This is a genomic window from Paenibacillus xylanexedens, from assembly GCF_001908275.1.
Taxonomy (GTDB): domain Bacteria; phylum Bacillota; class Bacilli; order Paenibacillales; family Paenibacillaceae; genus Paenibacillus; species Paenibacillus xylanexedens_A.
Genome location: NZ_CP018620.1, coordinates 5,190,435 through 5,248,105, shown reverse-complemented (window position 1 = coordinate 5,248,105; position 57,671 = coordinate 5,190,435). Strand labels below are relative to the sequence as shown.

The 57,671-nt window shown below is 46.5% G+C and carries 59 protein-coding genes, 1 pseudogene, 1 riboswitch and 1 other annotated feature (2 of these 62 cut by a window edge); of the genes and pseudogenes, 56 read left to right on the top strand and 4 right to left on the bottom strand.

The annotated features are described in order from the left end of the window. The 9 genes from spoIIM to sigF all read left to right on the top strand — a co-directional run. A protein-coding gene (gene spoIIM / locus BS614_RS22910) for a stage II sporulation protein M (RefSeq protein WP_074095678.1) crosses the window boundary here: on the top strand, nucleotides 1–78 show its 3' end. The gene continues 552 nt to the left of window position 1, outside the view; only the last 78 of its 630 coding nucleotides appear in the window; its start codon lies off the left edge, out of view; its stop codon occupies nucleotides 76–78. A gap of 107 nt (nucleotides 79–185) precedes the next feature. Continuing rightward, nucleotides 186–653 carry a ferric iron uptake transcriptional regulator gene (gene fur, locus BS614_RS22905; protein ID WP_036607866.1) on the top strand — a complete coding sequence of 156 codons (468 nt, stop codon included), beginning with the start codon at nucleotides 186–188 and terminating at the stop codon, nucleotides 651–653. 158 nt (nucleotides 654–811) lie between these two features. Further along, complete coding sequence (locus BS614_RS22900) at nucleotides 812–1,054, top strand: DUF4227 family protein (RefSeq protein ID WP_017687632.1); 243 nt, start codon at nucleotides 812–814, stop codon at nucleotides 1,052–1,054. A 75-nt stretch (nucleotides 1,055–1,129) separates the two neighbouring features. Next, nucleotides 1,130–2,020 carry a tyrosine recombinase gene (locus tag BS614_RS22895; protein ID WP_036607863.1) on the top strand — a complete coding sequence of 297 codons (891 nt, stop codon included), beginning with the start codon at nucleotides 1,130–1,132 and terminating at the stop codon, nucleotides 2,018–2,020. A 129-nt stretch (nucleotides 2,021–2,149) separates the two neighbouring features. Then, nucleotides 2,150–2,974 (top strand): purine-nucleoside phosphorylase, encoded by an 825-nt coding sequence (locus tag BS614_RS22890; protein WP_036607861.1) that lies wholly within the window; start codon nucleotides 2,150–2,152, stop codon nucleotides 2,972–2,974. Between the two features lie 303 nt (nucleotides 2,975–3,277). Next, nucleotides 3,278–4,399 (top strand): D-alanyl-D-alanine carboxypeptidase family protein, encoded by a 1,122-nt coding sequence (locus BS614_RS22885; RefSeq protein ID WP_235193874.1) that lies wholly within the window; start codon nucleotides 3,278–3,280, stop codon nucleotides 4,397–4,399. A 144-nt stretch (nucleotides 4,400–4,543) separates the two neighbouring features. Next, nucleotides 4,544–4,897 (top strand): anti-sigma F factor antagonist, encoded by a 354-nt coding sequence (gene spoIIAA, locus BS614_RS22880; protein WP_017687636.1) that lies wholly within the window; start codon nucleotides 4,544–4,546, stop codon nucleotides 4,895–4,897. After that, the gene (gene spoIIAB / locus BS614_RS22875) at nucleotides 4,894–5,349 is read left to right on the top strand and encodes an anti-sigma F factor (protein ID WP_074095677.1); all 456 of its coding nucleotides are present in this window, start codon (nucleotides 4,894–4,896) and stop codon (nucleotides 5,347–5,349) included. The genes spoIIAA and spoIIAB overlap by 4 nt, the downstream gene beginning before the upstream one ends. Before the next feature lie 14 nt (nucleotides 5,350–5,363). Next, nucleotides 5,364–6,119, top strand: a complete 756-nt coding sequence (gene sigF / locus BS614_RS22870; protein WP_036607856.1) for an RNA polymerase sporulation sigma factor SigF — start codon at nucleotides 5,364–5,366, stop codon at nucleotides 6,117–6,119. Nucleotides 6,120–6,206: 87 nt separating this feature from the next. Here the strand turns inward: sigF and BS614_RS22865 are convergent. Next, nucleotides 6,207–7,136 (bottom strand): annotated as a pseudogene (locus BS614_RS22865) (EamA family transporter). A 150-nt stretch (nucleotides 7,137–7,286) separates the two neighbouring features. Between BS614_RS22865 and BS614_RS22860 the strand changes: the two are divergent. The 26 genes from BS614_RS22860 to BS614_RS32415 all read left to right on the top strand — a co-directional run bounded on the left by BS614_RS22860 (nucleotide 7,287) and on the right by BS614_RS32415 (nucleotide 37,917). After that, nucleotides 7,287–8,153 carry an AraC family transcriptional regulator gene (locus BS614_RS22860; RefSeq protein WP_425320284.1) on the top strand — a complete coding sequence of 289 codons (867 nt, stop codon included), beginning with the start codon at nucleotides 7,287–7,289 and terminating at the stop codon, nucleotides 8,151–8,153. A gap of 588 nt (nucleotides 8,154–8,741) precedes the next feature. Then, entirely contained in the window at nucleotides 8,742–9,398 is a 657-nt protein-coding gene (locus tag BS614_RS22855) for a stage V sporulation protein AA (protein ID WP_017687642.1), read from the top strand. Continuing rightward, a complete protein-coding gene (locus BS614_RS22850; RefSeq protein ID WP_026080996.1) occupies nucleotides 9,379–9,807 on the top strand; it encodes a stage V sporulation protein AB in 429 nt (142 codons plus the stop codon). The genes BS614_RS22855 and BS614_RS22850 overlap by 20 nt, the downstream gene beginning before the upstream one ends. 24 nt (nucleotides 9,808–9,831) lie before the next feature. Then, a complete protein-coding gene (locus tag BS614_RS22845; protein WP_074095675.1) occupies nucleotides 9,832–11,499 on the top strand; it encodes a spore germination protein in 1,668 nt (555 codons plus the stop codon). Nucleotides 11,500–11,602: 103 nt separating this feature from the next. Continuing rightward, a complete protein-coding gene (lysA, locus tag BS614_RS22840; protein WP_074095674.1) occupies nucleotides 11,603–12,934 on the top strand; it encodes a diaminopimelate decarboxylase in 1,332 nt (443 codons plus the stop codon). 247 nt (nucleotides 12,935–13,181) lie between these two features. Further along, nucleotides 13,182–13,613 (top strand): peptidylprolyl isomerase, encoded by a 432-nt coding sequence (locus BS614_RS22835; protein ID WP_017687646.1) that lies wholly within the window; start codon nucleotides 13,182–13,184, stop codon nucleotides 13,611–13,613. A gap of 114 nt (nucleotides 13,614–13,727) precedes the next feature. Further along, a complete protein-coding gene (locus tag BS614_RS22830; RefSeq protein WP_244898356.1) occupies nucleotides 13,728–15,035 on the top strand; it encodes a hypothetical protein in 1,308 nt (435 codons plus the stop codon). Between the two features lie 167 nt (nucleotides 15,036–15,202). Continuing rightward, nucleotides 15,203–15,371: riboswitch (FMN riboswitch) on the top strand. A 323-nt stretch (nucleotides 15,372–15,694) separates the two neighbouring features. Then, a complete protein-coding gene (ribD, locus tag BS614_RS22825; RefSeq protein WP_047843583.1) occupies nucleotides 15,695–16,798 on the top strand; it encodes a bifunctional diaminohydroxyphosphoribosylaminopyrimidine deaminase/5-amino-6-(5-phosphoribosylamino)uracil reductase RibD in 1,104 nt (367 codons plus the stop codon). A 61-nt stretch (nucleotides 16,799–16,859) separates the two neighbouring features. Then, complete coding sequence (ribE, locus tag BS614_RS22820) at nucleotides 16,860–17,528, top strand: riboflavin synthase (protein ID WP_074095672.1); 669 nt, start codon at nucleotides 16,860–16,862, stop codon at nucleotides 17,526–17,528. Between the two features lie 32 nt (nucleotides 17,529–17,560). Further along, a complete protein-coding gene (locus BS614_RS22815) occupies nucleotides 17,561–18,793 on the top strand; it encodes a bifunctional 3,4-dihydroxy-2-butanone-4-phosphate synthase/GTP cyclohydrolase II (protein ID WP_074095671.1) in 1,233 nt (410 codons plus the stop codon). 102 nt (nucleotides 18,794–18,895) lie between these two features. Next, nucleotides 18,896–19,363 carry a 6,7-dimethyl-8-ribityllumazine synthase gene (gene ribH, locus BS614_RS22810; RefSeq protein ID WP_074095670.1) on the top strand — a complete coding sequence of 156 codons (468 nt, stop codon included), beginning with the start codon at nucleotides 18,896–18,898 and terminating at the stop codon, nucleotides 19,361–19,363. Nucleotides 19,364–19,467: 104 nt separating this feature from the next. Next, a complete protein-coding gene (locus BS614_RS22805) occupies nucleotides 19,468–20,268 on the top strand; it encodes a segregation and condensation protein A (RefSeq protein ID WP_074095669.1) in 801 nt (266 codons plus the stop codon). Next, nucleotides 20,237–20,893 carry an SMC-Scp complex subunit ScpB gene (gene scpB / locus BS614_RS22800; RefSeq protein WP_074095668.1) on the top strand — a complete coding sequence of 219 codons (657 nt, stop codon included), beginning with the start codon at nucleotides 20,237–20,239 and terminating at the stop codon, nucleotides 20,891–20,893. The genes BS614_RS22805 and scpB overlap by 32 nt, the downstream gene beginning before the upstream one ends. Before the next feature lie 189 nt (nucleotides 20,894–21,082). Further along, complete coding sequence (locus tag BS614_RS22795) at nucleotides 21,083–21,814, top strand: DUF2953 domain-containing protein (protein ID WP_074095667.1); 732 nt, start codon at nucleotides 21,083–21,085, stop codon at nucleotides 21,812–21,814. A gap of 148 nt (nucleotides 21,815–21,962) precedes the next feature. Then, nucleotides 21,963–22,445, top strand: a complete 483-nt coding sequence (ytfJ, locus tag BS614_RS22790) for a GerW family sporulation protein (RefSeq protein WP_074095666.1) — start codon at nucleotides 21,963–21,965, stop codon at nucleotides 22,443–22,445. Nucleotides 22,446–22,575: 130 nt separating this feature from the next. Next, nucleotides 22,576–23,769: a D-alanyl-D-alanine carboxypeptidase family protein gene (locus tag BS614_RS22785; protein ID WP_074095665.1), complete on the top strand. Its 1,194-nt coding sequence runs from the start codon at nucleotides 22,576–22,578 to the stop codon at nucleotides 23,767–23,769. 31 nt (nucleotides 23,770–23,800) lie between these two features. After that, on the top strand, nucleotides 23,801–24,427 hold the full coding sequence (locus tag BS614_RS22780; RefSeq protein WP_017687657.1) for a nucleoside recognition domain-containing protein: 627 nt from the start codon (nucleotides 23,801–23,803) through the stop codon (nucleotides 24,425–24,427). Nucleotides 24,428–24,433: 6 nt separating this feature from the next. After that, nucleotides 24,434–24,967, top strand: a complete 534-nt coding sequence (locus tag BS614_RS22775) for a spore maturation protein (RefSeq protein WP_017687658.1) — start codon at nucleotides 24,434–24,436, stop codon at nucleotides 24,965–24,967. 63 nt (nucleotides 24,968–25,030) lie between these two features. Beyond that, nucleotides 25,031–25,849 carry a S1 family peptidase gene (locus BS614_RS22770; protein ID WP_074095664.1) on the top strand — a complete coding sequence of 273 codons (819 nt, stop codon included), beginning with the start codon at nucleotides 25,031–25,033 and terminating at the stop codon, nucleotides 25,847–25,849. Nucleotides 25,850–26,045: 196 nt separating this feature from the next. Beyond that, nucleotides 26,046–26,795, top strand: coding sequence for a pseudouridine synthase (locus BS614_RS22765; RefSeq protein ID WP_062835222.1), 750 nt, complete (start codon nucleotides 26,046–26,048; stop codon nucleotides 26,793–26,795). A 134-nt stretch (nucleotides 26,796–26,929) separates the two neighbouring features. Continuing rightward, the gene (locus BS614_RS22760; protein ID WP_036607739.1) at nucleotides 26,930–27,457 is read left to right on the top strand and encodes a redoxin family protein; all 528 of its coding nucleotides are present in this window, start codon (nucleotides 26,930–26,932) and stop codon (nucleotides 27,455–27,457) included. Nucleotides 27,458–27,471: 14 nt separating this feature from the next. Next, the gene (resB, locus tag BS614_RS22755) at nucleotides 27,472–29,145 is read left to right on the top strand and encodes a cytochrome c biogenesis protein ResB (RefSeq protein WP_074095663.1); all 1,674 of its coding nucleotides are present in this window, start codon (nucleotides 27,472–27,474) and stop codon (nucleotides 29,143–29,145) included. Next, entirely contained in the window at nucleotides 29,142–30,404 is a 1,263-nt protein-coding gene (gene ccsA, locus BS614_RS22750) for a cytochrome c biogenesis protein CcsA (RefSeq protein ID WP_074095662.1), read from the top strand. The genes resB and ccsA overlap by 4 nt, the downstream gene beginning before the upstream one ends. A gap of 139 nt (nucleotides 30,405–30,543) precedes the next feature. Next, on the top strand, nucleotides 30,544–31,260 hold the full coding sequence (locus BS614_RS22745) for a response regulator transcription factor (RefSeq protein WP_036607918.1): 717 nt from the start codon (nucleotides 30,544–30,546) through the stop codon (nucleotides 31,258–31,260). Further along, a complete protein-coding gene (locus tag BS614_RS22740) occupies nucleotides 31,229–32,713 on the top strand; it encodes an ATP-binding protein (protein WP_280523078.1) in 1,485 nt (494 codons plus the stop codon). Before BS614_RS22745 ends, BS614_RS22740 begins: the two co-directional genes overlap by 32 nt. Before the next feature lie 194 nt (nucleotides 32,714–32,907). After that, nucleotides 32,908–37,917: a BclA C-terminal domain-containing protein gene (locus BS614_RS32415; protein ID WP_084174693.1), complete on the top strand. Its 5,010-nt coding sequence runs from the start codon at nucleotides 32,908–32,910 to the stop codon at nucleotides 37,915–37,917. Between the two features lie 196 nt (nucleotides 37,918–38,113). Here BS614_RS32415 and BS614_RS22730 read toward each other — a convergent pair. Both BS614_RS22730 and serA read right to left on the bottom strand, forming a co-directional pair. After that, a protein-coding gene (locus tag BS614_RS22730; RefSeq protein ID WP_157116181.1) for an IS3 family transposase occupies nucleotides 38,114–39,264 on the bottom strand; the annotation gives its coding sequence in 2 pieces (ribosomal slippage) (nucleotides 38,114–39,003 and nucleotides 39,003–39,264; 1,152 coding nt in all). A 131-nt stretch (nucleotides 39,265–39,395) separates the two neighbouring features. Then, nucleotides 39,396–40,991: a phosphoglycerate dehydrogenase gene (gene serA / locus BS614_RS22720; RefSeq protein ID WP_047843574.1), complete on the bottom strand. Its 1,596-nt coding sequence runs from the start codon at nucleotides 40,989–40,991 to the stop codon at nucleotides 39,396–39,398. Between the two features lie 199 nt (nucleotides 40,992–41,190). Further along, nucleotides 41,191–41,421 (bottom strand) — a binding site (T-box leader). A gap of 335 nt (nucleotides 41,422–41,756) precedes the next feature. On the opposite strand from serA, the gene BS614_RS22715 reads away from it, so the two are divergent. Genes BS614_RS22715 through BS614_RS22705 form a run of 3 tightly spaced genes read left to right on the top strand, consistent with a single transcriptional unit; the run spans nucleotide 41,757 to nucleotide 43,614 of the window. Further along, entirely contained in the window at nucleotides 41,757–42,350 is a 594-nt protein-coding gene (locus BS614_RS22715) for a CPBP family intramembrane glutamic endopeptidase (protein WP_074095660.1), read from the top strand. Continuing rightward, on the top strand, nucleotides 42,347–42,799 hold the full coding sequence (locus tag BS614_RS22710) for a hypothetical protein (RefSeq protein WP_074095659.1): 453 nt from the start codon (nucleotides 42,347–42,349) through the stop codon (nucleotides 42,797–42,799). The genes BS614_RS22715 and BS614_RS22710 overlap by 4 nt, the downstream gene beginning before the upstream one ends. Before the next feature lie 29 nt (nucleotides 42,800–42,828). After that, the gene (locus tag BS614_RS22705) at nucleotides 42,829–43,614 is read left to right on the top strand and encodes a metallophosphoesterase (protein ID WP_244898354.1); all 786 of its coding nucleotides are present in this window, start codon (nucleotides 42,829–42,831) and stop codon (nucleotides 43,612–43,614) included. Nucleotides 43,615–43,671: 57 nt separating this feature from the next. Here the strand turns inward: BS614_RS22705 and BS614_RS22700 are convergent, their stop codons facing one another. Continuing rightward, nucleotides 43,672–44,568, bottom strand: coding sequence for a polysaccharide deacetylase family protein (locus BS614_RS22700; protein ID WP_074095658.1), 897 nt, complete (start codon nucleotides 44,566–44,568; stop codon nucleotides 43,672–43,674). A gap of 94 nt (nucleotides 44,569–44,662) precedes the next feature. Here BS614_RS22700 and BS614_RS22695 point away from each other — a divergent pair, with 94 nt between their 5' ends. The 18 genes from BS614_RS22695 to BS614_RS22615 form a co-directional block, all read left to right on the top strand. After that, nucleotides 44,663–45,016 (top strand): hypothetical protein, encoded by a 354-nt coding sequence (locus BS614_RS22695; protein ID WP_036607724.1) that lies wholly within the window; start codon nucleotides 44,663–44,665, stop codon nucleotides 45,014–45,016. Between the two features lie 187 nt (nucleotides 45,017–45,203). Further along, nucleotides 45,204–45,818: a genetic competence negative regulator gene (locus tag BS614_RS22690; protein ID WP_017687675.1), complete on the top strand. Its 615-nt coding sequence runs from the start codon at nucleotides 45,204–45,206 to the stop codon at nucleotides 45,816–45,818. Nucleotides 45,819–45,861: 43 nt separating this feature from the next. Next, nucleotides 45,862–46,557, top strand: a complete 696-nt coding sequence (gene prsW / locus BS614_RS22685; RefSeq protein ID WP_017687676.1) for a glutamic-type intramembrane protease PrsW — start codon at nucleotides 45,862–45,864, stop codon at nucleotides 46,555–46,557. Nucleotides 46,558–46,672: 115 nt separating this feature from the next. Next, nucleotides 46,673–46,843 carry a hypothetical protein gene (locus tag BS614_RS31865; RefSeq protein WP_167544412.1) on the top strand — a complete coding sequence of 57 codons (171 nt, stop codon included), beginning with the start codon at nucleotides 46,673–46,675 and terminating at the stop codon, nucleotides 46,841–46,843. 121 nt (nucleotides 46,844–46,964) lie between these two features. Further along, a complete protein-coding gene (gene ypeB, locus BS614_RS22680) occupies nucleotides 46,965–48,311 on the top strand; it encodes a germination protein YpeB (protein ID WP_074095657.1) in 1,347 nt (448 codons plus the stop codon). Between the two features lie 148 nt (nucleotides 48,312–48,459). Further along, complete coding sequence (locus BS614_RS22675; RefSeq protein ID WP_074095656.1) at nucleotides 48,460–49,113, top strand: flagellar brake protein; 654 nt, start codon at nucleotides 48,460–48,462, stop codon at nucleotides 49,111–49,113. A 62-nt stretch (nucleotides 49,114–49,175) separates the two neighbouring features. Beyond that, complete coding sequence (locus BS614_RS22670; protein WP_074095655.1) at nucleotides 49,176–49,400, top strand: hypothetical protein; 225 nt, start codon at nucleotides 49,176–49,178, stop codon at nucleotides 49,398–49,400. 103 nt (nucleotides 49,401–49,503) lie between these two features. Next, nucleotides 49,504–50,208 (top strand): (d)CMP kinase, encoded by a 705-nt coding sequence (gene cmk, locus BS614_RS22665; protein WP_036607714.1) that lies wholly within the window; start codon nucleotides 49,504–49,506, stop codon nucleotides 50,206–50,208. Next, on the top strand, nucleotides 50,205–50,792 hold the full coding sequence (locus BS614_RS22660) for a lysophospholipid acyltransferase family protein (protein WP_036607713.1): 588 nt from the start codon (nucleotides 50,205–50,207) through the stop codon (nucleotides 50,790–50,792). The genes cmk and BS614_RS22660 overlap by 4 nt, the downstream gene beginning before the upstream one ends. Before the next feature lie 142 nt (nucleotides 50,793–50,934). Next, nucleotides 50,935–52,149, top strand: coding sequence for a 30S ribosomal protein S1 (gene rpsA / locus BS614_RS22655; protein WP_036607712.1), 1,215 nt, complete (start codon nucleotides 50,935–50,937; stop codon nucleotides 52,147–52,149). 185 nt (nucleotides 52,150–52,334) lie between these two features. After that, the gene (der, locus tag BS614_RS22650; RefSeq protein ID WP_074095654.1) at nucleotides 52,335–53,657 is read left to right on the top strand and encodes a ribosome biogenesis GTPase Der; all 1,323 of its coding nucleotides are present in this window, start codon (nucleotides 52,335–52,337) and stop codon (nucleotides 53,655–53,657) included. Between the two features lie 11 nt (nucleotides 53,658–53,668). After that, nucleotides 53,669–54,292, top strand: coding sequence for a glycerol-3-phosphate 1-O-acyltransferase PlsY (gene plsY, locus BS614_RS22645; protein WP_074095653.1), 624 nt, complete (start codon nucleotides 53,669–53,671; stop codon nucleotides 54,290–54,292). Beyond that, nucleotides 54,285–55,325 (top strand): NAD(P)H-dependent glycerol-3-phosphate dehydrogenase, encoded by a 1,041-nt coding sequence (locus BS614_RS22640; protein ID WP_074095652.1) that lies wholly within the window; start codon nucleotides 54,285–54,287, stop codon nucleotides 55,323–55,325. Before plsY ends, BS614_RS22640 begins: the two co-directional genes overlap by 8 nt. Before the next feature lie 103 nt (nucleotides 55,326–55,428). Then, complete coding sequence (locus tag BS614_RS22635) at nucleotides 55,429–55,704, top strand: stage VI sporulation protein F (protein ID WP_017687687.1); 276 nt, start codon at nucleotides 55,429–55,431, stop codon at nucleotides 55,702–55,704. Between the two features lie 173 nt (nucleotides 55,705–55,877). After that, nucleotides 55,878–56,057 carry a DUF2768 family protein gene (locus BS614_RS22630; protein ID WP_017687688.1) on the top strand — a complete coding sequence of 60 codons (180 nt, stop codon included), beginning with the start codon at nucleotides 55,878–55,880 and terminating at the stop codon, nucleotides 56,055–56,057. A gap of 83 nt (nucleotides 56,058–56,140) precedes the next feature. Continuing rightward, complete coding sequence (locus BS614_RS22625) at nucleotides 56,141–56,758, top strand: hypothetical protein (protein ID WP_074095651.1); 618 nt, start codon at nucleotides 56,141–56,143, stop codon at nucleotides 56,756–56,758. A 17-nt stretch (nucleotides 56,759–56,775) separates the two neighbouring features. Then, nucleotides 56,776–57,126 (top strand): 2Fe-2S iron-sulfur cluster-binding protein, encoded by a 351-nt coding sequence (locus BS614_RS22620; protein WP_074095650.1) that lies wholly within the window; start codon nucleotides 56,776–56,778, stop codon nucleotides 57,124–57,126. A 46-nt stretch (nucleotides 57,127–57,172) separates the two neighbouring features. Then, nucleotides 57,173–57,671, top strand: partial view of a hypothetical protein gene (locus tag BS614_RS22615; RefSeq protein WP_074095649.1) — the 5' portion only. It continues 281 nt past the right edge of the window; 499 of the gene's 780 nt are visible here — the first part of the coding sequence; its start codon is at nucleotides 57,173–57,175; the stop codon falls past the right edge of the window.

Genomic DNA, 57,671 nt, shown 5'->3' with positions numbered 1-57,671 from the left:
CTCGGTGTGGCGTCTTTTGAAACATGGGTTACACCTGCGATGATGCGTTGGGTCACGCCAATGCTACTACCGGCCTAACGTGCACCGTATAGTGTAAAATGTTGACTTTAATTACGCACTCCCCCTATAATGAAAAGAGTGGGTTAAGTTGCAGTGTGCAGTGATTTCCTAGGGGGAGGGAGAAAATGGAAGCACGGATTGATAAAATTAAGCAGCAACTACAGTCCCAAGGATATAAATTAACGCCCCAGCGGGAAGCCACCTTAAGAGTACTTCTTGAGAATGAAGAAGATCATCTGAGCGCAGAAGATGTATTCATGCTCGTTAAAGAAAAGGCTCCCGAAATCGGTCTGGCAACCGTGTACCGTACCCTCGAACTGCTGAGTGAGCTGCATGTTGTAGAGAAAATCAACTTCGGCGACGGTGTAGCGCGTTATGATCTGCGCGGAGATACATCCAAGCATCACCATCATCACTTAATCTGTGTTCAATGCGGAAGTATGGATGAAATACGTGAAGACTGGCTTGGACCGCTTGAAGAGCGTTTGGAGCGGGAATTCAACTTTTCGGTAGTAGATCACCGACTGGACTTTCATGGAATTTGTTATCGTTGCAAAGCTAAAAATGAACAGAAACCCAAAGATGAAGAATAACATAGCATATCTTCAAGCTCTCACCGGCGGTTTTGACGGGAGAGCTTTTTTGGCACCGGACATGATCTGGAGTTTCCCCCGAATGGCATAAACCTGTGTTTATGGACATACCCTGATTCAAGGACAATACCGGATTCGAATCAGGAGGGGACGCGCCCATGATTATATCAGTGCGGAGAGGGCTCCGTTTTATTCGATTTATTATATTTTTTGCTGCATTAGTTTATCTGTTCTATCATGTTCTGGATCTGTTTAATGGCTGGATCTCACCTGTGGATCAGTATCAGATGCCGACTGGCAATGCAATCAAAGTATTTCAGGAAACGGATTGGCCGGGTAATGGAGAAGGACGTCCTACGATGGCAGAGCGTCTCCGTTTGTTCTATTGGTACGGGGAGTAGCTTCAAACAGCCAGGGATGCAAATACGGGAGCAGTCTGCCAGAGCGGCAGATCTGTCAGTTGAGGAGCGTTGTACATGAAACAGACGATACACGCCTACGCCTTATACTTGGAAGATGATAAAGGGATGTCGAGCAGCACGCTTGAATCGTATCTCCGAGACGTGGACAAGTTCATTGAATTTGCAGATAAGGAATATGGCATACGCGAAGCCGACCAGGTCAGACGTACACATGTCGTCCTGTTTGCAGGTCAGCTCAAACAGGCAGGACGTGCCAATGCAACCATTGCCCGCAGCATCGTATCTCTGCGCTCCTACTTTCATTTTTTGATGCGACGGGGTGATATTATACAGGACCCTACGTTTGATGTGGAAGCTCCCAAGGCGGACAAGACGCCACCACAGGTGTTAAGTATCCAAGAGATCGAACAACTGCTGACAGCGCCTGATACTCGTTCACCGCAGGGTGTGAGAGATCGAGCGATGCTTGAACTGTTATATGCTACAGGCATTAGGGTCTCGGAACTGATTGCCCTTGACATTCGGGATGTACAGCCAGGGATGCGCTTTATACGATGTGGTGGGGCGGGCAAGGAACGCATTCTTCCCATTGGTGCACCAGCTGCACATTGGGCAAGTGTATATGTGGAGGAATTCCGCAACAAGTTGCTCAAAACCGATTCGGACGAGCAGGCACTATTCGTGAATGTATCTGGCAGACGTTTAACCCGGCAGGGCTTCTGGAAGCTGCTCAAAAAAGCGGCGGTGGACGCAGGAATCTCGGAAGAAATTACGCCGCATACGCTGCGTCACTCCTTTGCAGCACACCTGATTGCCAATGGGGCGGATACACGTGCGGTTCAAGACATGTTGGGTCATGTGGAGCAGCCTGGACAACAATATGGCAATCATGGTCGCAAAACCATGAAAGAAATCTATGAAACCCATCATCCGAGGGCAAGATAGATTTTGACGCATGGCCTTCACAAATAAATGCGGAACATTGGGCCGATTTAGGATAAAATAAATTGAATACATCCAAACGCCGTTATACATAAGACGGATCGTTTCAACTCAAGGAGGAACATACATCGCATGACAGCATTAAACCAACAAATGATTTCGGAAGCAGCATCTTATATTCAAAGCAAAAGCTCCATCAAGCCGGAAGTCGGTTTGATTTTGGGTTCAGGTCTTGGCGTACTGGCAGAACTGATTGAAGATGGCGTAAGTATTGCTTATCAGGATATTCCGCATTTTCCAGTGTCCACAGTAGAAGGACATGAAGGTGAACTATTGGTCGGAACCATTAAAGGTCGTCCAGTCGTGATGATGAAAGGCCGTTTCCACATGTACGAAGGATATGGTCCGGAATTGACAGCTTTCCCGGTACGGGTTATGAAAGAACTGGGTGTAAGCAGCCTCCTTGTAACCAATGCTGCAGGCGGCGTGAATACGTCGTATGAAGCTGGAGACTTGATGCTGATCTCGGATCACTTGAATCTCACAGGCAAAAATCCACTGATCGGACCAAATGACGCTGCACTGGGCGTGCGTTTCCCCGATCTGTCCGAAGCATATAGCCGCCGTTTGCGTGCGCTGGCGAAGGATACGGCTGCATCACAAGGTTTTAACGTACGTGAAGGGGTATACGCAGGTATGCTCGGTCCGAACTATGAGACACCGGCAGAGATCAGAATGCTGCGTACACTGGGCGCAGACGCAGTGGGCATGTCTACTGTATCTGAAGTGATTGTGGCACGCCACGCGGGCCTGGAAGTACTCGGTATTTCCTGTATCAGCAACATGGCTGCCGGAATTCTGGACCAGCCACTGTCACATGATGAGGTTATGGAGACGACGGAACGTGTGCGTGAGTCGTTCCTGGCGCTGGTAGTGGCAGTTATTCCACAAATGTAAGCAAGATTTGAGTAGATAAGGTTACCTCTTTGGATGAGAAATCATCGGGGGGTAACCTTTTTTTGTTGTGTTGAACGTACGGTTACTCATTCCTTGAGTACAGTGCGTTTTTTTGGCTATGACCACATTTTCAATAAAAGTTCGGGAAATCATGCTTTACATGGAATAATTTACTGGAAACGGGCCGACAATGATTAGCAGTACATGCATGGAACATGCAGTAAGCAAGTCATTTGAGGAGGTAACCTTGTGAAGAAAAGAATAATGGCATCGTTCATGACCCTTTGTATCCTGCTGTCCCTTATGGCATCAACAGCATTGGCTGAAGAAACACCGAAGGCAGCGGGAGGAACTGATCTGGCCCCGTCGGCGCGCTCTGCGATATTAATGGATGCAGATACGGGAACGGTTATTTATGAGAAAAACAGTCATGATCAGCTGCCTCCAGCGAGCATTACAAAGATTATGACCATGCTACTTACGATCGAAGCGATCGACTCAGGCAAGCTGAAGCTGACGGACAAAGTAAGAACAAGCGAGTATGCAGCTTCCATGGGCGGTTCGCAGATCTTCCTGGAGCCTGGGGAAGAAATGACGGTAGATGATATGTTAAAAGGGATCGCGATGGCTTCGGGCAATGATGCCTCGGTAGCGATGGCTGAGAAGATCGCTGGCTCGGAAGAAGCCTTTGTACAGCTGATGAATGAGCGTGCGAAGGAGCTTGGCATGAAGGATACTCATTTTGCCAACTGTAACGGCCTGCCGGTCGATAATCATTATTCTTCCGCCCATGACATTGCCGTCATGAGCCGTGAACTGTTGAAGCATTCCGGGATTACGAAGTACACCGGTGCATATCAGGATTACCTTCGCAAAGATACGGAAAAGCCATTCTGGCTGGTGAATACAAACAAGCTGGTTCGTTTTTATGAAGGGGCAGATGGTTTGAAAACAGGTTACACATCCGAAGCGAAATTCTGCTTGTCCGCAACAGCGTCCAAAGATGGACTGCGTGTCGTTTCCGTGGTACTCGGTGAACCAAATACCAAAACACGGAACAGTGAAGTGTCTTCGATGTTTGACTATGCGTTTAGTCAATATACGATGAAGGCGCTCTACAAGGCAGGGGATCTGCTGGGAAGTCTGAAGATCGAAAAAGGTGAAGTTGCCGAATTGCCTCTGAATGCCACGCAAAATTATAGTGTGCTGATGCGTAAAGGAGCCAAATCCAATGACATTCGGCATGAATTGCTGGTCGCCAAAGAATTGAAAGCTCCGATCAAGGCCGGGCAAAGTATAGGTAAACTGGTGGTTTACCAGGGCAACGACGTCATTAAGGAGTTCGACATTCAGGCTCCGCAGGATGTGAATAAGGCTGGCTGGTGGAAGCTGTTCAAGCGGACAACGTCCAACCTGTTTGACTAAACGGCGATTTCTGCGAGTTGCACGTATCCTTCGAACATATTTTGTAGTTAAATAGGGGTTTTCTTCTAGTTTTGTCGGGGGGCAGGAAAAGCCTTCGGAAGCGTAGAAATCCTTGTTCTAAGACAGGGAGGAGAGTGAGCAAACGTGAACTTGCATGTGGAAATGGAACACCATCGCGGGATTCTGATTGTACGATTATCCGGGGAGCTGGATCACCATACAGCTGACATGGTACGGATGCAAATGGATGAAGCCATCCAGCGGAGACAAAGCGAGCATCTCGTACTCAGCCTGAAAGATCTGCAATTTATGGACAGTTCAGGTCTGGGTGTCATTTTGGGAAGATACAAGCTCATTAAGAATAAAGGTGGCAAGATGGTGGTCTGTGACGTCAATTCGCCAGTGTACCGTTTGCTGGAAATGTCGGGGCTGTTTAAGATTATGCCGATATACGAAAATGAGGGAACTGCTCTCTCAGGTCTGGAGGTCGTCTCATGAATGAAGGAACAGGGACAAATTTCATGAATCTGCAATTCGCGGCCAAGTCAGAGAATGAGTCGTTTGCACGGGTAACCGTTGCTGCATTTATCTCCCAGCTTGATCCAACGATGGACGAGCTCAGTGACCTGAAGACGGTCATTTCGGAAGCCGTGACCAACAGTATCATCCACGGATACAACAACAACTTCGAGGGTGTGGTGTCCATCCAGGCGGAGATTCGGGAAGACATGATCACTATCATCGTGGAAGACCGCGGTGAAGGAATCGAAGATCTTGAACTGGCCAAGCAGCCGCTATATACGTCCAAACCCGAACTTGAGCGGTCGGGCATGGGCTTCACCATTATGGAAAACTTTATGGATGAATTCGAAGTCAGCAGTGAGCCCGGCAGAGGCACCTCCATCAAGATGAAAAAAAGGATTGAATCCAAGAAAGCATTGTATAATTAGGGGTTGGTGTTCTTATGGATGCTGAAGTGAAACCATCTTCACAGACCTATTTGGACGATGCCGAGGTCAAACGGCTGATTGCGCTCAGTCAGTCGGGTGACCATGTTTCACGGGATACGCTGGTGAACTGCAACATCAGACTCGTCTGGTCCGTCGTACAGCGTTTTATGAACAGGGGATATGATCCGGAAGATCTGTTCCAGATTGGTTGTATCGGTCTGCTCAAGTCAGTAGACAAATTTGATCTCAGTTATGACGTGAAGTTCTCAACCTACGCGGTACCGATGATCATCGGAGAAATCCAGCGATTCCTGCGGGATGATGGTACCCTGAAGGTCAGTCGTTCACTGAAAGAGATGGCAAATAAAGTCCGCAAAAAAAGGGACGAACTGTCCAAACATCTTGATCGTTTACCAACGATTAAGGAAGTTGCCGCAGAGCTGGGAGTAACCCCGGAGGAAGTTGTATTTGCCCAGGAAGCGAACAAACCACCGACCTCCATCCATGAGACGGTATTTGAGAATGATGGTGATCCCATCACGTTAATGGATCAGATTGCCGACGAGTCTCAGGAACGTTGGTTTGACAAGCTGGCCCTGAACGAAGCGATCGGTGGTCTCAGTGAGCGGGAGCGGTTAATCGTTTATCTTAGGTATTACCGGGATCAAACCCAGTCCGAGGTTGCCAGCAGATTGGGAATATCTCAGGTGCAGGTATCACGTCTGGAGAAAAAAATACTGCAATCCATCCGCGACCAGATCGCGCAGTGATTTCATGGGTTGCACCAACAATATTGGCGCATATACACCAATATACGACAACTAACAACCTTCTATCGCGCATTATGGCGAGGGAGGTTATTTGTTGTTAATACGGGGAGATTCCGAACAATTGGACTGCATAACCAGCATCATGCCAAGAATACATGCCATACCAATCCATTGATAGAAGCCAAAAGGTTCATGGAGCCATATGACGGTTGTTCCAACAGCAGCAAGGGGCTCTGCGCTACCGAGCAAGCTAGTTTCCTTGGGTGTAAGACTTTTGAGACTCGCAATATAAAACCAAAAAGCAATCATGGTTCCAAAAAGGATCGTAAATATCAAATAACCGTAGGTTTCAAGCGTGATACTAGCAAAATTCATTTTCCAGGGCGGGTGAATAAAACTCATCCCCAAACCACCGATGATCATAGCCCAGCCGACGACAACAAGTGAATCGAACTTTTTAATCAGTTGCACGGCATACAGCGTATAAAATGCAGCTGAAACCCCAGATAACAGCCCCCATATCACTGCGAGCGAGGAGACAGATAATTGCGTAAGCGAGCCATTCGTCAGCAGGAAAAAACACCCACTGAGAGCCAGAACGGCGCATGCAAGGTCATTACGTGTGAGGACAGACTGCTTACGGAGTGCGAGGTAAATCATGATCATGACAGGGGACAGGTACTGCAGGAGTGTAGCCACCGCTGAATTGCCGTGTTTAATGGATGCCATGTACGTATACTGGACGGCAAGCATGCCCACCAATCCGAAAATGATCAGCTGTCCAGCCGTTTTTTTATTTCTCCACACAGCAAAAATCTGAAATCGTCCATTAGTAAACGATTGAATAACCAGTAATAGTAACCCAGCAATCAACAATCGTACAGTGACATACCAATTGACCTCGATGCCATCCAGTTGAAACAGTTTTTGAGATACCGTCCCCCCAATGCCTCAACAGATGGCTCCCGTCAGAACGAGTATGATGCCTGAAATTTTGGATTTTGCAGAAGTTGTCATTCTTGTTCGCCTCACCTTAAATATAATAATAGTGTTATATTAAGGAGAAATGCGGTACATTTATATCAAAATTGAACTTAAAAATATAAATATATTGAGATGAGGGCCATGAAGAAGATCGAATTTATCATTGATCAACATTTGAAAGAAATGACGCAACACCATACTGATACCTTATCTATAGCCTGTTATGAGACAACCATTGTCCAAAATGTTCACGGCCATATTCCTCTCCACTGGCATGATGAATTGCAGTTTGTTGCCGTTCTTCAGGGTACGGCGTTGTTTCATATCAACGATCAAAAGATGATTTTGTCCAAAGGTGACGGGGTTTTTATCAACAGTGGAATAATGCATATGGCCGAAGATCACAGTGTGAGCGAGAACTGCATTTATTTATGTCTGAATTTGTCCCCACACGTTATCATGCCTTCGGATTTGTATATAAAGTACGTACATCCATATGTAACAGCAACTAATTTGCCTTTTCTGTATATCGAAAGAGCTAACGCTTGGGGGGAACAGATTCTGGATGCTATTGCACGGATTAGAAAGGAGTTGGTGCACCAAGTTTCTTTTTACGAAGTGAATATTGCTTCGGCGGTGCTTAATATGTGGAAACTGCTGATTATGAACGGATATTCCCTGGAACATGATCTATCAGAGATGAGCAGAAACAATCGAATGAAAGACATGTTGCAATGGATTCATCTCAACTATGCCGATCCAATTAAGCTTGAAGATATTGCAAAGTCCGGACAGTTAAGCCGATCAGAGACATGCCGTTATTTCAAGCAAATCCTGAAAACTACACCCATGCAATATGTGATAGAGTACCGCATCCAAAGAAGCATTGAACTATTGCAACTCTCCGAGCGTAGCATCACCGAAATTGCCTATGAGGTTGGTTTTAACAGCACGAGTTATTACATTAACCAATTCCGCAAAACAATGAATTCAACCCCTTTACGATTTAGAAGGGAATTGAACAAAAGAGAAAAAGAATATAATTGTTGAGTTATTGTACATGATCCGTGAACCTATCTACCAATATCAAAAAAGTCGCCCATACGGCGACTTTTTTGATATGTAAAATAATGCTCCGCACTCAGTTGCGCCTCAAATCGGTCACAAGGAGCGAAGCGTGAGGGCTCACCTAAGGATACATAAGCAACGCAGGCGGCAGATGAGATCTGAGGAAGCGAAGCGTTCGCCTTTGTCTCCAAATTTCTACACAGTTGTATTCTAAGACGCATGCAGAAGACAACTCCAACATCATAGAATTTTGAGCAAAATAACCCCAAAAATCTCATCTTTTAATTCCCTTCCTGCCTACTCCCCAGCATATTTATTTCAAACGTTTGGAAACGGGAGGACGATGGGTAGCGGAGGGATGGAATCGGTCAAAAGGAGCGAAGCGTTCGCCTTTAGCACTGGATTTCCTCCTTGAAAAGGAGAGTTCAAGAAATCCGGGGATAACAGCGACCAATGACCGATCCATCCCGCAGCGTCCACCCACCTCACGATCTTTTTCCAACCCATTTGTAATAAATTTGCACATTCTTCAAATACTAACCTAAATTACGCAGTAAAGGAGTGCTATGGATGTCCCAGACACCCACTCCAATGGTCTATATTCGTCTGCGCAGCCGTATTCGCATCCAGAGGGGCAGAGCAGTCAAGCTTGGAGACATTGCACATGTACTGACCTCTTCAGAAGACCAAGAGGGCAGGCTATTGGAGCTTGAACTGCTAAGCCCTGGACCAGAGGATGGCAATCTGATCCTCATTGATATATTGCAGATTATTCCCCAAATTCGGCACATCTTGCCGGAGGTAAGTGTGGAACTGATAGGATCAGGCCATACGTTGGTTGAAGTCATTGCGGGAAATGGTCAACCTTCCAAGTCTCTGTTCATATTGGTTTGGCTGCTGCTGTTCTTCGGATCGGCCTTAACCATTATGAATTTTCATGCCGATGTGAACATGCAGGAAGTACAGATTCGTATTGTGGAGATGCTTACTGGGCATCGGGACGAACATCCCTATCTGTTCCAAGTGGCGTATTCCATTGGCATTGGATTCGGAATGGCAGTATTTTTTAATCATTTGTTCAAGAAAAAGTGGAATGAGGAACCTACCCCGCTGGAAGTAGAGATGTTCCTATACCAGCAAAATGTAGATAAATATGTGGTGATTGAAGAAAGTGAACGGATGCACGAGCAGGAACGCAGGGAGATGAATGCGGATGAGCGTTCTTAATGGAGCAATCAGCATTGTATTGGGTATTGCAGGGGGAATTGCCGTAGGGAGCGGCGTAATTGCGCTCATTCTGGTGCTCGATATGATTCCCAGGTTGGCTCAACTTACGCAATCGTATGACAAGACTCACTGGTACGAAGGGGCGCTAATAGGTGGTTCACTGCTCGGGACGGTGGCGGACTTCTGGCACTGGAAAATGCATGGGGTGCTGTTGCTCAGCCCGATTGTTGGTTTGTTCTGTGGCGTGTTCATCGGTCTGCTGGCCGCGGCGCTCACTGAGGTACTCAATGTACTGCCCGTATTAGCCAAACGATTGGGCATGAAACCTTATTTGTTTGGATTACTGCTCGCCATGATTTTGGGCAAAATGACAGGTTCCCTGTTTGATTTTTTTATATATCAGCGGTAACTCGTGGCCATAGGAGGATGGAAGATGGATGAACGAACGGAGCACACAGGCCAGGAAAATAGTGAAGGTATAACGGAAGAGATGTTACACAAGTCTGCTTATGAGATTCAGAAGGAAGAAGAGGAGAAGGCGTACAATAAGAAAAAACAAAATGAGATGTCCGACAGCATTGAGGAATCCGTACAATATTGGCAGGAAAACGATGATATCTCCCCACGCATGAGTGAGAATAGATATACACTACAACAGGTACTGGGGCTTGGAGAATCGTTCGACGTGAATATGAGGGAAATGGTTCTGGGTGGCAAGCATGTTGGATTGCTGATGATCACGGGCTTCGCCAAGGATGAGATTTTGCTTGAAGTGTTGAAAAGACTGACCTATCTCACGCCGGATGACGTATCCGGACACGCGCTCAAATCCTATTTCGAATGTTATATTCCCCATATTCAGGTGGAAAAAGTCGAGAAGATGAGTGCGGTCATCAACAAGGTTCTTACCGGGATGAGTGCAATGTTCGTTGAAGGGGACCGCTCGGTCTTAATTATGGATACCCGGAGTTATCCGGTTCGTTCACCGGAAGAACCTTCATTGGAAAGGGTAGTTCGGGGTTCGAGAGACGGCTTTACCGAAACGCTCCTAACCAATGTAACCTTGGTCCGTCGCAGAATACGCGACCCTGGGCTGAAGTTTGAGATCATGCAGGTGGGGCGGAGAACCCAAACGGATGTCTGCGTGGTGTACATTGATGATATTGTGGATAAAGTGCAGGTGGATTCGGTCCGTGAAAAAATTCAGCGAGTGGATATCGATGGTATTCCCGCAGCCGACAAGCAGTTGGAGGAAGCGATTATCAACAAGGGTTGGAATCCGTTCCCACTCGTTCGATACTCCGAACGACCGGATGTTACAGCTTCTCATTTGCTGGAAGGGCGAGTTGTCATTTTCGTAGACACTTCCCCGAGTGTGATGATTCTGCCTACGACCTTCTTCGACCTGTGTGAACATGCGGAGGAGAACAGACAGACCGCCTTGATGGGAACGTATTTACGATGGGTACGTTTTGCAGGGATTCTCATATCGTTGTTTTTGCTACCACTATGGCTTCTGATGGTTATTGACCCTTCGATTAAACCGATGGGACTTGATTTCATTGGTCCGCAGGAAAATGTAAAGTTACCGCTGATTCTACAGTTTCTACTGATCGAACTGGGCGTCGATTTATTACGGATGGCAGCGGTTCATACGCCTACACCTCTGGCATCAGCTATGGGCTTAATCGCGGCCATTCTAGTCGGGGATATCGCGGTGAAAACAGGATACTTTGTCAATGAGGTTGTGCTCTATATGGCCATCGCAGCCATCGGTATGTTTGCCACGCCGAGTTACGAGTTGGGTCTCGCCAATAGGCTGGTGAGGCTGGTTCTGTTAATCGCTGTTGCGATATTCAAGGTTCCGGGATTGGTAGTAGGCTGTACATTGCTCATATTGGCACTCACCGTTCACCGGTCGTACAATTCTTCGTATCTCTGGCCTTTTATACCGTTTAATGCAAAGGCCTTGGGCAACTTTTTATTCCGGCTTCCGCTGCTGGAAAATAAAAAACGTCCATCATTCAATAAAACCCGTGACAACACCAAAATGTCCGATGATCCGGACGGGGAACTGCGAAAAAGTAAAAAACACAAATGATCTTCCGAAAAATCCATTCATCTCGCTGCCTAATTTGATATACTGGTGTAAAATCATTGGAATATCAATTGTTCCAGTATATAAAAAGTGAGGAATGCAGATTATGTATTTACATGGTACAAGTAAAATAAATGCGCAAGGACATCTGGAGATTGGCGGAGTTGATGCAACAGATCTGAAAGAACAATTTGGAACTCCCCTGTACGTTGTGGACGAGCAATTGGTTCGCGAGCGTTGCAGAGAGTACATGGAAGCATTCCGTGCTTCCGGACTGGGCTTCCAGGTTGCTTACGCAAGTAAAGCATTCTGTGTAATGGCGATGTGTGCCCTTGCAGCAGAAGAAGGACTTTCCCTGGATGTCGTATCTGATGGTGAACTGTTTACTGCACTGCAAGCAGGATTCCCGGCTGAGCGCATTCACTTCCACGGTAACAACAAAACGCTGGAAGAGATCGAAATGGCTCTTGATGCAGAGATCGGATGCTTTGTTGTTGATAACTTCAATGAATTGCATCTGTTGCAGGCTGTAGCAGCGGACAAAAATCGTAAAGTAAACATTTTGCTTCGTGTGACGCCTGGTGTTGAGGCACATACGCATGAATATATTTCCACAGGTCAGACGGATTCCAAATTTGGATTCGATATCGGTAATGGTACAGCATTTGAAGCGATTGAACTGGCTTCCAAGCAGTCTAACCTGGTATTGCTCGGTGTGCATTCCCACATCGGTTCCCAGATCTTCGAAGTTGAAGGCTTCCAGATGGCTGTTCAACGTGTTGCTGAATTTGCAGCAAGTGTATATGAGCGTCTTCATGTTGCTTTCAAAGTGGTTAACCTTGGTGGTGGATTCGGAATCCGTTATATCGATGGAGATACGCCGCTTGAAGTTGCGCAATATGTGAAGGCTATTACAGATGCCGTTAAAAATCATTTTGCTCAAATCGGCTATGCCGTACCTGAGATCTGGGTTGAGCCAGGCCGCAGCATTGTGGGTGAAGCGGGAACAACGCTGTATACTGTTGGAACAAGCAAAGACATCCCAGGCGTGCGTAAATACGTTGCCGTTGATGGTGGTATGACCGATAACCCACGTCCTGCTTTGTATGAATCCAAGTACGAAGCTGTGCTTGCCAACCGTGCAAATGAGGCTGCTCAGGAAACAGTATCCGTTGCGGGTAAATGCTGCGAGAGTGGCGATATGTTGATCTGGGATCTTGACTTGCCAAAAGTGGAAAGTGGCGATCTGCTCGCTGTAGCTTGTACAGGTGCATATAACTATTCCATGGCGAGCAACTACAACCGTATTCGTCGTCCGGCTGTTGTGTTTGTCAAAGATGGTCAAGGAGATGTCGTAGTACGCCGTGAGACGTATCAAGATATCATCCAGAATGACCTGGTACCTGCGCGCATTGGAAAACAGCCAGTTACTCGCTAATTCGTCAAAAGATAATGCGATTCTGCATTATTCAGGATATAGGGATTTTGCAGTTGAAGCAGATGAAAAGGGAACTTCCTTTTTGTCTGCTTTTTGCGTATTTGAGCTAAATCATGAAAAAAGTTGCCGTTTTTTTTGCGATCCAGACATTTTCGGTGTACACTAAGAAAAGTGCTGTAATGCTTGGCCCAGGGTCATGCGTTCTGGCACCATTAACGATGGTCAATACGAAAGGAGTCATTTACATATGGCGAAACAAGCGAAAATTAAATTGGCAAACGGCGGAGAAGTTCTGATCGATCTGTTCGATCAAGAAGCTCCAAACACAGTAGCAAACTTTGAGAAACTGGCTAACTCCGGTTTCTACAATGGTCTTACATTCCACCGCGTTATCCCGGGCTTTGTAGCTCAAGGCGGATGCCCTAACGGTTCCGGTGCAGGTGGCCCAGGTTACACAATCAACTGTGAAATTAACCCGAACAAACATGAGCGCGGAACACTTGCTATGGCACATGCTGGCCGTAACACAGGTGGAAGCCAGTTCTACATCTGCTACCAACCGCAACCACATTTGGATGGACAACATACTGTATTTGGTAAAGTAACTAAAGGTATGGAGTTCGTGGACGCTTTAGAAGGTAAAGACAAAATGGAAACTGTTGAAGTTGTAGAAGCTTAATACCTTCACCTTAACTGGATCCAAACATGAAGTGCTTCTTTTATAGAAGCACTTTTTTTTATTTTTTTACATACATGAAATCGATAATTAGAAAGGATGAATAAAACCTTGGATATGGTTACTCAGCTAAGCTTGTTAAAACAAATTTATAGTGAGCGCACGTTGTGGGATGAAGAATTGCAGGCATCGCGCCATGTTGTTCCGGATAGTCTATCGGTAAAGGATCGAGAAGCGCTTGAGGCAGCCGGGCATGAACCGAATCGATTTGTACGTCCGCAACATGATGAAACGATTACTGAGCTGAAAAAAGTTGCGAATCAATGGACGCTAAATGATGCAGCGCAGGCCTTTGTATCCTCTTTGTGGTCAGCACCCATGATCTGGCGCTCGTTGCTTACGGGCAAGCTTATTGCGAGCAGTATGCCAAGTCATGAACATACACCATATCCATCTTCGAACACTTGCAAGATCTGCGGATTAAGTGTAGATCAAGCAACCGACACAACGCTGCAATGGTATTGGCGGATGACCAATGGAACCCCGTTGGACGGTGATCCTTTTGGATGCGTGTTGGCACTTCGAGAGCTGGCTGCCGCGCAGGAGCTTCCAATACCCAATGAGTACGACCGCTGGACATTCCGTGCGGTGTTAACGGTGCTGCGCGAATTACCTCCCAAAACACGTTACAGCAAGGCAGCAGTAGCGCTCAAGAAGGAACGTCTTTTGCCTACACAGAAGGAATATGCCTACCGTGATTTGCTTGAGACGTTAGCTCTGATTGGCATACTGGATACGCCGGAGCATCCTGGAATGATCACGGAATTTACCTCTTATATGCAACGTGACGCACGCCCCAATGTGCGGGTTGAAGTGCAGGCCCCTCTGGCGTGGTGGGACTCATCTGTCGGAATTAATGAGAACAACCTGAACAAGATATTTCATGAGTTTGATCTGAATAATATATCTCTTGCGGATAAGCCTGGTGAGAGTCCAGCTGTAAAGGACACGATCTTAGGGGCATTGGAGAAGAAGAGAAGTGTTCGCGGAAAAGTACCAAAGGCATCACCTGATGCAGGTACCGGGGAGGTACAGTCTGGAGATGTGTATGCTGTTCGGGTCCGGGAAGGTGTATGGGTGACTGTATATTGTCATGAAGTCAGAGACAAGCGCGTCATCGTTGAATATCTGGATGGAGTCTTCCCAGAGATGCCGGGAAAAGCAGATTTGCATGGGACGTTTCGACCGAGAGCGAATGGACGCTGGAAATGCTCGGCTATTGCGATCGATTCAACAAGTTGGGTCAGAAGGGTGGCAAGAGAGTTCCCGCTACCGACTTCGCCCCTGCAAGAACCTGACCGCACTCCATTCCATAATGCCAAAGAATTAAAGCATATGGCGAGCTGGTGTTTTCCTGATATGTAGAATTTACGATGGATGTGAAATGGGCCTCCAAGCAAAAACCGTGCCTCCTTGAGAGGAAGCGGTTTTTTGTTGTTTCTTAGCTTATTAAAAGTTAGTATGTGACAAAAAGGAACAAAAAACAATTGATTTTTTGGCATTAAAGTGCTAACATCCAAGTAATAACGAAAGCAATCCTTCAGGGCAGGGTGCAATTCCCTACCGGCGGTGATGCAGGAAGTGTAAGGACCTATGTGTCCAGCACTTGATGCAAAGTCCGTGACCTGTCTGCCATTGGCAGATGGCTGATCTGGTGTAATTCCAGAACCGACAGTATAGTCTGGATGGGAGAAGGAGAGGTGCAGACCTAACAGGTTTGCATTCAGCAGGAGTATTGCTGCACAGTCACGATTTGTATTGTCTTGCACTGTGCAGGGAAGATCCGGTTACGCCGGTAAGTTCCATACATATGCCGCACTATAAAAGCTCTTTACCTGTAATTGATGTTCATTAAGGTATGTGTCTATTTTCACTTGCCCGAAATGAAGTTTTGGGCAAAGTGTTGGCGTGCTGTATCCATTTCACTCCTGCTGGTGACATTTGTCTCTCATCATCCCCATCGAACTGATTGTTCGACGGGGATTTTTTAATAAACAAGACTTTAAACCGCGGGGTGAACGGATTTGGAAATGATCAATGATGAATTTTATATGGCACTGGCATTGGATATGGCGGAACGAGCACAGGGACAGACGGGGATTAATCCGGTCGTTGGATGTGTAGTTGTGAAAGAGGGTCGTATTGTAGGCCTGGGAAGCCATCTGAAACGTGGAACCGGTCATGCAGAGGTGCATGCACTTAACATGGCAGGCAGTGATGCAGAAGGAAGTACGGTATACGTTACACTTGAGCCTTGTAGTCATTATGGCAAGACGCCACCTTGTAGTGAACGCCTGATTCATGAAAAGGTGAAACGTGTTGTGGTATGTTGTGAAGATCCAAATCCGCAAGTATCCGGCAGGGGCATCAGCATGCTTCGTCAACAAGGCATTGAAGTTGAAGTTGGCGTACTGCGTGAACGTGGAAGACGCATGAATGAAAAATTCATTAAATTTATTACAACGGGTTTACCTTTTGTGACACTGAAGACGGCTACTACTTTGGATGGCAAAATTGCTACGCGCAGCGGAGACAGCAAGTGGATCTCCAACGAGCCTGCTCGTGAGATTGTGCATGCCCTTCGTCATCGTCACCAAGGCATTATGGTTGGCGTCGACACGGTGATTGCCGATAATCCGGAGCTTACAACCCGTTTGCAAGTCGAAGGCATTAGTCCAGTGCGCATTGTAGTGGATTCCAAGTTACGTCTTCCCGTAGGTGCCAAAATGGTTAAGGATGGTCTTGCTCCAACATGGGTGTTGACAACAGACGAAGCCAGTCCTGAAGCTGCTGAACGTTTGGAAGCCTACGGCGTCGAGATTATACGCTGTGGTCCTGGACCACGTGTGGATCTGTTGAGCGGACTTAGCAAGTTGGGTGAACGTGATATAGGTTCGATTTTGCTTGAAGGTGGAGGCACCTTGAATGGAGCCATGTTGGAGGCACGGTTGGTTGATCGACTGCTCATGTTTATCGCTCCGAAGATTGTAGGCGGTTATGATACACCTGGAAGCTTCCGCTTCGAGGGTGTGGAACGTATGAATCAGGCGATTCAATTGAATCAGTTGGAGATCGAACAAGTTGGAGATAATATCAGCATTGGTGGTATTCCGGTGTGGCCTGAATAAATAAATGGATTTGAAAGTAGAAAGTTAGGTTTTTTATAACTTGAAAAAGGGAGGCGGCAGCATGTTTACCGGTTTGGTGGAAGAAGTCGGTCAGATCCGGCGTATTGGTCGGAAAGGCGAAGCGATGGTCCTGAATATCGGAGCTTCCGCCATCATGGACGATCTGAAGATTGGTGATAGTGTAGCAGTGAACGGCGTGTGCTTAACTGCGACAACGCTCGAAGGTGGAGGTTTTACCGCCGATGTAATGCCTGAAACCTATCGCCATACCAATCTCAGTCAGCTGCAATCAGGCAGTAAAGTTAATCTGGAGCGGGCCATGCAATCAGGCGGTCGTTTTGGCGGACATATCGTACAGGGCCATGTTGATGGTACTGGAGTGATTGGCAGTATAACACGTGATCAGAATGCAATTGTGTTTGAGATCAAGCCTGATGATCACCAGTTGTTCAAATATCTGATCCCCAAAGGATCGGTTACACTGGATGGCATTAGCTTGACCGTTGTCCATACATCGGATACCGCATTCACGGTTTCCATTATCCCGCATACCATTGGTGAAACTGTACTAAATGTGAAAAAGACAGGGGATACCATTAATATCGAATGCGATATTTTGGGCAAATATGTGGATCATCTGCTCCAGTATGGGAGAGGACATCGGGAGACGGATGCTGGCAAGCCGCGCAGCATCAGTGAAGATTTTCTCTCCAATCACGGATTTGCATAAATAGAGAACAGAAATTAACTGGAGGTGGACCAATGTCAGAACAATCCATTCTGGACACAATAGAAGAAGCCATATATGATCTCATGCGTGGTAAACCCGTCATTGTTGTGGATGATGAAGATCGGGAGAATGAAGGCGATTTTATCGCTTTGGCCGCAAAGGCGACACCTGAAGTCATTAATTTCATGATTACTGAAGGTAGAGGTCTGGTCTGTGTTCCGATTACACAACAACGTGCGGACGAACTTAACCTGAAACCGATGGTTCAACAAAATACGGATTTCCATGGAACAGCCTTCACCGTCTCTGTGGACCACAAAGATACGACAACAGGTATCTCCGCACATGAACGCTCTATTACCGTGAAAGGTCTGATCGATCCTGAGGCGAAAGCCGGGGACTTCCGTAAGCCTGGTCACATGTTCCCGCTGATTGCAAAAGACGGCGGTGTACTTCGTCGTGCCGGACATACGGAAGCGGCTGTAGATCTTGCCATCATGTGCGGTTCGTATCCCGCAGGCGTTATCTGTGAAGTGATTAAGGAAGATGGCACAATGGCCAGACTTCCGGATCTGCAGGAGATCGCCCGCAAACATGATCTGAAGCTGATCAGTATTCAGGACATGATTCGTTACCGTAACGAAAAAGAGCAGCTGGTTCAACGTGAAGTAGCTGTGCGTATGCCAACGGACTTTGGCGAGTTTCAAGCGGTGGCTTATACAAACGCTGTGGACAACAAGGAACATGTGGCTTTGGTCAAAGGTGAAATAGATGGTTCCAAACCCGTACTTGTACGTGTGCACTCTGAATGTTTGACAGGTGATGTATTCCATTCCCATCGTTGTGACTGTGGTCCGCAGTTTGATGCGGCACTCAAACAGATTAACGAGGAAGGCAACGGCGTACTGCTCTATATGAGACAGGAAGGCCGGGGCATTGGGCTAATTAACAAACTCAAAGCCTATAAGCTGCAAGAGGAAGGTCTGGATACGGTGGATGCAAACCTGAAGCTGGGATTTGCTGCCGACTTGCGTGATTACGGGATTGGCGCTCAAATTCTGAAAGATCTTGGGGTTCGTCAGATCAGACTGTTAACTAACAATCCTCGTAAAATTAAAGGCCTTGAAGGATATGGACTTGAAGTCGTAGAGCGTGTTGCGATCCAGATGGAAGAGAACGAGGACAATACAGTGTATCTTCATACGAAGCAAGCCAAGCTGGGGCATATGCTCAAGTTTGATGATATTGAGCAGAACGAAGAGTAAATGCGTTTTAGATGAACAATGTTCACCATGTAATTTATGGAAGTGATTATTTAGGAATTTCCGTTACTTACATTACATTATACCGTTAGGGAGATGACTTGAATGCCACAATTTTTTGAAGGACATTTAGTTTCAGAAGGATCACGATATGGAGTTGTCGTTGGACGTTTCAACGAATTCATTACCAGTAAATTGCTTAGCGCAGCACTTGATGCATTCAAACGTCACGGCGTTCAGGATGATGAAGTGGATGTAGCCTGGGTTCCAGGTGCGTTCGAAATCCCTTTGATTGCGCAGAAAATGGCAGAGACCGGCAAGTATGATGCGGTGATTACCTTGGGAACTGTCATTCGTGGATCCACTACGCATTACGATTATGTGTGCAACGAGATGGCTAAAGGGGTAGCAGCAATTAACCTGAAAACTGGCGTGCCTACGATCTTTGGACTGGTTACAACAGAAAATATTGAACAAGCTATTGAACGTGCCGGAACCAAGGCAGGTAACAAAGGTTGGGATGCAGCTACGGCGGCAATTGAGATGGCAAACTTGACGAAACAGCTAAAATAGTGCTTATTTAATAGTAGTGCCCTGCTTAGCGCAGACGAACACGGGAAACCGGATTCGGACGGCTTAGCAGGGTTTTGTATTTTTCTGGCGGGAGGATTCGTCTAGTGACGGTAGTTACATACAAACTGGAGACTTTTGAAGGGCCTTTGGATCTGCTGCTTCATCTGATTGATAAGGCTGAAATTCATATCCAGGATATTCCCATCAGCGATATTACCGATCAATACATGGCGTACCTGCATTCAATGCAGGAACTGGAACTGGATATTACGAGTGAATTTCTGGTCATGGCAGCAACATTGCTGTCGATCAAGAGCAAACTTTTACTGCCCAAACCACCGGTCATTGAGGATTTCGAGGATTATGATTTTATGGAAGAAGAAGATTATGATCCACGTGCAGAGCTGATTGCGCGTCTGATAGAATATCGCAAATACAAGGGAATTGCGCGTCATCTTCATGAACGGGAGTGGGAACGCAGCCTTATATTTTCCAAAGAGCCCGAGGATCTGCGCCCCTATATGCCCGTAGAAGCCCCTTCGAACCCGGTTGAGGGTTTGCACACCTCTGATCTAATTGCAGCATTTCAGAAGGCGCTACGCAAGGCTGAGAAGCGTACAACCGTAACCCGAATCAAACGGGATGAGATTTCGGTTAAGGACCGGATACGGGATGTCATCGGCGCTTTGGAAAGTATGGGGCCGGGAGGCAGACTGTTATTCTCCAAGTTGATGGATGAGCATATCTATCGCCATGAGATTGTTGTCACTTTTCTGGCGGTGCTGGAACTGATGAAGATGAAGCAGATTGTCTGTTATCAGGAACGGATGTTTGAGGATATCGTTATGGAGTGGAGAGGGGAAACAAAGAATCATGGATTTTCCGAAATTGAAATCGATTATTGAAGGCCTGCTGTTTTTGTCCGGAGAAGAGGGTCTGAGTATCAAACAAATCGCCGAGATCGTCGACCAGCGAGTGGAACTTGTAACGGACGCGATTGAGGAGATGATTCATGAATTTTCACAGCAGGGACGAGGTGTACAGATTCTCAAGATCGCTGGTGTAGTTCAGTTGGGCACCTTGCCTGACCACGCTGTATATTTCGAGAAACTGGCATACTCTCCCGCACGAACGTCCTTATCCCAAGCGGCTCTGGAGACGCTGGCCATTGTGGCGTATCGTCAGCCGATTACACGGGTAGAGATTGAGGAAATCCGCGGTGTAAAATCGGAGCGGGCCATCCATACGCTTGTGAATAAGGATCTAATTATTGAAGTGGGACGAGCCGAGGCGATCGGACGACCAATTCTGTACGGAACGACCAAGTCGTTCCTGGATTATTTCGGATTGGCTTCAATTAAGGACCTTCCTGAACCAGGTTTGTTCGAAGATTCGGAAAACCTGGAAGAAGAGACACAACTGTTATTCAACAAACTTGATTTGCAACAACTGGAACCGGAAAGTGCTGATCCGGCGGATGATGCAAATCAATTTGACAACGAAGACGATAATACGGATTCATCATTCTAATTTGCAAATTCATACTAACCGACACCCATAAGTGGAGTCGGTTTTTTTGTGCATTATTTTTAGATAAATGGTGAATAGAACAGTTTCCAAACAAATATGAAATGGGATTTTTAGGTCAGACGTGAATTTTTTCCTATTCAGAGTGCCATACTAGACGAGAAAAGAATCGAGGGCTTGGAGGTAAGGCCTGTGTGGATTTGGCTTGGAGGAATCGGTTTGTTGTTCGCATTGCTGATTGCCGCAGTCCTCATCTCAAATGTTCATGTACATTTTACATTCAGTAAACATAAAAGTGATGATTACGCCAATATTAATGTTCGTCTTCTCTATGGAATTGTGCGGATTAACTATGAGATCCCGAGTATCGTTTTTCGCAATATGAAGGAAGGTTTCTTGGTCAAGACCGAACAATCCATGAATCATTCGAGAGGCGAGGCCCAGGGAAGCGAGAGGGTCAACAAACGCAAAGTCAAGAAGTGGGCTAAAGATGTGAAAATTATGCTTAGGGCAACGGACGCGCTTAAGCTGTGGCTGAAGCAAACACTCACACGCGTACATATGACTCAACTGTCCTGGGCTACCCACATCGGCGTTGGTGATGCAGCATATACAGCGGTGCTGACGGGCTGGGTGTGGAGTATCAAATCCATTATTATTGGTTTTCTCACCTATCAGATCCGCTTTGATGAAACACCTGTGCTTCAGGTTATGCCGGTATGGTCCGATGAAATGGAATTTAGAACGGAGCTTGATTTCAGAGTGAAAATTCGGATTACAGCCGTTCTGATCGCTGGAGTTACACTACTCACCCGTGTGCTTCAAGTCGAAGGCGGATGGCGGATGTGGTTCAAGCTTCTTCAGGAACAGCGCCGCAGGCATAAGGAGAAGCAAAAGAAGAAACTTAGTGGGACAACTCTGTAAAAACCCATCATAGTTGGTCTGTTTTTGGGAATGTAAGGTTGGGATTTGGTGAGTGTAAATTAAAATGCTTATTACATAAGTCCCTTCAAGTTTGGGGATGATATGGTTAGATCAAACCTAGCTTACATTGAAACTGGAGGGAATATAAATGTCAGATCATCCAATTCAAGGCTTAATGGAAACCGCAATGGAAAATATCAAGGCCATGGTGGATGTCAATACAATTGTTGGCGATGCAGTTGAAACACCAGATGGTACCGTGATTCTGCCAATAAGTAAGGTAGGATTCGGATTTGCTGCCGGTGGTAGTGATTTTCACGTTAATGGAGAAAGTAGTGGCAAAAGTGGTGCTACGGGCACCTCTGCTGAACATGCGAGTTCAGCTAAAGTTGCTTCTCCGTTTGGTGGCGGTAGTGGCGGCGGTGTATCCATACGTCCTATTGCGTTCCTGGTGGTAGGTAAACAAGGTGTACACATTGTACCACTCGATAATTCCACACATCTGTTTGAGAAACTCATTGACTCTACCCCTTATGTTTTGGACCGAATTCAAGGCATGTTCCAACGGAATACAACACCAACGAATGCTACAGGTGTACCGGTTACACCAGATCCATCAACGTATAGCTGAATCATTTCGTCATGATCCCTCCCGCATCCAAGCGTGAGGGATTTTTGCTGTTTTTGCCTTATGGGACATACTCCAAGTTGTCCGAACATAAGATAGTACAAGATTCCAAGTGACCCGGAGGAATGAATTGATGCGAAAAATAACGAAAGTTCTTGCATGCATGCTTATCCCTGTCTTCTTGCTGTCTTCATTAGGGGTTACTCAAGCCCAGGCAACGATTCAAGGTCCGTCTACACATGCGCAAAGCGCTGCTCTCATTGATGTCACATCAGGCAGGATCTTATACAGCAAGGATGGGGATAAAGAACTGCGAATTGCCAGCTTGACCAAAATCATGACAGCGATCGTAGCGATCGAACACAGCAAGCTGGATGATAAAGTGAAAGTGTCTCCCTCAGCTTTTGCCAAAGAAGGATCTTCTCTCTATCTGAAGTTAGGTGAAGAGATGACACTCGAAAACATGTTGTACGGGCTAATGCTCCGTTCAGGCAATGACGCGGCCTCTGCGATCGCAGAACATGTCGGTGGATCGGAAGAAGGCTTTGTCCTGTTAATGAACAAAAAGGCGGAGCAAATCGGCCTGACGCATTCCCATTTTATGAACCCTCATGGACTGGATGCAGAAGGTCACTATTCCACAGCCAATGACTTGGCCCGATTAACGGCATATGCGTTGCACAATCCGGTGTTCAAACGCATCGTAGCCACGGAGGACAAATCCGCACCGAACCCCAATGAAAGCTGGGAATACTCTTGGCACAACAAAAATAAAATGCTGCGGATGTACGAAGGTGCAGATGGAGTGAAAACCGGTTACACCAAGAAAGCTTTCAGATGTTTGGTCAGCTCGGCTACACGCAATGGACAGCAGCTCGCCGCGGTAACGCTGAACGACGGAAACGATTGGAACGATCATGCTCGGATGCTTGATTTCGGGTTTGAATACTTCCCCTTGGTAGAGATCGCGAAGCAAGAACAGCCTGTGCAAAATACAAATGTCGTTACGGGCCGGGGATTCTGGTATCCTCTGGCCGAGAGTGAGAAAAGTTCATTGACCAAAAAGTTGATTCTGCACGAGAATCGCGCCCAGTCGGAAACGAAAGTCGAAGGCAAGGAACAATCGACAGATCCTTCGTTCGGATTGGCAGGTCGCATTGATATGCAGCTTGACGGCAAACTTGTTGGCTCAATTCCGGTGTATCGCAAAGGCAGTTATATTCCTCCTGAACCGAAGACAGAAGATGCAACGCTGGGTGGAATCGGTGATGTCTCTTCCTGGGCAGCTGCATGGCGTGCCGTGTTAAGCCATCTGTTGTCTCCTTAGCTAAATCGTCATTGAAGGGAGGGTATAATCCATGATTAATCTAATTTGGCTGCTCATGATTTTAATCGGATTTGCTTTTGCAGCCGTTAACGGCAATATCGAAGTGGTCACGCAAGCCGCTTTTGATGGGGCGGCAACGGGAGTCACGGTCTGTTTTGGACTGATTAGTGTGCTTGTGTTCTGGATGGGTATGATGAAAATGGCTGAGGATGCCGGTCTCCTGGCCCGGATTGCCAAGCTGCTCGGACCGGTTGTGGGTTTCCTGTTCCCCGATGTGCCCAAAAATCATCCGGCGATGGGTTATATTCTCTCCAATATGAGTGCGAATCTGCTGGGGCTAGGAAATGCGGCTACTCCGATGGGAATCAAAGCCATGCAACAACTGCAGGAGCTTAATCCGGACAAACAAACCGCTTCTCCTGCGATGTGCACCTTACTGGCTCTGAATACGGCTAGTATTACCATTATTCCGACAACGCTGATCGCCATCCGCTTAAACTATCATTCCGCCAATGCAACAGAGATTGTGGGAACAACATTGATGGCTACCATTATCGCTACACTTGCTGCTATAATCGCCGATCGCTGGTATCGGAACAGGGCTTTACACAAACCGCCGCGCATTCCGAAAAGTGGCAATCCCGGCATGAAAGGATGAGCACCTTTGTTAACCTTCATCAACTGGATCTCCGTCTGGGCCATCCCGGTTATTATCGCGTTTGTTCCATTATATGCGTTTACCAAAAAGGTCCCGGTTTACGAATCCTTTGTTGATGGGGCCAAGGATGGTTTCTCTACTGCAATCAGTATTATTCCGCATCTCGTGGGCATGATGGTCGCAATCAGCGTATTTCGTGCCTCGGGTGCACTGGATTTTGTGATTAGCCTGTTCGCTCCGCTGGTGTCCTGGATGGGTGTTCCAGGCGAAGTGTTGCCACTCGGAATACTGCGTCCTTTAACGGGGACAGGCTCTCTGGCGTTTACAACCGATCTGATCAAAACCCATGGCCCTGACTCCATGATCGGACGTATGGCATCTACGATTCAGGGGAGTACAGACACTACGTTATATGTGCTGACTGTTTATTTTGGGGCTGTAGGTATACGAAACGGTCGATATGCACTCAAAGTAGGGTTGTTTTCCGATGTCGTTGGTTTTATTGCTGCCCTTGCCATTTGTTTGCTCGTTTTTGGTTAAAAGATATCTCCTTTCCTTCCGATATATTAGATATGCTAGAATAATAGCGGAGGAGAGTGAGACATGCAGAAGAGTTGGAAACGAATGCTCCGTGTCGGAATGTCAGGTGTGCTTGCCATTGCCATGCTTGCAGGGTCAACGGGGCTGGCGGCGGCTCAAGCCGTTCAGACGATACATTTTACAGGTTACTTCGACAAGCAGCTGCGTGCACAAATGGCAGTCACAGCGGATTCTTTTCCAGTCGTGAATGTACGTTTGGTCAAGCAGGATGAACCCGATATGGTATATTATGATGTTGGTACCTCGATACTGATCTCAAAGGATGAAGTACTCACGAATTACCATGTCGTTCAGAGTTTTGCTGAATTGTCTGAGGGTGATGAAGGTACACTGACTGTTGCGAGCCCGGGTTCCTTAGGTAAGCCTGTAAAGGCAAAGATTATTAAGACAGATCCGGTGACAGACATGGCGCTACTGAAGCTGGACAAGGAACTAGACGCCCAACCGGTCACATTTGCAAATGCAAGGTATAACCAGGTTGTCTATACGATTGGATTCCCCAAAAATCCTGCTGGTGATCTTGTCATCCTGGATGAAGATTTTCCTTCAACCTACAATACGATAGCCAAAAGCAGAGTATTCAGTTCCCAAGCTTCGGACGTTCCAGGTAAAAAGGGAATCGGCAGTATTGTGAAATCCATGGCCCAAGGTAATTCAGGTGGCCCTGTTCTGGATCAGAACAACCGGGTAATTGGTATGATGACATTTGTGTACGGTGGACGTACCTATTATATTACTTCTAAAACATTGCAGACTTTCATTAAAGAGAGTACCACACCTGCCAAAAAACAGGTTGCAGTTGCCGGCAAAGTTTCCAATTAAATGATTTGAGAAAAAGGCTTATCTTTACGCCATCTGTGTTCAACAGGTCGTGTAAAGGCAGGCTTTTTTTGCGTCAATCTCAAAAGGGAAGGTAGCCTAAAATGCATATTCGTGTCGCCAGTTTACAAAATCCTTGGATTATCCTTGTGATTTCCTTGCGTGATGGGTATCATTAGTGTGAGGTGACATGACAAACATGGAAAGATTACAAAAAATTATCGCACAGGCAGGCATTGCATCCCGCCGCAAGAGCGAGGAACTAATCCTGTCCGGCAAAGTAGAAGTTAACGGGGAGGTCGTAACCGAACTGGGTACAAAAGCGAACCCCGAAGAGGATATGATTACGGTTAATGGAAAACCGATCCGCAGTGAGAAAAAAGTGTACTTGATGTTGAACAAGCCAAAAGGTGTAATCACAAGTGCATCTGACCCGGAAGGTCGGAAAATTGTATCCGACTACCTGAAAGGTGTCAAGGAACGCGTATATCCTGTGGGTCGTCTGGATTATGACACAGAGGGCTTATTGATCCTTACCAATGATGGAGAGTTTGCACATTTGCTGACGCATCCGAAGCATCACGTACCCAAAACGTATCATGCAACGGTTAAAGGTGTGCCGCATGGTACAGCTCTGGAGAAATTAAAGACAGGCATTATGCTGGATGACGGCATGACTGCTCCTGCAGAGGTAGAGTACAAAGATGTGGATACAGCCGCTAATGAGTCGGTCATTTCCATTACGATCTATGAAGGACGTAACCGTCAGGTTAGACGCATGTTCGAGGCGATCAACCATCCGGTAACCCGTCTGAAACGGATTTCGTTTGGTGGTATTTTGCTACAAAACCTGAAACGTGGTCTGACACGTAATCTGACCAAAGAGGAAGTCAACAACCTGATTACCCTCGCACAATCAGAACCAGCCAAAAAAATGAAAAAAAGGTAATGTGAGGACACACAATTTTCATAAAACCGCCGCAGTTTTGTGACGAAATTCGCTATAATTGTTCATAGGATGTTCACAGTTGTCTTAGACCAATAAGATGCGAATGCTACAGTCACATAAAAGGGGAGCAGCACATGGGGAAATCAAGAAGAACGGTGCAAATCGTCATTTTGTTATTGATCCTGGTGTTGGGCGGATATGCGATTACCACATCGGTATCCGGCTCGAATGGCAAGCCAAAGGAAGGGGACAAATCTCCTTCTTTTGAACTGCTGGGCCTGGATGGTCAAGTTCATACGTCTGATGAGTACAAAGGAAAAGCGATGGTGATCAATTTCTGGGGCACATGGTGTGAACCTTGTGTTAAAGAAATGCCTGCACTTCAGGCGCAAGCTGACAAATGGAAGGACCAGGGAGTACAATTTGTCGGGATTAATGTTGGAGAAGACCAGATGACCGTGGATAATTTTGTACGGCAGGTTGGCGTTACGTTTCCAATCATGCTTGACCGGGACAAAAACTCGGTTCGTGATTTTGGGATCTCTCCCATGCCAACGACATTTTTTGTATCCGACACGGGCAAAATCTCTACCATTCATATCGGGCAACTTGATTTGGACACACTTGACGCTCAAATTTCGCAACTGGCGAAGCAGCCCTGACAGGAGGTCTATTCGTGTTCCAAAATACCAAATGTGAGTGCGGACACCAGAATCCGGTAGGCACTGTACTATGTGAAGCATGTGGGAAACCGCTGCTGGAGTCTGAAGCTAAATCGGATGAAGTGCTGGAAATGCGTTATGATGGCATGGCGCGCCGTTCACAGCGTAGTAATCCTAATATCATTGACCGCATATGGAACTTTTTTTCTTCCGTTAAAATTGCCGTCTATATGATTGTTTTTACGCTTGTAGGTTCTATGCTTGGCACGATCTATCCGCAAGAAAGTACATTTCTGAATATCGATCCCTCCGTGTACTACAAAGAAACATACGGTCAGTTGGGTCATATCTATTATCTGTTGGGTTTATCCCATACATATGAATCCTGGTGGTTTATTCTACTGCTGGTGCTGATTGGGGCATCATTGGTGATATGCAGTCTGGATCGCGTCCTACCGCTCTACAAAGCACTGAATAAACAGAGAATACGTAAACATACGCAATTTTTGACAAGACAGCGTCTGGTGTACCAAGGTACCATCGAAGAGGCACCAGAAGACTGGATTAAGAAAGCGGTTACGCCGTTGAAAAAGAAAGGATACCGCGTGCACACCCAGGGGGATGCATTACTCGCAGAGAAACAGCGATTCAGTCGATGGGGCCCATATGTCATCCATATTGGACTCATTATATTTTTGCTGGCGGTACTCGCACGAGGGCTTCCAGGTCTGAATCTGGACGAGCACGTCGCTTTTCCTGAAGGTGAGATCAAAAAGATCCCGAATACATCGATGTATCTGCAAAATGAACAGTTCAATGTTGAATTCTACAGTGAGGAAGAAGTACCTGAGCAATTCCGTAACCTCAATAAAACCGTTCCGAAACTGTTCGAAACAAAAGTTGTTTTGTATGAATGTACAGCAGACTGTTCGGATCTTTCGAAGAAACCTCAGTTAGCTGAGGTGGCCAGACATGATGTACGCGTGAATCATCCATTGAATTATAACGGTCTGAAAGCATATCAGTTTGATTATGATCTAACACCCACCATTCGGTCCGTAACGCCTGATCTGGTCAATACAAAGACGGGTGAAGTATATGGGCCAATTAAGATTGATATGGTAGATACCCAAAGAACATTTGAAGCTGGTCCTTATAAGCTCACGGTAAAAGAAAAGTTTATGGACTTTGGATTGGATGAGAATGGTCAGCCCAAATCAAAATCGCCTTCACCTAATGCACCTGCTTTTCTCTTTCTCATCAAGGGACCGGATCTGCCCGAAGAGGGGATACAATATCTGTACTTTGCAAAGCAGATTGACAAACAACGGTTTCAACAAGATGCGATTAACCAACAGTTGATTGGAGCTGAGATTCCTTTACAGCTGGAAGTAGACAGCATGGACAAGGTTGATATTATTCAGTCCGTAAGTTATCTCAATATAAGAGTGGATAAGGCAATGCCTTTTGTGTGGGTAGGAGCCGGTATTGTTATGTTGGGTCTGGTCATGGGTTTTTATTGGCATCATCGCCGCATCTGGATTCGTTTTGATGATAAACAGCTCACCTTGGGTGGACATACCAACAAAAACTGGTTTGGCTTCAGGCGTGAAGTTGCGGCCGTCTTGAAACAGATGAATCTGGAAGTGGAAGAGAAGTCGTTGGATAACGGGGGGAACCAGGCATGAATTTATTGGATTTCAGCAGCGACGCATTTATCGTATCTTTCTTTCTCTATTGTGCTGCATTCTTGTTATATGCTGTCGCAGTCATGGGCAAAAAATGGAGTAATCGTGATCCTCTGGACCATATGAATCGCTGGGGTAAAAGAGCTTTTATCGCTTCGACTGTCGCCTTGGCGGCACATATCGTATTTTTTGTAACCCGATGGGCTGGGGCAGGTCATATCCCGGTTAGTAACATGTATGAGTTCATGTCTTTTCTGTCCATGATGATTATGGTTGCATTTATTGTTGTATATGCCATATACCGCAAGTCATTACTGGGTTTGTTTGCCTTACCACTTACCATTATTATTATGGCGTACGCCGCGGTATTTCCTCAGGAGGTACAACCATTAATCCCTGCACTTCAGTCCATCTGGCTGAAAATTCACGTGACGTTGGCTGCGCTTGGTGAAGCATTCTTCGCCGTGGGTTTTGCCGCAGGGTTCATGTATTTGCTCCGTACCGTTGATTTCAGTGGTAAAGACAAATCTTCAAGACGTCAACGAGGATGGGTTGAATTTACTCTGGTTACGATCGTTGTAGTCATCGGATTCATCGGAACGGTATTTGCCTTTCGTACAGCTGGTTACGAGGCGGTTTTTGTACAGAAAACGGTCAGCATTGACACAGAGGTACAGGAAAATAGTACAATAGAGAAAGTGATTTATCGCATGCCTCCGATTTTTGCACCATATAATAGCGAAGTGGAGAGCATGACACCGTTTCTTGGCATGAAAAAACCTTTACTTGAGACGCCTTCCTGGATGAACGGGGTAAATGCCGGGCGCAAGCTGAATACGGTGGTTTGGTCACTTATTGTAGGTCTGATCCTGTATGGAATTGTACGACTTCTTGTGCGCAGACCACTTGGACAAGCGTTACAGCCAATGATGGATGGAATCGATGCTGATGATCTGGATGAGATAAGTTATCGCGCGATTGCCATTGGTTTTCCGATATTTACGCTGGGAGCATTAATTTTTGCCATGATCTGGGCTCAGATTGCCTGGAGTCGCTTTTGGGGTTGGGACCCCAAAGAGGTGTGGGCATTGATTACATGGCTATATTATAGTGTGTATCTGCATTTGCGTTTATCCAGAGGTTGGCAAGGTCAGAAGTCTGCATGGCTTGCAGTTCTTGGCTTCCTGGTGGTTATGTTTACGCTGGTTGGAGTGAATCTGATCATTGCCGGATTACATTCTTATGCTGGAGCTGACTAGGACAGACTCGTATTGCAAAGGTTGAGTTTAGAAGCGGGAAACACAAATGTACCTTTTTATTGAAGGGTATTCAAATATTGTTCGCCAGATCGAACATAATAGAAGTGATGAGGAGTTATTGCAAAGGGGCTGGAGAGGCATGGCTGAACATGAGAATCGAATACTGGTCGTGGATGACGAAGAGAGAATCCGCAGGCTTTTGAAAATGTATCTTGAAAAAGAAGGTTATGAAATCGATGAAGCTGAGGATGGGGAAACTGCGCTGCGTAAAGCAACAGCAGGGGACTACGGTCTGATTTTGCTTGATGTGATGTTGCCGGGTATGGATGGAGTTGAAGTGTGTACCCGTCTTCGTCAGGTGAAATCAACGCCGGTTTTGATGCTCACTGCAAAAGGTGAAGAGATTAACCGGGTTCAAGGCTTCGAAGTTGGCGCTGATGATTATGTTGTAAAACCATTCAGCCCGCGTGAAGTGATTTATCGTGTCAAAGCGATTTTGCGTCGAGCTTCCGCGACAGCTTATCTCTCCAAGGAGAGCAATTCGAGTAACAACATCGTGTTCCCGCATCTGGTTATTGAGCATGATGCCCACCGGGTAACCGCTGGTGGCGAAGAGATTAGTCTTACACCAAAAGAATATGAATTGCTGCACTACCTGGCAACATCTCCCGACAAAGTTTTCTCCAGAGAAGAATTGCTCAAAGATGTATGGAATTACGAATTCTTTGGCGATCTTCGTACCGTGGATACGCACGTGAAGCGTCTTCGCGAGAAACTTAACAAGGTATCGCCTGAATCGGCGGCCATGATTACGACGGTGTGGGGTGTGGGTTATAAACTGGAAGTACCGAAGTAGTTTTAGTTTCTGGAGATCACTGGTCGGGAAGTTATGGATCACTATTATCTGCCTTGTGGGTTGTGTACTTATAGCGCTGGGTCTCTTTTTGCTGCCCTACATTGATACGAACTTTGCAGAATCCGAATCCAGAGATATTAAGCGGTTGTTCACCTATATCTGTATTATCGGATTCAGTTTAACCACGTTTTTTGCATTGTTTCTATTCACCAAAATAACGCAGCCTATGCAGCAATTGATTCAGGCAGCCAATGCGATTCGCAAAGGGAACTACGGAACACGTCTCTCCCTGGTAACGAGTGATGAGATTGGTGAACTTGCCAACACATTTAATCATATGGCTGCCCAACTGGAAGATAATATTCGAAACCTTAACCATGAGAAGGAACATTTGGCGAGTGTGCTTCGCAGCATGACTGATGCTGTTGTTACATTCGATGGTGAAGGCAAAGTTATTCTGACGAATCCGCCTGGAGAGAAGATCATGCAGGCATGGTATGATCTCGATTGGGCGAAAATGGACGAAGGACAAGAATCCGAGCAGTCTGACAAGACTTCGCGGGATGTACCTGAGCCCCTTCTTCCTTTGTTCAGAATGGTGATGGAGCAAGGCGGGGACCAGAACTCCAATGTTCACGTACAGCAAGGTGTCTGGTCTGTTCAGATGGCACCGTTGTACGCTGACAGTGTTGTCAGAGGGGCTGTGGCTGTTTTAAGAGATGTAACAGAAGAAGTGCGTCTGGAGAAAATGCGGCGTGATTTCGTGGCTAACGTATCTCATGAGATACGAACTCCGCTATCCATGATGCAAGGCTACAGTGAAGCCCTTTTGGACGGTATGGCAACCTCACCGGAAGAGAGCGAAGAACTGATCCAAGTCATTCATGATGAGTCTCTACGGATGGGCAGACTGGTTAAAGACTTGCTTGATCTTGCGCGGATGGAAGCTGGACACACGGACATGGTGATGAAGGAAGTTGACCTCGGAGAACTACTCGAACGTGTATATCGGAAGTTCTCGGTGCGTTCAAAAGAACAGGGAATTCAACTGCACTTTGAGTTCGAACAGCCAACAATTGAACTTCAACAGGCAGATGAGGATCGACTTGAGCAAGTATTTACGAATTTGCTGGATAATGCGTTCAGACATACACCTACTGGCAAAAATGTAATGATCTCAGCAGAGCGGGTCACTTATCTTCGTGCTCCATTTGTCAGAGTTTCTGTGAAGGATCAGGGTGTAGGTATCCCTTCATCTGACTTGCCATTTATTTTCGAACGATTCTACAAAGCTGACAAGGCTCGTGTTCGGGGAGAAAGTGCAGGTACGGGGCTTGGTTTAGCGATTGTGAAAAATATTGTTGATGCGCATCAAGGCATGATTACCGTCAATAGTGTGCTTGGCGAAGGAACAGAGTTTATTTTGCAATTTCCTTTGGATTCATCGAAATAGCCTGAATTTCATACAAAAAGTGCGGAAACACCCTCTTATGGAGGGTGTTTTTTTGTTGAAGACTACCGTTTAATCTTGTTCAACGTGGAACAAGAATGGTCTTTTTTTGACTAAAAAGAGTGTCCAAGATAATTTTCCTTCCTATGTGACATAAGCTTGAAAAGCAAGCAAGATAGAGGAGGATTGAGTTAAGCATGTCCGATGATCGAAAAAGGGTCAATATTAAAGCTTTCCTGGAAGGCAGATCTTTTAGAGCAGGCTCTCCGTTTATTCCAATAACCACAAGCGAACTGGAGCAGTTTGAATCCATACTGCGTTCTTTGGCTGTGGCTATTCCTGCTGCAATCAGTCAGCCGACTTCAGCCAATATACTGTCATTACAGAATGGATTACGCCAGTTACTTACTTTTGTAAATCAATCCGGATTTCGTGCCGGAGTAAAGGCAGAATTACAAGCCGTATTGGAATTAACGATTGCAGGTTCAGAGGTTGTTCCTGTTCCTCTTATTAATCTCGCAGGTAACTTGCAAAACTTACTGGATGACTTGTTAAGTGTGACGCTGCTTCTGGAAGTACCCCCTGCAGAAAAAGATAAACTTGTGGGATTAATTCGATCGATCTCCATATCGCTAAGCCGTGCGACGACAACTCTTGGAACTGGAGGGATTACCGGACCAGCCGGCCCACAGGGAGTGCCAGGAGTCCCGGGGGTACCAGGTGTCCCAGGAGTCCCTGGGGTGAAAGGGGCTACTGGAACACCGGGAGGAATTGGACCAGTAGGACCGGTTGGCCCAGTTGGTCCACAGGGAGCACAGGGTCCGGCAGGAGCACCTGGTGTGGGCTTGAACAATATTACAGCTTTTGACCCTGCGCTTGGGCCGACATATGCTCAAGGTCAAGTAGTGAGCTACGAGGGTAGTCTTTATGTTGCCAATGTAAACGGTCCCTTGGGTACACCCGGAAGTTCTCCAGACTACACTCTTTTGCTGTCGGGTGGAACGACTGGAGCAACGGGAGCAACCGGAGCTGGTTTGACAGGAGCCGTGGCATTTAATCCAGCGCTCGCCCCGGGTTATCCAGCAGGTCAAGTCATTACGTATAACGGTAGTACTTACATTACGAGTGTAGCTGGTCCTCTAGGAACACCAGGATCTTCATCGGATTACACATTAATCGCTGCTGCGGGGGCGACTGGTGCAACTGGAGCCACAGGTGCAGGATTAAGTGGCATCGTGCCATTCGATCCCGCATTAGCCCCAACATATCCAGCTGGACAGATCGTCACGTTTGGTGGCAGTACTTACATTACAAATGTCGCTTCGCCAACGGGTACGCCAGGAAGTTCGCCAGATTATACGTTGTTAGCAGGATCGGGAGTTACAGGTGTGACCGGAGCTACGGGCATCGGTCTCAATGGTGCGGTTCCGTTTGACCCTGCAGTAGCTCCAACATACCCAGCCGGCCAGGTCGTTACCTTTAATGGTAGCACGTATATAACGACTGTGGCTTCTCCTATGGGTACGCCAGGTACTTCGCCAGACTATACATTGCTTTCAGGTGCAGGACCTACAGGAGCCACAGGTGCATCAGGTGTAACGGGAGCAACAGGCGTAGGTTTAAGTGGTATCGTGCCATTCGATCCAGCGGTAGCCCCGACGTATCCAGCCGGTCAAGTCGTAACGTTTAACGGCAGTACGTATATTGCAAATGTGGCATCACCGACCGGAACGCCGGGGACTTCACCGGATTACACATTGCTTGCGGGCGCAGGAGCAACGGGAGTTACAGGAGTAACCGGCATTGGTGGAACGGGAAGTACCGGAGCTACAGGAGCATCGGGCGTAACAGGAGCGACTGGTGTGACCGGTGCAACTGGAGTTGGAGTAACAGGAAGTACCGGATTCACAGGGGCATCAGGTGTAACGGGAGCGACAGGCGTAGGTTTAAGTGGTATCGTGCCATTCGATCCAGCGGTAGCCCCGACGTATCCAGCCGGTCAGGTTGTAACGTTCAACGGCAATACGTATATAGCAAATGTGGCATCGCCAACCGGAACGCCGGGCACATCGCCAGATTACACGTTGCTTGCTGGCGCTGGAGCAACAGGTGTGACGGGTGCAACTGGTGTTGGAGTAACAGGAAGTACCGGAGTCACAGGGGCATCAGGAGTAACGGGAGCGACAGGCGTAGGTTTAAGTGGTATCGTGCCATTCGATCCAGCCGTAGCCCCGACGTATCCAGCCGGCCAGGTTGTAACGTTTAATGGTAGTACGTATATAGCAAATGTGGCATCACCAACGGGAACGCCGGGGAGTTCACCGGATTACACATTGCTTGCGGGCGCAGGAGCAACGGGAGTTACAGGAGCAACCGGCATTGGTGGAACGGGAAGTACCGGAGCTACAGGAGCATCGGGCGTAACAGGAGCGACTGGTGTGACCGGTGCAACTGGAGTTGGAGTAACAGGAAGTACCGGAGTCACAGGGGCATCAGGAGTAACGGGAGCGACAGGCGTAGGTTTAAGTGGTATCGTACCATTTGATCCAGCCGTAGCCCCGACGTATCCAGCCGGTCAGGTTGTAACGTTTAACGGTAGTGCGTATATTGCGAATGTGGCATCACCAACGGGAACGCCGGGGACTTCACCAGATTACACGTTGCTTGCGGGCGCAGGAGCAACGGGTGTGACAGGAGCAACTGGAGTTGGAGTAACAGGAAGTACCGGAGTAACAGGAGCATCAGGAGTAACGGGAGCGACAGGCGTAGGTTTAAGTGGTATCGTACCATTTGATCCAGCCGTAGCCCCGACGTATCCAGCCGGCCAGGTTGTAACGTTTAACGGTAGTACGTATATTGCGAATGTGGCATCACCAACGGGAACGCCGGGGACTTCACCAGATTACACGTTGCTTGCGGGCGCAGGAGCAACGGGTGTGACAGGAGCAACTGGAGTTGGAGTAACAGGGGCATCAGGAGTAACGGGAGCGACAGGCGTAGGTTTAAGTGGTATCGTACCATTTGATCCAGCCGTAGCCCCGACATATCCAGCGGGGCAAGTTGTAACGTTTAACGGTAGTACGTATATTGCAAATGTGGCATCGCCAACGGGAACGCCGGGGACTTCACCGGATTACACATTGCTTGCGGGCGCAGGAGCAACGGGTGTGACGGGTGCAACTGGTGTTGGAGTAACAGGAAGTACCGGAGCATCCGGCGAAACAGGAGCGACAGGTGTAGGTTTAAGTGGTATTGTGCCATTCGATCCAGCTGTAGCCCCGACATATCCAGCGGGTCAGGTTGTAACGTTCAATGGCAGTACGTATATTGCAAATGTGGCATCGCCAACGGGAACGCCGGGGACTTCACCAGATTACACGTTGATCGCTGGAGCAGGAGCGACAGGTGTGACGGGTGCAACTGGAGTTGGAGTAACGGGAAGTACTGGTGAAACAGGAACGACTGGTCTTACAGGGTTAACCGGGGCGACGGGAATTACAGGAGCGACGGGACTAAACGTAACGGGATCAACAGGAGTAACTGGGGGAACCGGGGCAACTGGTGAAACAGGAGCGACCGGTGTTGCAGGGTTGACCGGGGCGACGGGAATTACAGGAGCCACGGGACTAAGCGTAACGGGATCAACAGGAGTAACTGGAGGAACCGGGGCAACTGGTGAAACAGGAGCGACAGGTCTTACAGGGTTAACCGGGGCGACGGGAATTACAGGAGCCACGGGATTAAGCGTAACGGGATCAACCGGAGTAACTGGTGAAACAGGAGCGACCGGTGTTGCAGGGTTGACCGGGGCGACGGGAATTACAGGAGCCACGGGACTAAGCGTAACAGGATCAACAGGAGTAACTGGAGGAACCGGGGCAACTGGTGAAACAGGAGCGACTGGTGTTGCAGGGTTGACTGGGGCGACGGGGATCACAGGAGCCACAGGAGTAAGTGTAACAGGTAGTACTGGTGCTACAGGGGAAACAGGAGCAACAGGCGTAACGGGATTGACTGGCGCAACGGGAGTAAGCATAACCGGAAGTACCGGAGCAACTGGTGTCACGGGGGAGACCGGAGTCACAGGTATAACCGGTGCAACGGGAGTGGGCGTAACGGGAAGTACCGGAGCAACTGGTGTCACGGGTGGAACAGGAGCCACAGGTATAACAGGAGCCACAGGAGTCGGCGTAACAGGAAGTACCGGAGTTTCTGGTGTCACTGGTGAAACCGGAGCAACTGGTGTTACGGGGGAAACCGGAGCGACAGGTATAACGGGAGCAACGGGAATCAGCGTAACGGGGAGCACCGGGGCAACTGGTGTCACGGGGGAGACCGGAGTCACAGGTATAACCGGTGCAACGGGAGTCGGCGTAACGGGAAGTACCGGAGCAACTGGTGTTACGGGGGAAACCGGAGCCACAGGTATAACCGGAGCCACGGGAGTCGGCATAACAGGAAGTAGTGGAGTAACTGGCGTCACTGGGGGAACAGGAGCGACAGGTGTAACTGGAGCCACGGGAGTGGGCGTAACGGGAAGTACTGGAGTAACTGGTGTCACAGGGGAAACCGGAGCAACTGGTGCGACTGGAGGAACAGGAGCCACAGGTATAACCGGAGCCACGGGAGTCGGGGTAACGGGAAGTACCGGGGCAACTGGTGCGACTGGCGTAACGGGAAGTACTGGAGTTACTGGTGCGACGGGGGAAACCGGAGCCACAGGTATAACGGGAGCAACGGGAGTCGGTGTAACCGGAAGTACCGGAAGTACAGGAGTTACCGGAGCAACAGGTGCAACCGGAACAACTGTAACATCTAATTCGGCTTTTGCTGAGAACACTAATGGTACGATTGTTGTAATATTGGGTGGTACACTCGTTCCATTACCGAATAACCAAAATATTGGCACAGGTATAACCGTCAATGGGGCTAATGACACCTTCACACTGACCAACGCAGGTCGCTACTATATCTCATACAAAATAAATCTGACAGCTGCACTTGCTATCCAATCTCGGGTTTTACTTAACGGTGCAGCAATTCCAGCGAGTGTAGTATCTCCAGTACTTTCTCTCAGTCAGCTGCAGTCTGACTTTATGGTTACCGTTACCGCTGGTTCAACAATACAGTTACAATTATTCGGGCTTGTTGGCGCAGCCGTTCTGTCTCCTCCGGGGTCTACACTAAACATTATTCAGTTAAGTTAATAGTTCGATTTCGTATTAGACTATTTCCATTGACCAAAAGAAGCGGAGTTCATATGGGGGTGATGGGCACCCCTTTTCCAATTCCAAAAATATTTTGTTTGCAAACTTCATCACCGATATTTCAGCGAGTACATGAAAAAAGACGGGAACCTGGTCATAGCCCCGTCAAGTAGACAATAAAAAAAGAGAAACTCCATTAAGCGGCGACTTTTTCTCGGAATTCAATTGGGGAGAGGTCGCCGAGTTTGTTTTGGAAACGGTCCTTGTTGTAAAACAACATATACTCTGTAATTTGGTTCCTTGCTTGTTCCAAATTCTGAGGCTTCTCCAAATACAACTTCTCTGTCTTTAAGTGGGAGAAGAACGACTCAATACATGCATTGTCATAGCAGTTCCCACGCCGAGAATGGCTTCCTGTTAGCTTCTTCTCTTCAAGCAATTTGGCATAGCTCTGTGTTGTATACTGGAACCCCTGGTCGGAATGGAGTAAGGCCGGTCCACATTTCAGTTTCTTTACCGTTTCCATCACAAGTTTTAAGTCATTTCGCTCGGAGAGTTCCCAAGCTACAATCTCGTTGTTGTATAGATCCATCACAACCGAGAGATAAGCAAAATCATGCCCGATCCGGACATACGTAATATCCGTCACGAGTTTCTGTACAGGAGCTGCCGCCGTGAATTCCCGATTTAAGACATTACGGAATAGAACTGACGGTTTCCGGCCAGCAAATGGGCGTTTCTTGCGAATCACGGAACGAATCTGGAGTTCTCTCATTAAGCGGCGTACCTTTTTGTGATTCACCACGAGGCCTTCCTTTCCTAACGCGGTTCGCATACGTTTGTAGCCGAAATAAGGACGAAGCCGGTGAATGCCTAAAATATGTGCTTTTAGATCCGCATCCCGATCTGCTCGTTTCTCTCGGAGGACGATATTCTTCTTCCATTTGTAGTAACCTGCACGAGAAATTTCAGCAATTTTACACAACCAAACCACAGGTGCCCACTTACTTATTTCTCGAACGGACTGGCACCGGGCTTCGAAATCCAGCTTCCCTCTCCGTGCAAATTCGGATTGAGCTTTTTTAGATATTCTACCTGCGCTTTCAGATAAGCATTTTCTTCTTCTGCACTGCTAAAATGCTTCTTCGTCCAACGTCCTCGATAATCCTCAAAACTCTCTCCATTTTGGCTTTTCCGTACCCAAGTAATAATCTGGCTCTCACTCTTAATACCAAACTTCTCCATGATCCGACTGTATGTCCAACCTTCTTCCAATCGCAGACGAACAGCCTCTTTCTTCGTTTCTTCACTATATTGATTAAAAGTTTGGCCTTTTTTCGCTGGCATAGCAAAAATCCCCTCCGGTTTTCAGTGTTGAGTTCATTTTAACATGATCTCTTTTTTCACTGTCTACCTTGAGGGGATAATACCAACCACTAGGGTCCCGTCTTTCCTTTTACATATAGAAATATATTTGATTATTCCAGAACAATTTCAACAGCAGTATTGATTTCAGGCAGCGCAGCAAGCTGCACAAGCACATCTTTTGGAACAGCTTTATCTACGGTCAGAATCATGATCGCTGCACCACCAATAATTTTACGTCCAACCTGCATGGATGCGATGTTGACATCGTTTTGTCCAAGCAGGGTTCCTACACGTCCGATAATACCTGGTTTATCGTTGTGGGAGATCAAAATTTGATGACTTTCCGGTGCGATATCTACCGGGAATTTATCCAGACGAACAATACGCTCTCCATAACCTGCAAGCAATGTACCTGCTACACGACGTTCCTCAGCATCCTGAGTTGTAACCAATGTTACGGTAATCAGGTTAGTAAATCCTTTAGTTGTTGAGGTTTGGCTTACAACCACATTCAGATCACGGATTTTGGCCAGATGCATGGAGTTAACGATGTTGGCTTCCCCACCCAAATGTCTGGCGAGAATCCCTTTCACAATGTAACGTGTGAGAGGAGAAGTATCTACTTCAGAAAGTTCACCAGCATAGTCGATCCGAATCTCCTGCACTGCATTTTGTGTAATCTGTGCTGCAAAACTACCCAACGTTTCACCCAGTTTGAAATACGGCTGCAATTTGTTCATCACGGTTGGTGCAACAGCAGGCATGTTAACTGCGTTCTTGAACGGTTCATTGCGCAGAATATGAAGAACTTGTTCCGATACATCGATAGCCACGTTCTCTTGTGCTTCTACTGTGGACGCACCAAGGTGAGGCGTAACGATAATGCTTGGGTGATTCAGGAACGGGTGATCAGCGGCGGGCGGCTCGCTTTCGAATACGTCAAATGCTGCACCAGCCACAATACCTTGATCAATGGCTTCGACAAGTGCCATCTCGTCAACTACACCACCACGAGCACAGTTGATGATACGCATGCCTTTTTTCATCACTTCGAATTGTGGACGTGAAATCATATGCCGTGTTTCCGGTGTTAATGGCGTGTGAACGGTCATGAAGTCCGCATTGCGAATGATATCATCTACACTAGCCAGCTTCACTTGCAGCTTCTCGGCACGCTCCTCCGTGAGGAACGGGTCGTAAGCAAGAATGTCCATTCCAAATGCTTTGGCGCGCTTGGCAACTTCACTACCGATCCGTCCCATACCCAGTACACCGAGCGTTTTATTTCTTAATTCCACACCCAGGAAGGTTTTACGATCCCACGTACCCTGAATTGTCTTAGCGTATGCCTGAGGAATGTGTCGTGCCAATGCCATCATCATGGCAAACGTGTGCTCACAGGTTGTGATGGTATTGCCATCAGGTGCATTAATAACGATGATACCGCGCTGTGTAGCAGCTTCCAGATCAATGTTATCTACACCAACACCTGCACGTCCGATCACCTTAAGGTTGGTACCAGCTGTCATAATACGATCTGTAACACGAGTCTGGCTGCGAACCAAGAGGGCATCATAATCACCAATAATGGCAACAAGTTCATCTTCACTAAGACCGGTTTTCTTCTCAACAACAACATCATTTGCATCCACCAGTTGCTGGATCCCCAGATCACTGATTGGGTCCGACACTAACACTTTGTACATGGTTTCTTCCTCCTTAGGTATGTGTATCTATATCGTCAAGGTCTGACCTCCGCGAAGAGGTATTCCTTAAAACCAGGTTGATTCTTCCGCCCAACAACGCGGTGTCGCAACAGAGGGGGAAGGTGAAGCAAATAGAGTGATCCCACAGATATCCTTTAAAATAAATCAAAAAACTCTCAATCCACATACTGCTTGCGCAATAAGGGACGAGAGTTGTCGTGGTACCACCCTAATTCACCGCCGTTTCGCAACGACAGTCTTAGCGGTCAATGAAGACCGAAGAGGATAACGGGTCTAAACCGATTGCACCTACTCCAATTTCAATGCAATAACTCAGGAGCGCTCAAGACCATTTGCCTGCCACCGATTCACACCTACCATCGGCTCTCTGGAAGACGAAGCAACGTCTTTTTTCCATCATCGTGTTTAACGTGACTAATTTTTTCATAATGTATCATGGCTGACATGAGCATGTCAATAGGCTTAAATGTTTTAAAATGAATTGCAGATGTCTTTCGATTCAGACATAGTCAAAGTCACTATAAGCCATGAAACAGTTACTGCACATACCAGAATGAGATGGAATATGTGCTGTTTGATGAACCGGATTTTACTGCTTTAATGAAGTAATGGTATTGACTCAAAACCGGGACTTCGGGCAGGCCTTGAACCTATTTGGTTTTTTGGCTATCATTTAGTATACTATCCGATTGGACAACGTAATTGTTATCCATCAAATTTAACTCAAGAGGACAGACGCATCCGATGAAAAAATTCAAGTTTCCCAAGTTCAAGATTCAGAAGGCTGAGCCACAGCAGCTTACCGAGCGTTTGCTTTTAATCAATCTATACTTTACACAAGGTCTGACACTGATAATCGGGGTTGTATGGATTTTACTACAGAAACGAAACTTGTTAGATGTACTCGCATGGCCCGACAATTACCAATTTATATGGTGGGGTCTTGGTCTTGCTGGCGTAATGCTTATTATGGACTTGGTACTGTCGTATGTTATACCTCAGGAAAGCATGGATGACGGTGGAATTAATGAGATGTTGTTCCGTGGGCGTCCGATCTGGCACATTGTATGTATAGCAGCCATTGTAGCTGTATGTGAGGAATTATTATTCCGTGGAGCTATTCAACATGCCATCGGTCCATACTGGACGAGTATTTTATTTGCAGTTATCCACATTCGTTATTTGCGGCACTGGATTCCAACAGGTTGGGTGTTTGTCTCAAGTTATGGATTGGGTTGGATTTACATGCAATCCGGCACATTATGGGCGCCTATATTATGTCACTTTATAATTGATTTGGTGTCCGGATTAGCGATACGTTTTCGGAGGGGATCATGAATCAGCCATTAAGCAGAATGAAGACATATGGCAGTCAGCGCCATCGTCAATCGGATAAAAAAGAGACATCCGAGCGTCAGGTGGCTTCTCAAGTAAGCCTGGTTGCTGAAACGGCAGCGGCTGCTGAAGTTGGGGGAATCACACCAATAACTTCCGTTTCCATACCTAGATCACAGCGAAAGACCTATACAGAAACGCTGGAAAGTCCAGTATTACCACAGAGAGCACCATCACGCTCCAAAAAAACGCCAAAAACAACGGAAGAATCGATCCCCGAAGCGGGTTCGCTTCCTACACGGACAGAATTACATCCTTCACGTCGGTTAAAATTGAGCAAGAGGTTTGTCAATTCACTCATTTTTATTTTTGTCATGTTAACGATTAGTTTGGTTTGGTGGGGGGTAAAAGGGGCACCCGCTCTGAATACGTTCCTTCCATTGCCGTGGTAATGCTGTTCATCGCAGGTTTAATCATTTTGATGGGAGTTGTACTATTTTTTCATATGTGGCGTGAAGCCCATATTCATCAAGTGATTGAAGAAGAGGTTGAAGTTCCTCATCTGCCACCATCCTTTGACGGTGCTATGATTTTGTATGTATCGGATACGCACAAGCGCAAGCTGAAACAGAAGGATCTGGAAAATTTTAAAAACAAGGTGGACTGGGTTCTGATCGGTGGGGATGTTGCGGAAAAAGGAATCCCATGGTCCATAGTTAGACATAATATGAAACTCTTATCGAACATTGCTCCTTCTTTTACCGTGTATGGGAACCATGATAAGAGGGCTGGTACCGCTCAGCTTGCTCGAATCCTTCGGGAATCGGGCGTTCAGCTCCTGCAGGATAGCGTGGAATATCTGAGTAGGGGCAACGACAGAGTGAGCCTGATCGGTATAGACTATCGTTCCAAACAGGGAGATGTATTGTTAGAGCAGGTCGGCGACCATTTTTGCAAATTAGCCATCGTTCATGATCCTTTACAGGCCCTTCGCTTGGAGCAAAATGCAGATCTTATCTTGAGCGGCCATACACATGGCGGACAATTGGTATTACCTTTTTTCGGACCTGTGTTCCTGAGCAAAGCGTATCGTCCCATATCGAATGGGTGGTACTCCCTGAAGCGCAGTCCGGAGGACGTTCATCAAGAAGGCAAAATGCTGGTTAGCAGAGGATACGGTACCAATCATCTTCCTCTCCGACTAGGTTGTCCTGCGGAGATGCACATCATTACGTTAAGAGTGCCCGCGGAAAAAGCACTCACATAGAAACAGCCTTGATCCAATGGATCAGGGCTGTTTTATTTTAATGCGCAAAATTACAATTTAACGAGCTTCCAATTCAATTGCACGCGGATCAACAAAGGAATAACCTTTCTTTTCGAGCTTCGTCAGCAACTCATCCAATGCTTCAACCGTCCATGGCAACTCATGCATCAAAATATTGCTTCCGGGATTTAACTGGTCCAGTACATTTTGAATTACTTTTTCCGGTTTGTCTTTGGTGCTTTTATCCCAATCGAGCGAACCATTAGACCAAGTCATATATAACATGCCATTTTTCTTCACAGCAGCCTTCAGTGCATCATTTCCCGAACCAAAAGGTGGACGGAAGAATTGCGGTTCCTCACCAATGGTATCCTTTACTATTTTTTGGACATCTGAAACCTGTTTTGCCGCCTCAGTGTTGGACATTTTTTGGAGATCCTCATGATCCCAGGCATGATTGCCTACAATCTGACCCCGATCATGTATGAGTTTGAGTAATTCCGGATGGCTTTTCACCCGATATCCATTGACGAAAAATATCGCTTTAGCGTTATGTTTAACTAAAGTGTCGATAAGTGAAGTAATCATTTTTTCTTCTTTGGGTCCATCATCAAAAGTTAACAAGACCACTTTGCTTGGGCTCGCTTCATCGTTTGGTTTAATATAATAATTTTCATTCATATGATACGTCTTTTCCACTTTCTCTTCTGTAGAAACCTTCTCCGAAGATTCAGGTTCTTTTTCTGTCGCAGTTGAATCTTCCGTTGAAGACTCGGGCACACCAGTTCCGGGTTCTCCTGTTTCAGTTGGGTTAGAGTTACCTTGCTCTTCTTGAACCGTGGTAGTTGATTCGCCCGCTGGTGTGGAATTATCAGATGTTTTTTCTTCCGCTGTCCCACAAGCTGACAACAGCAAACTTGCAGCAATGATCAATGCGGCGGTATGTCTAAACATGATTTCAACTCGCTTTCCTGTAATTATACGGAATGAGATCGCTCACTACCGCAAACACTAAATATGATTTTAACACTTGAAGGAGGTTGGTGTAATGAAGGCTTCATCCTTTTTTTGGGGCATTGTCATTGGTGTTGCAGCCAGTTCATGGCTGTCTAAAGGCAAATTGCCCATGATGTCATCGGGTTCATCAAGAAATATGATGGATCAGGCAAAACATAAGATGATGGAAATGACTTTCCCGGGTATGGACGGGTTCACAAGCAAGCAAAATCAACATGGTGAATCCCACAAAAATCCGGCAGCAAAGACCGCAAGAGCAATCACACCGCAGGAAAAAGAAGCGAATATGAGCATGCTCAAAGATTTTATTCGCACCAATCCCGATGTGAAGCATGAAGTTGAGCAAATTTTAAGCCAAACAAACACAACAGTACCGGGTTTATAAACCAAAACCTCCAATTAGAATCATCCACAGTCTTGATTTGCTGTGGAATGATTCTTTTTTTGTCGATTTTACTTCGTGCATTTAGAGGTATAAAATGATAACATAACTACATAGATTTATTTTCAGCACATATTGTTTTGTGCTTCATAATCTGTTATAAGACTTGCTTATAAAGGGGAGATCCTGTATGAAAATAGAACGACTAAGTCACGATAAGATACGGATTTTCCTGACCTTTGACGATCTGAGCGAGCGCGGAATACAAAAAGAAGATATGTGGCAGGAAATACCTAAGGTTCATGAACTGTTCACTGAAATGATGGATCAGGCCTATTCCGAACTTGGATTTGATGCCACAGGTCCACTCGCTGTCGAAGTATTCGCACTTCCCGCTCAAGGGATGGTTGTCATTGTCACACGTGGGAAATATGATCCGCAACAATATGGTTTAGGTCATGAAGATGATCTTCCTGAAGAAGTATATGAAATGGAAGTTACACTCGAGCAAAGCGATTCCATTGTTTATGCATTCAAGGACTTTGAAGTGCTCATTGAAGCTGCACATATGTTGCGTCAGCATGTTACGGATGCTGGGAGACTTTATTCTTATAAAGACAAGTGGTTCTTGCATTTGGAGCCAGATGAGGTAGATTCCACCAAACATGCGGCATTGATTGCCTTGCTTGCTGAATTTGGCGAAGGCTCCTCAGTTACTCCGGCAGTTATGGAAGAGTATGGTAAGGTTGTTATTCCTGCACAAGCGATTGATGTTATCTGCACCCACTTCAAACGCCAGGATTAATCTCTAGTTGTAATCGCGTCTTTAGTCAGAGGAGGGAATTTCGGTGCTTTTGTTTTCGGTCTTAGCGGCAGCAGTTGCTCCGGGTCTCGCCTTGTTAACATACTTTTACCTGAAAGACCGTTATGATTATGAGCCACTTCATATGGTATTGCGGGTTTTCCTCATGGGGATTCTGATGGTACTGCCTGTGATGATTATTCAGCGTGGCATGATGATGTGGCTCGGGGATAATCCTTATCTTGAGGCCATTATGATCTCAGGTGGTGTGGAGGAATTCGTTAAATGGTTCGTACTTTATCATATCATCTATAATCACACCGAATTTGATGAGCCGTATGACGGGATCTTATACGCAGTCGCTGTTTCACTTGGATTTGCCACTGTTGAGAATGTGTTGTATGCCTTTGCGGGGAATGCATCCGTCTCAGCCATGTTCCTTCGGGCACTGCTCCCTGTTTCAGGGCACGCTATGTTTGCGGTAATCATGGGTTATTATATGGGTAAAGCCAAGTTTATCGGTGGTAAGAAAAAGCGGTGGTATCTGGTTCTTTCTCTGGTGTTACCTTTTTTCTGGCATGCATTGTACGATGTCATCATGAACACCATGGTGAATCATTGGTTGTGGTTTATAGCGCCGCTAATGGCGGGCCTGTGGTATGGGGCAATGGGTAAAATCACACGAGCTAATAACCGTTCTCCTTTTCGTTTTGTGAAGCGGGAGGAAGAGGTTAAATTATAAAAATACGGACACACTGGTGGACATAAAGCGCATATTGCGCCTATGGCTCCGGTGTGTTTTTATTTTTACAGATAAAACTCCCGGGGAATGACCAACAGAAACGGAGATCGTTGTGATGAGAATTAAAATTAAAATCAGATGCAAACAATGCGGTGAACGATTTACATTACGAGGCAAGAAAGATCGGGGCCGGATTGAGACGGGATTCAAGCAGTGCCTATGTGATAACAGAGACCAGTTCGAAATTGAAGAAGAGGGCATGGTAACTGGGATTCAGCTGAATTAAAAGGAGGACCCAAACGGTACTTTAGCAGCCTGCTTGTGTAAGGACTGGAAATCGCATGCATAAGAGATCTTTCTTCGATCCACAATAGAGGTAGTGGTTTAGAAGAAAGGAGACTCTACCGATGTATAAACGATTAAGTTCAGTTATGTTTCCGATATTTGCGGTTCTGCTGGTCGGTGCGCTCGTGTGGGGCTATCAGGAGAATCAGGAGAAGAATGCAATTCTGATCAAGGCAGAGAATCAATATCAGCGTGCCTTTCACGATTTATCTTTTCATATGGACAAATTGCATTCGGAGATTGGCAACACCTTGGCGGTTCACTCTACATCACAGGGGATGCATCGCAAAGGTTTGATGAATGTATGGCGACTCACCAGTGAAGCGCAGAATGAGATCAACCAACTGCCACTCACCATGCTACCATTTAACGAGACAGAGGAGTTTCTCTCGCGTATTTCCAACTTTGCCTATCGGGCGTCGATGCGTGATTTGACGAACGAACCGCTAAGTGAGAAGGAAATGGGCAACCTGAAAAAGCTGTATCAGAATTCATCCGAAATTACCAAGAATCTGCAGGATGTGCAGCAGAAAGTCCTGACGGACCGATTGCGCTGGATGGATGCAGAGACTGCCATGGCAACGCAAGAGCAAACCATGGACAACACGATCGTTGATGGTTTTCGAACAGTGAACAAAAAGGTACAGGAATACCCGGAGCTTGATTGGGGTCCTTCCGTATCCAATATCTATGCAAAACGATCAGTCAAGAAACTGGACGGCTTGCCGGTGACTAAAGAACAGATTCAGAGCAAGGCTGCAAAATTCTCTGATGCGGATCGTAGCAAAATCCAAGTGCAGGAGAACGGCAAAGGAACAGACTGGGAGTCCTACACTGCCACGATTGATCATGCCAATAATGGCAAACTGATGATGGATTTCACCCGTAATGGCGGAATGCTGATCTCTTACAGTGATACGCGTCCAATCGGAACCAAAAAAGTGTCTCGTCAGAATGCCATGGCTAAAGCAGAACAATTTCTAATGAACAAAGGCTATAAGGATATGAAGGCTGTAAACTACGATGAATATGGTAATCTGGGTAACCTTACTTATGTGCGTAAGCAAGGAGACACTTTGATCTATCCCGAGAAAATGTCAGTTCGTGTAGGTTTGGATACAGGCGAAATAACCGGCTTCCAGGCGAGTGACTTTGTTTACGAACATAATGACATGCGCAAAATTCCGAAAGCAACTCTTACGGAGCAACAGGCGCGGAAAAAACTTAATTCGGAGTTCGAAGAAAATTATGTTCGCAAATCCCTGATTGAGAATGATTACAGTAAAGAAGTATTGTGTTATGAATTCGGAGGGAAAATTAACGGTTCTCGTTACCGGATATACATTAATGCGAATACAGGATTAGAAGAAGCGGTTGAAGAGATCAAACCGGTCAATGCAACCTCATAAAAAGATGGATAATCTCAATTTGAAGTTGAGCGAATAACTGCGGCAGACCACAATGTGGTCTGTTTTTTTCTTGTTCAATGTGAGAAAGGTCATGGTATAATAGTCCTTGTACATACGAAGATAAATACATAAAGTGGCGGTGAACAGCTTGTTTCCTAAAATAAATGAAATTTTATACATCCAGATTGCCTCTGCAGATGAAAAAGAGGAACACAAAGAGTACAAATCACGCATTGCAGATATGGATGACAGCGGTTTTCTGATTGAGGTCCCGATGCAACAAGGAAGCAGCCGTCTGAAAAGGCTCTTTTTCGGAGAGGAATTGTCCATTTCATATATTACGGAGGATGGGGTCAGGCATTATTTTAATACCTATGTCACGGGATTTGAGGAAGATGTGGTCCGTCTTGTCCGTATCCGCAAACCGCTTCCGAGCGATATATCCAAAATACAACGGCGCAGCTTTCTTCGTGTTCATGCAAACCTCGAATTGGCCATCCAGAGTGAAGACCTGACCCGTGCCGTCGGAATGACTGAAGATATTGGTGGCGGTGGATTGTCCATCTACGGCGAAACAGGTTTTTCAATAGCTGAAGGTCAAAAATTGAAATGCTGGTTGCTGGTACCCTACCGGAATTCAACCATTGAACATGTGAATTTTGAAGCTGAAGTTGTGCGGATCAAAACACTGGAAACCGGCAGACAGCTATGCATGCTGAAATTTGTACAGATTTCAGATTCGGAGCGCCAGAAAATTATCAAGTTTTGTTTTGAACGGCAACTTGACTATCGCACGAAATAGGAATGTTGTGGCATAAAGAGAGGGAACTGCGGGTACCGTAATGAAAAAACGGAGGTATTGCCTTGAATCGTCGTCATGCAACCCGCAGATATGAACGGCTTTATTATGTTTTCTCCAGGCGAATGGAACGAAAGGTTGCGATTCTGATTACAGCCCTTCTAATCCTGCTTGTGGTATATCAATTGCTGCTGTTGGTACCCGGCTTCAAAAAGAATTTGACCACCATTGACCGCCTGGAAGGAACGCCAATTGAAGTGCAAACGATGAATGATTACAACCGTCGTTGATTTGTCTGTTTTTGCATCCATGTGTAGAGTGTGGTATAATTTTCACGATGCAGGCAATGCCTGTTTTTTTATTGAGGTTTATCGTTTGAGGAGGAATGCCCCGTTGGCAAGCCAGAACACATCAGAGAACGGGAAAATGAACGTTGCAATTGACGGACCTGCCGGTGCCGGGAAAAGCACGGTGGCCCGATTGGTTGCAGAGGCGCTCGCGTATGTATACGTCGACACAGGCGCAATGTACCGTGCGGTAACCTTGCATATGCTTCGGAAAGGTATTACACCGGAAGATGTGACACAGGTACTTCAGGAAGCCCAAAAGCTGGTCATTGATTTACAACCGGATCCCGACGGACAGAAAGTGTTCTGTAATGGGGAAGAAGTAACCTCGGAAATCCGCTCCCGTGAAGTGACGGGAATCGTGTCCCGATATGCGCAAATCGAGGGGCTGCGTACGCAATTAGTGGATACTCAGCGGCAAATGGCTTTGCGCAAGGGCGTCGTCATGGATGGACGCGATATCGGAACGACAGTATTGCCCGATGCGGAAGTGAAAATCTTCATGACTGCCAGTGTCGAAGAGCGTGCGCTTCGCCGCTTCAAAGAACTGGACCCCTCTGAAGGACTGACGTTGCAACAGCTGGAGCGAGACATTGCCACCCGTGACAGATTGGATGAGAATCGGGAAATTTCCCCATTGCGTTGTGCTGAGGATGCTATCGTCCTTGATACAACGGAGATGAACATTCATGAAGTGGTTGACAAAATCGTATCTTATTGCACAATGGTCAGAGGAGAGATCGGTCTATGATTTACACATTTTGCAGCACATTACTGCGGATCATTTATACCATTCTTTTCCGCTTGGAGGCCGTTGGACGGGAGAATATTCCGAAAGAAGGCGGCGTACTTTTATGTTCCAATCATATTAGTAACTTCGATCCTCCAACCGTTGGTATCAAACTTCGCCGTCAGGTGCGTTTCATGGCCAAAAGCGAATTGTTTGAAATTCCGGTACTCGGCCGAATTATTAAAGCCGTGGGCGCTTTCCCCGTTAAACGTGGAGGTGTCAGCAAGGAATCCATCAAAACCTCACTCAATATTTTGCGTGATGGTCAAGTGCTTGGAATTTTCCCCTCGGGAAGCCGTCACAATGATGGAGGTATCGGCAAAAAAGGGGCAGCGAGTTTTGCTCTCCGCAGTGGCGCTACAGTTATTCCTACTGCTATTATCGGTAACTACAAAGTTTTTCGTAAGATGAAAGTTGTATATGGAGCACCAGTAAGTTTGGACGAGTTCAAGGAAGACCCATCAGGAGAAGCTCTGGAGAAGGCGACTGAAAAGATTATGTCCAAGATTAACGAAATGGTGCAAACGGGCGTGCCAAGCAAGTAATGGCTTCGTCAGTAGCTGAGTGCATGTTTCCATATTTTTGAGGGAGACTAAAGTTTGAGCACTCAGTGATGAAAGTGTTTTGAACTCTGCTACAGGCAGGTTTGAATATAATGGGGTTTTTGAATTGAGGAGGGTATTTGACATGTCGGAAGAAATGAAAAATCAAGAAGCAACCCAAGATGAGTTGGATCAATTCGTTTCCTTGAAAAAAGGAGATACCGTAAAAGGAACCATCGTCAAATTGGAAGATAACCAAGCCTATGTGAGCATTGGATATAAATATGACGGTGTCATTCCAATTCGTGAACTGTCTTCATTACATGTTGACAGCGCGTCTGACGCAGTAGAAGTTGGACAAGAAGTTGAAGCTAAAGTTCTTAGCATCGACGACGAGAAAGAAAAACTCGTTCTCTCCAAACGTGCAATCGACAGCGAAAACGCATGGGATCAATTGCAAAAGCATTTTGAAGACCAAGACGTATTCGAAGTTGTTGTAGGTGATGTTGTTAAAGGCGGTCTGGTAGCAGACGTGGGCGTACGTGGATTTATCCCGGCTTCCATGGTTGAACGCCATTTCGTTGAAGACTTCAGCGACTACAAAGGACGCACACTGCGTGTTAAAGTGAAAGAGATCGACCGTGAGAACAACAAAGTGATCCTTTCCCAAAAAGACGTACTGGAGCAAGAATTCGAAGCAAACAAAGCTACAGTAATGGCTGGTTTGCAAGAAGGTCAAGTGATCGAAGGTACAGTACAACGTTTGACTCAATTCGGTGCATTTGTTGATGTGGGCGGAGTTGACGGTTTGGTTCACGTATCCGAGCTTGCTTGGACACACGTTGAAAAACCATCCGACGTACTGTCTGAAGGTGATAAAGTTAGTGTGAAAGTGCTGAAAGTTGACCCTGAAAAAGGCAAAATCAGCCTGAGCATGAAAGCTGTTCAACCAGGTCCTTGGGAAACAGCAAGCGAAAAATTCAATTCCAGCGATATCGTAACGGGTGTTGTAAAACGTCTGGTAGACTTCGGTGCATTTGTTGAAATCGCTCCTGGTGTTGAGGGACTTGTGCATATCTCGCAAATCTCCCACAAACACATCGGCACTCCTCATGAAGTGCTGAAAGAAGGACAAGAAGTTCAAGTTAAAATCTTGGACATGAACCCTTCTGAGCAACGTGTAAGCTTGAGCATCAAAGAAACAGAAGAAGCTCCAGCTCAACCACAAAAATCAGAAAGACCTTCAAGAAACAACGCTCCGCGTGAAGAAATCAACAATCCAAACGTTTCCTTGAACAATCAAGGTATGAGCACTACGCTTGGCGAACTGTTTGGAGACAAACTCAGCAAATTCAAATAAGTTAACAATGCATGGTTCTAAGTTATATACTGCATATTTTGCTGAATAACAAAAGCAAGATCGGCGAGCCCAAGGCGGGTTCGCCGATTGTTTTTATTGCGAGTAATTTGGCATGAAACGTTAGCCAAGATATATCTTTTTTGCTATGATGAGTATCGTAAGTATGGACAGGAGGAGTGGAATGTATGGCAAGACCCGTTGTGGCAATTGTCGGACGACCGAACGTGGGTAAATCCACCATTTTCAATCGGATCATCGGCGACAGACTGGCCATTGTGGAAGACAAGCCGGGCATTACCCGTGACCGCATATATGGAATCGGTGAATGGAACGGTAAACCATTTAGTATCATTGATACAGGTGGTATCGAAATTGATGGTGAAGATGTAATTTTAAAATCGATTCGGATGCAAGCAGAGCTCGCTATTGAAGAAGCGGATGTTATTGTATTCATGTGTGATGCAAAAGCAGGTATTACTCAATCGGATGAAGAGGTAGCAGAGATGCTCTACCGCTCAGGCAAGCCTATTGTTGTAGCCGTTAACAAAGTGGATAATATCGGACGAAGTGAGCTCATTTATGAGTTTTATGGATTTGGTTTCGGTGATCCCATCGGCGTATCCGGAAGTCACGGTACAGGTGTAGGTGACTTGCTTGATGCAATTGTGGAGAAGTTGCCAGAACTTGAGGAAGAGACTTACGATGAAGATGTCATTCGTGTAGCTCTGATCGGACGTCCTAATGTAGGTAAATCTTCACTGGTGAACGCTATTCTGGGTGAAGAGCGTGTCATTGTAAGTGACGTGGCTGGAACGACCCGGGATGCGATTGATACACCTTTTGAAAAAGACGGCCAACGTTACGTGCTGATTGATACAGCAGGTATGCGTAAGCGTGGTAAAGTATATGAAACAACTGAGAAATACAGTGTAATGCGTGCGATGCGTGCGATTGAGCGTGCAGATGTTGTTCTGATTGTCATTAATGGTGAAGAAGGCATTATTGAACAGGACAAGCATATTGCAGGATATGCATTCGAAGCTGGTAAAGCGTCATTGTTTGTTGTGAACAAATGGGACGTGGTAGAGAAGCATGACAAAACGATGAAAGAGTTTGAGAGAAAAATTCGGGATCACTTCCTGTTTATGACTTATGCTCCAGTCGTATTCTTGTCAGCCCTCACAAAACAACGCTTACAAAAATTGTTGCCGGTTGTGAAAAGGGTTGCAGATCAACACTCGTTACGTGTACAAACACATCTACTTAACGATGTGGTGTCTGATGCGGTTGCAATTAACCCTCCGCCAACGGATAAAGGACGGAGAATGAGAATTAACTATGTGACTCAGGTTGCCGTTAAGCCACCGACCATGGTTATTTTTGTGAACGACCCTGAGTTGATGCACTTCTCATATGAGCGCTATCTGGAAAATAAAATCCGTGCAGCGTTTGATTTCGAAGGAACACCAATTCGCATATTTACTCGGAAGAAGTCCGACGAAAGTTAGGGGAGAAGTGTGTGATTTTACAAATCGCAGCGATTGTACTGAGTTATCTGCTCGGTTCGATCAGCTTTAGTGTCCTCCTTGCCAAAGCGATACGGGGGATCGATATTCGTCAGCACGGAAGTGGAAACGCGGGAGCTACCAATACATTGCGTATTTTGGGTAAAGGACCGGCAATTGCTGTTCTGTTACTTGATGTACTTAAGGGTGTTGCAGCTGTATGGATTGGAATCTGGTTGAGCGACGGTTCTGCCTGGATTCCTGCACTCAGTGGTATAGCAGCCATTGCAGGACATAACTGGCCGCTTTACTTCCATTTTCGTGGAGGAAAAGGCGTTGCCACAGCCATTGGTGTTCTGGTGAGTCTTGCTTTCCTGCCTGCGTTATGTGCTGGGGTGATCGCCATTCTGTCTATTGTATTGACACGCTATGTTTCATTGGGCTCTCTGATTTTTGTAGCATTTACACCCATCTTTATCATGGTATTACCCGGATATTCAATGAATATCTTCTGGGGGAGTCTGATTATTTGTCTGTTTGCGTTCTGGAGACATCGTACCAATATTGCGAAGCTCGCCAAAGGACAGGAAAATAAATTGGGATCGAAAAACCCTGGAGGGGGTAAACGAGTTGTCTAAAAAAGTTGCTGTTCTAGTCGCTGGGAGCTGGGGAACAGCTTTGGCCAGTGTACTCGCCGCCAATCAGTTGGATGTGATGATGTGGACACGTGGTGAAGACCAGGCTAACGAAATCAATAACAAGCACACTAATACTCGCTATCTTCCGGATGCGGAGCTTTCACCACGGATTCAAGCAACAACTGATATGGAAGCTGCGGTGGAAGGCGCTATAGCTGTGTTAATTGTTGCGCCTTCATCAGCCATGCGTGCAGTTACGAACCAGCTTAAGGCTTATTACAAGCCTGAGATGTTAGTCATTCATGCAACCAAAGGTTTTGAGACAGAAAGCCTCAAACGGATGTCCACAGTCATTTCAGAAGAGCTTGAATGTGAAGAAGGACGTGTGGTTGTTCTTTCTGGCCCAAGCCATGCGGAAGAAGTGGTGAAGCGTTGTCCAACGACAGTGGTTGTAGCTTCACTGGATAAGGCATCTGCCGAGTCTGCCCAAGCTTTGTTTATGAATGCTTATTTCCGGGTTTACACGAATCGGGATATGATCGGTGTTGAGCTGGCGGGTGCATTCAAAAATATCATTGCTCTTGGTGCAGGCATGTCCGATGGTCTTCAATTTGGTGATAATGCCAAAGCCGCTTTGCTAACACGCGGTTTGGCAGAGATCACACGTATTGGTGTTGAGATGGGAGCAAATCCGCTAACGTTTTCGGGACTTGCTGGAATCGGGGATCTGGTTGTAACGGCTACAAGTCAGCACAGTCGGAACTGGAGAGCAGGTTCCATGTTAGGCCAGGGACAGAAGCTGGATGATGTTCTGAAGTCCATGGGCATGGTGGTAGAAGGCATTCGAACTACGCAAGCTGCCTATTTCATCTCACAAAAATACGGTGTACAAATGCCAATTGCGGATCAGTTATATCACGTTTTATTCCAGAAGAGACAGCCGCGTGATGCGGTTGAAGCCTTGATGGGACGTGACCCGAAGACTGAAATGGAAGTCATGAAGCTTGAAACCTGGGAGCAGTGGCATTCCTGATTGTAATCAGCCTAAACGTACCTTGTGAAATAAGAAGCTTATTCACCTTTTCTGTAGCAGACTCATACTATACACATGAGTATTGCCGGAGGAGGGGAGACGAATGGGTAACAACATTTCCAAAGATGCACTGAATGCAATCAATAAGAAAACGGGTAAAACGATAACGGAAGGTGCCGTTAAGAAATTGGCAAGCACGGTGAAACCAACGACGATTCAGAATGAAGCTCAGTTGCGCCAATTGATCAAACAAGTATCCGCCATGGCGAAAGTTCCGGTATCTGAGGATACGGTTAAGGATATTGTGAGTGCGGTCAAGAAAAGCGGATTGAATCCGAGCAGTATGGAATCGTTAATGAAAATGATGATGAAAAAATAATAGATCACACCTGCATGTGCAGGTGATCCAGTAAGACAAAAAGACGAGTCGGCTTCTGCCGGCTTGCTTTTTTGTCTTTTTTTTGGAAAGTTGAGCTGAATTTCGTGTTATAATGGTTGCAATTGTCACAGTGTCAGTGATGAATATCGGACTGAAGGGGAGACTGCTGGATTATGAGCGCAATGGACAAGATGTGGCTGTCATTGGTGGCCATCCTCATTATGGGACTATCTGTATTCCTGATTACGTTTGCTCGTGCCAAAACAAAAGGTATTGTACGGGGGATTCTTTCTCTGATTGCATTTTTGATTATGCTGATTGGCTTTTTCGGTGGAATCGCTTCTTTGACCTGATTTCCCATGCCTGAAAGATAACATCCGCATAAGCACATCATAAGAACTGACACAATGAACACGGATGAGGGGAGTGTGAGCCTATGAGGCCGCATGATACGGAGGGTCGGACAGAGCGTTATCCGGAATTACACGCGGCTTTGCTGGAAACGGCCAAAGCCTGGAACACACAGCCGCAGACATGGTTACTTGGAGGAAGTTGTGGGTTGCTGCTTCAAGGGGTGGAGTTGCAACAGGCTCCGAGAGATATTGATATCTATGCGGATGTTGCTGCTGCTAAAGAACTTCACCGTAGCGCTCCGGGGGAAATGCTTGACGAGCCTACAGTGGACAAGACAGGACCGTATGCTTCTCTGCTGAGCCACTATCAGGTGGGTGAATGTGCGCTGGAATTGGTTGGTGGTTTCGAAATATGGGCTCGCAAAAGTTGGTACCGTATCGAGATTGAACATGTACTTGCTCCGCATGCACCAGTAGCACAAGTGGGTTCATATACCCTGCGACTGATGCCGCTTGCGCATGAGCTTTTGTTTAATCTGCTGCGAGGTCGTGAAGATCGTTATGTCCCCATTGCGACACAGATGCGTCAGCAACCACATGCACATCAACCTATAATGATGCTGTTAAGTCAACAGAATGTATGGACAGCCCGCTTCAGAGCCGAAGTGGAAGAGCTTGTTGGCTTTGCATGGCCCCAGTAGGTTGAGGGAGGAAAATGATGGACTATAAAGTTACTTTTTTACCTATGAACAAATCGATAGCGCTCAAACCAGGGGCAACACTTCTGCATGCAGCACGACGTGCTGGAGTCAAGATTACGACTCGATGTGATGGTAAAGCGGCTTGCCTGATGTGCAAAGTGAATGTGGATGAAGAACATCGGGCGGAACTGTATCCACCAACAGATGCAGAAAAGCGCAAGCTGGGTTCACTGTTGGAAGCAGGTACACGACTGTCCTGTCAGGCCAAGGTGTGTGGATCTCTATCTGTTCATGTTCCAGAGGACCCGCTGAAGGCAGCCATTCGGAAACAACTGGAACGTCAACAACAGGAAGACGACTGGTTCTGAGCGTTATAACATTGATTCTCTAATGAGTTATTCAAGGAGGACACGAATGATTAGGAACAAGCCAAAATGTGTGGAAGGAAGCAGACGGCAGCGTCTGAAACATCAGACGGGCGGTCTGCTGTTATTCCTGTTGTTTGCTTTTACAGCAAGTGGTTGTATGTATCCATCCCAGAGCAATTCGGACCCTAAGATAGCCTATCGGGAAAGCGTGAGCCGTATCCAGATTGCGGTCGAGGCATTCCAGCAAGATGAGGGAATTTTGCCAATCATCAATGCAGATATGGAAACGCCAAAATATGAAAAGTTCAGAGTGGATCTGCCCAAGTTGAAACAACTGGGGTATCTGGATGAAATACCGGGGACTGCTTTTGAAAGTGGTGGGAGCGCTCACTTCCTTATTCAGGACGAAGAAGTGAATCCGACCGTTAAAGTGATGGATCTTCTGACCGTACAGAAAGTAAACGATGTGCAACGAATGGTTAATCAATATAAGTCCGTACATAACAATAAGCTGCCAAGCGGGGAAGAACTGTATCCGGGGTTAT

Bases quoted from the DNA above. Each gene is read 5' to 3' on its own strand.
- spoIIAB (WP_074095677.1), top strand. From the start codon at position 4,894: ATGAATGAAGGAACAGGGACAAATTTCATGAATCTGCAATTCGCGGCC.
- BS614_RS22745 (WP_036607918.1), top strand. From the start codon at position 30,544: ATGGCTGAACATGAGAATCGAATACTGGTCGTGGATGACGAAGAGAGA.
- BS614_RS22835 (WP_017687646.1), top strand. From the start codon at position 13,182: ATGGCGAAACAAGCGAAAATTAAATTGGCAAACGGCGGAGAAGTTCTG.
- BS614_RS22705 (WP_244898354.1), top strand. From the start codon at position 42,829: ATGGGAGTTGTACTATTTTTTCATATGTGGCGTGAAGCCCATATTCAT.
- BS614_RS22785 (WP_074095665.1), top strand. From the start codon at position 22,576: ATGCGAAAAATAACGAAAGTTCTTGCATGCATGCTTATCCCTGTCTTC.
- der (WP_074095654.1), top strand. From the start codon at position 52,335: ATGGCAAGACCCGTTGTGGCAATTGTCGGACGACCGAACGTGGGTAAA.
- BS614_RS22895 (WP_036607863.1), top strand. From the start codon at position 1,130: ATGAAACAGACGATACACGCCTACGCCTTATACTTGGAAGATGATAAA.
- fur (WP_036607866.1), top strand. From the start codon at position 186: ATGGAAGCACGGATTGATAAAATTAAGCAGCAACTACAGTCCCAAGGA.
- BS614_RS22710 (WP_074095659.1), top strand. From the start codon at position 42,347: ATGAATCAGCCATTAAGCAGAATGAAGACATATGGCAGTCAGCGCCAT.
- BS614_RS22635 (WP_017687687.1), top strand. From the start codon at position 55,429: ATGGGTAACAACATTTCCAAAGATGCACTGAATGCAATCAATAAGAAA.
- serA (WP_047843574.1), bottom strand. From the start codon at position 40,991: ATGTACAAAGTGTTAGTGTCGGACCCAATCAGTGATCTGGGGATCCAG.
- BS614_RS31865 (WP_167544412.1), top strand. From the start codon at position 46,673: ATGAGAATTAAAATTAAAATCAGATGCAAACAATGCGGTGAACGATTT.
- ypeB (WP_074095657.1), top strand. From the start codon at position 46,965: ATGTATAAACGATTAAGTTCAGTTATGTTTCCGATATTTGCGGTTCTG.
- ribH (WP_074095670.1), top strand. From the start codon at position 18,896: ATGCCACAATTTTTTGAAGGACATTTAGTTTCAGAAGGATCACGATAT.
- BS614_RS22855 (WP_017687642.1), top strand. From the start codon at position 8,742: ATGTCCCAGACACCCACTCCAATGGTCTATATTCGTCTGCGCAGCCGT.
- ccsA (WP_074095662.1), top strand. From the start codon at position 29,142: ATGAATTTATTGGATTTCAGCAGCGACGCATTTATCGTATCTTTCTTT.
- BS614_RS22900 (WP_017687632.1), top strand. From the start codon at position 812: ATGATTATATCAGTGCGGAGAGGGCTCCGTTTTATTCGATTTATTATA.
- BS614_RS22760 (WP_036607739.1), top strand. From the start codon at position 26,930: ATGGGGAAATCAAGAAGAACGGTGCAAATCGTCATTTTGTTATTGATC.
- ytfJ (WP_074095666.1), top strand. From the start codon at position 21,963: ATGTCAGATCATCCAATTCAAGGCTTAATGGAAACCGCAATGGAAAAT.
- BS614_RS22850 (WP_026080996.1), top strand. From the start codon at position 9,379: ATGCGGATGAGCGTTCTTAATGGAGCAATCAGCATTGTATTGGGTATT.
- BS614_RS22860 (WP_425320284.1), top strand. From the start codon at position 7,287: ATGACGCAACACCATACTGATACCTTATCTATAGCCTGTTATGAGACA.
- scpB (WP_074095668.1), top strand. From the start codon at position 20,237: ATGGATTTTCCGAAATTGAAATCGATTATTGAAGGCCTGCTGTTTTTG.
- BS614_RS22830 (WP_244898356.1), top strand. From the start codon at position 13,728: ATGGTTACTCAGCTAAGCTTGTTAAAACAAATTTATAGTGAGCGCACG.
- BS614_RS22715 (WP_074095660.1), top strand. From the start codon at position 41,757: ATGAAAAAATTCAAGTTTCCCAAGTTCAAGATTCAGAAGGCTGAGCCA.
- rpsA (WP_036607712.1), top strand. From the start codon at position 50,935: ATGTCGGAAGAAATGAAAAATCAAGAAGCAACCCAAGATGAGTTGGAT.
- BS614_RS22815 (WP_074095671.1), top strand. From the start codon at position 17,561: ATGTCAGAACAATCCATTCTGGACACAATAGAAGAAGCCATATATGAT.
- sigF (WP_036607856.1), top strand. From the start codon at position 5,364: ATGGATGCTGAAGTGAAACCATCTTCACAGACCTATTTGGACGATGCC.
- ribE (WP_074095672.1), top strand. From the start codon at position 16,860: ATGTTTACCGGTTTGGTGGAAGAAGTCGGTCAGATCCGGCGTATTGGT.
- BS614_RS22765 (WP_062835222.1), top strand. From the start codon at position 26,046: ATGGAAAGATTACAAAAAATTATCGCACAGGCAGGCATTGCATCCCGC.
- BS614_RS22620 (WP_074095650.1), top strand. From the start codon at position 56,776: ATGGACTATAAAGTTACTTTTTTACCTATGAACAAATCGATAGCGCTC.
- BS614_RS22780 (WP_017687657.1), top strand. From the start codon at position 23,801: ATGATTAATCTAATTTGGCTGCTCATGATTTTAATCGGATTTGCTTTT.
- BS614_RS22845 (WP_074095675.1), top strand. From the start codon at position 9,832: ATGGATGAACGAACGGAGCACACAGGCCAGGAAAATAGTGAAGGTATA.
- BS614_RS22695 (WP_036607724.1), top strand. From the start codon at position 44,663: ATGAAGGCTTCATCCTTTTTTTGGGGCATTGTCATTGGTGTTGCAGCC.
- BS614_RS22660 (WP_036607713.1), top strand. From the start codon at position 50,205: ATGATTTACACATTTTGCAGCACATTACTGCGGATCATTTATACCATT.
- BS614_RS22690 (WP_017687675.1), top strand. From the start codon at position 45,204: ATGAAAATAGAACGACTAAGTCACGATAAGATACGGATTTTCCTGACC.
- lysA (WP_074095674.1), top strand. From the start codon at position 11,603: ATGTATTTACATGGTACAAGTAAAATAAATGCGCAAGGACATCTGGAG.
- BS614_RS22890 (WP_036607861.1), top strand. From the start codon at position 2,150: ATGACAGCATTAAACCAACAAATGATTTCGGAAGCAGCATCTTATATT.
- BS614_RS22770 (WP_074095664.1), top strand. From the start codon at position 25,031: ATGCAGAAGAGTTGGAAACGAATGCTCCGTGTCGGAATGTCAGGTGTG.
- BS614_RS22630 (WP_017687688.1), top strand. From the start codon at position 55,878: ATGAGCGCAATGGACAAGATGTGGCTGTCATTGGTGGCCATCCTCATT.
- BS614_RS22625 (WP_074095651.1), top strand. From the start codon at position 56,141: ATGAGGCCGCATGATACGGAGGGTCGGACAGAGCGTTATCCGGAATTA.
- BS614_RS22885 (WP_235193874.1), top strand. From the start codon at position 3,278: ATGGCATCAACAGCATTGGCTGAAGAAACACCGAAGGCAGCGGGAGGA.
- BS614_RS22700 (WP_074095658.1), bottom strand. From the start codon at position 44,568: ATGTTTAGACATACCGCCGCATTGATCATTGCTGCAAGTTTGCTGTTG.
- BS614_RS32415 (WP_084174693.1), top strand. From the start codon at position 32,908: ATGTCCGATGATCGAAAAAGGGTCAATATTAAAGCTTTCCTGGAAGGC.